At 71.6% G+C, this 56,828-nt stretch carries 53 protein-coding genes (2 of these 53 only partly in view); 25 read left to right on the top strand and 28 right to left on the bottom strand.

Features of this window, described 5'->3' with window-relative positions; all coding sequences use genetic code 11:
* From AB0M30_RS06995 to AB0M30_RS06985, 3 genes are all read right to left on the bottom strand, one after another.
* Positions 1-508, bottom strand: partial view of an ABC transporter substrate-binding protein gene (locus tag AB0M30_RS06995; protein ID WP_364580917.1) — the start only. It extends 815 nt beyond the left edge of the window; the window shows 508 of its 1,323 coding nt (coding positions 1-508); its start codon is at positions 506-508; its stop codon lies beyond the left edge, outside the window.
* Positions 509-752: 244 nt separating this feature from the next.
* Positions 753-1,277: a general stress protein gene (locus tag AB0M30_RS06990; protein ID WP_167455155.1), complete on the bottom strand. Its 525-nt coding sequence runs from the start codon at positions 1,275-1,277 to the stop codon at positions 753-755.
* A 113-nt stretch (positions 1,278-1,390) separates the two neighbouring features.
* Complete coding sequence (locus tag AB0M30_RS06985) at positions 1,391-2,587, bottom strand: acyl-CoA dehydrogenase family protein (RefSeq protein ID WP_364580916.1); 1,197 nt, start codon at positions 2,585-2,587, stop codon at positions 1,391-1,393.
* A gap of 141 nt (positions 2,588-2,728) precedes the next feature.
* Here AB0M30_RS06985 and AB0M30_RS06980 point away from each other — a divergent pair, with 141 nt between their 5' ends.
* Both AB0M30_RS06980 and AB0M30_RS06975 read left to right on the top strand, forming a co-directional pair.
* On the top strand, positions 2,729-3,145 hold the full coding sequence (locus tag AB0M30_RS06980; RefSeq protein ID WP_364580913.1) for a DUF4190 domain-containing protein: 417 nt from the start codon (positions 2,729-2,731) through the stop codon (positions 3,143-3,145).
* 40 nt (positions 3,146-3,185) lie between these two features.
* Positions 3,186-3,905 (top strand): DUF4190 domain-containing protein, encoded by a 720-nt coding sequence (locus tag AB0M30_RS06975; protein WP_364580911.1) that lies wholly within the window; start codon positions 3,186-3,188, stop codon positions 3,903-3,905.
* On the opposite strand, the gene AB0M30_RS06970 is transcribed toward AB0M30_RS06975, so the two are convergent.
* A complete protein-coding gene (locus tag AB0M30_RS06970; protein ID WP_364580908.1) occupies positions 3,902-4,780 on the bottom strand; it encodes an SPFH domain-containing protein in 879 nt (292 codons plus the stop codon). The two genes, AB0M30_RS06975 and AB0M30_RS06970, sit on opposite strands and share 4 nt — an antisense overlap.
* Before the next feature lie 93 nt (positions 4,781-4,873).
* Between AB0M30_RS06970 and AB0M30_RS06965 the strand changes: the two genes are divergently transcribed.
* Genes AB0M30_RS06965 through AB0M30_RS06950 form a run of 4 tightly spaced genes read left to right on the top strand, consistent with a single transcriptional unit; the run spans position 4,874 to position 8,722 of the window.
* Positions 4,874-5,785, top strand: a complete 912-nt coding sequence (locus tag AB0M30_RS06965; RefSeq protein WP_364580905.1) for an aminoglycoside phosphotransferase family protein — start codon at positions 4,874-4,876, stop codon at positions 5,783-5,785.
* 10 nt (positions 5,786-5,795) lie between these two features.
* Positions 5,796-7,073, top strand: coding sequence for a CBS domain-containing protein (locus AB0M30_RS06960; protein ID WP_364580903.1), 1,278 nt, complete (start codon positions 5,796-5,798; stop codon positions 7,071-7,073).
* Positions 7,066-7,566, top strand: coding sequence for a DUF1003 domain-containing protein (locus AB0M30_RS06955; RefSeq protein WP_360173076.1), 501 nt, complete (start codon positions 7,066-7,068; stop codon positions 7,564-7,566). Before AB0M30_RS06960 ends, AB0M30_RS06955 begins: the two co-directional genes overlap by 8 nt.
* Positions 7,567-7,576: 10 nt before the next feature.
* Positions 7,577-8,722, top strand: a complete 1,146-nt coding sequence (locus AB0M30_RS06950) for an Mrp/NBP35 family ATP-binding protein (RefSeq protein ID WP_364580900.1) — start codon at positions 7,577-7,579, stop codon at positions 8,720-8,722.
* A 7-nt stretch (positions 8,723-8,729) separates the two neighbouring features.
* Here AB0M30_RS06950 and AB0M30_RS06945 read toward each other — a convergent pair whose 3' ends face one another.
* From AB0M30_RS06945 to sigE, 5 genes are all read right to left on the bottom strand, one after another.
* Entirely contained in the window at positions 8,730-9,791 is a 1,062-nt protein-coding gene (locus tag AB0M30_RS06945; RefSeq protein WP_364580898.1) for a hypothetical protein, read from the bottom strand.
* A 251-nt stretch (positions 9,792-10,042) separates the two neighbouring features.
* Positions 10,043-10,465, bottom strand: a complete 423-nt coding sequence (gene tatB / locus AB0M30_RS06940) for a Sec-independent protein translocase protein TatB (protein ID WP_285988441.1) — start codon at positions 10,463-10,465, stop codon at positions 10,043-10,045.
* 77 nt (positions 10,466-10,542) lie between these two features.
* The gene (locus AB0M30_RS06935) at positions 10,543-12,120 is read right to left on the bottom strand and encodes a trypsin-like peptidase domain-containing protein (protein ID WP_364580895.1); all 1,578 of its coding nucleotides are present in this window, start codon (positions 12,118-12,120) and stop codon (positions 10,543-10,545) included.
* Between the two features lie 761 nt (positions 12,121-12,881).
* Entirely contained in the window at positions 12,882-13,535 is a 654-nt protein-coding gene (locus AB0M30_RS06930) for a zf-HC2 domain-containing protein (RefSeq protein WP_364580893.1), read from the bottom strand.
* A complete protein-coding gene (sigE, locus tag AB0M30_RS06925) occupies positions 13,532-14,143 on the bottom strand; it encodes an RNA polymerase sigma factor SigE (RefSeq protein WP_364581246.1) in 612 nt (203 codons plus the stop codon). The genes AB0M30_RS06930 and sigE overlap by 4 nt, the downstream gene beginning before the upstream one ends.
* A gap of 190 nt (positions 14,144-14,333) precedes the next feature.
* On the opposite strand from sigE, the gene AB0M30_RS06920 reads away from it, so the two are divergent.
* Positions 14,334-14,978: an O-methyltransferase gene (locus AB0M30_RS06920; protein WP_103341441.1), complete on the top strand. Its 645-nt coding sequence runs from the start codon at positions 14,334-14,336 to the stop codon at positions 14,976-14,978.
* Between the two features lie 303 nt (positions 14,979-15,281).
* Here the strand turns inward: AB0M30_RS06920 and AB0M30_RS06915 are convergent, their stop codons facing one another.
* Positions 15,282-16,469: an MFS transporter gene (locus AB0M30_RS06915; protein WP_364580890.1), complete on the bottom strand. Its 1,188-nt coding sequence runs from the start codon at positions 16,467-16,469 to the stop codon at positions 15,282-15,284.
* A gap of 62 nt (positions 16,470-16,531) precedes the next feature.
* On the opposite strand from AB0M30_RS06915, the gene AB0M30_RS06910 reads away from it, so the two are divergent.
* A complete protein-coding gene (locus AB0M30_RS06910; protein ID WP_364580887.1) occupies positions 16,532-17,497 on the top strand; it encodes a LysR family transcriptional regulator in 966 nt (321 codons plus the stop codon).
* Here AB0M30_RS06910 and AB0M30_RS06905 read toward each other — a convergent pair.
* A complete protein-coding gene (locus AB0M30_RS06905; RefSeq protein WP_364580886.1) occupies positions 17,422-18,873 on the bottom strand; it encodes a M17 family metallopeptidase in 1,452 nt (483 codons plus the stop codon). The genes AB0M30_RS06910 and AB0M30_RS06905 overlap by 76 nt on opposite strands.
* Before the next feature lie 90 nt (positions 18,874-18,963).
* Positions 18,964-19,131, bottom strand: a complete 168-nt coding sequence (locus AB0M30_RS06900) for a DUF3117 domain-containing protein (RefSeq protein WP_013222969.1) — start codon at positions 19,129-19,131, stop codon at positions 18,964-18,966.
* A gap of 199 nt (positions 19,132-19,330) precedes the next feature.
* Between AB0M30_RS06900 and AB0M30_RS06895 the strand changes: the two genes are divergently transcribed.
* Entirely contained in the window at positions 19,331-20,125 is a 795-nt protein-coding gene (locus AB0M30_RS06895) for an enoyl-CoA hydratase-related protein (RefSeq protein ID WP_364580884.1), read from the top strand.
* A 40-nt stretch (positions 20,126-20,165) separates the two neighbouring features.
* On the opposite strand, the gene AB0M30_RS06890 is transcribed toward AB0M30_RS06895, so the two are convergent.
* Genes AB0M30_RS06890 through AB0M30_RS06870 form a run of 5 tightly spaced genes read right to left on the bottom strand, consistent with a single transcriptional unit; the run spans position 20,166 to position 22,479 of the window.
* Positions 20,166-20,729 carry a DNA-3-methyladenine glycosylase I gene (locus AB0M30_RS06890; protein ID WP_364580882.1) on the bottom strand — a complete coding sequence of 188 codons (564 nt, stop codon included), beginning with the start codon at positions 20,727-20,729 and terminating at the stop codon, positions 20,166-20,168.
* Positions 20,722-21,180 (bottom strand): SRPBCC family protein, encoded by a 459-nt coding sequence (locus AB0M30_RS06885; protein ID WP_360173045.1) that lies wholly within the window; start codon positions 21,178-21,180, stop codon positions 20,722-20,724. Before AB0M30_RS06885 ends, AB0M30_RS06890 begins: the two co-directional genes overlap by 8 nt.
* Positions 21,177-21,500: a DivIVA domain-containing protein gene (locus AB0M30_RS06880; RefSeq protein ID WP_103341436.1), complete on the bottom strand. Its 324-nt coding sequence runs from the start codon at positions 21,498-21,500 to the stop codon at positions 21,177-21,179. The genes AB0M30_RS06885 and AB0M30_RS06880 overlap by 4 nt, the downstream gene beginning before the upstream one ends.
* Complete coding sequence (locus AB0M30_RS06875; protein WP_364580879.1) at positions 21,497-22,165, bottom strand: permease prefix domain 1-containing protein; 669 nt, start codon at positions 22,163-22,165, stop codon at positions 21,497-21,499. Before AB0M30_RS06875 ends, AB0M30_RS06880 begins: the two co-directional genes overlap by 4 nt.
* Complete coding sequence (locus tag AB0M30_RS06870; RefSeq protein WP_103341434.1) at positions 22,162-22,479, bottom strand: helix-turn-helix transcriptional regulator; 318 nt, start codon at positions 22,477-22,479, stop codon at positions 22,162-22,164. The genes AB0M30_RS06875 and AB0M30_RS06870 overlap by 4 nt, the downstream gene beginning before the upstream one ends.
* Positions 22,480-22,539: 60 nt before the next feature.
* Between AB0M30_RS06870 and AB0M30_RS06865 the strand changes: the two genes are divergently transcribed.
* The 6 genes from AB0M30_RS06865 to cydC are packed head-to-tail and all read left to right on the top strand — an operon-like array spanning position 22,540 to position 28,251.
* Positions 22,540-23,700 carry a cytochrome ubiquinol oxidase subunit I gene (locus AB0M30_RS06865; RefSeq protein WP_364580875.1) on the top strand — a complete coding sequence of 387 codons (1,161 nt, stop codon included), beginning with the start codon at positions 22,540-22,542 and terminating at the stop codon, positions 23,698-23,700.
* A 3-nt stretch (positions 23,701-23,703) separates the two neighbouring features.
* Positions 23,704-24,690, top strand: a complete 987-nt coding sequence (locus AB0M30_RS06860) for a cytochrome d ubiquinol oxidase subunit II (RefSeq protein WP_364580872.1) — start codon at positions 23,704-23,706, stop codon at positions 24,688-24,690.
* Positions 24,691-24,699: 9 nt separating this feature from the next.
* Positions 24,700-26,256, top strand: a complete 1,557-nt coding sequence (gene cydD, locus AB0M30_RS06855) for a thiol reductant ABC exporter subunit CydD (protein ID WP_364580870.1) — start codon at positions 24,700-24,702, stop codon at positions 26,254-26,256.
* Positions 26,253-26,459: a hypothetical protein gene (locus AB0M30_RS06850; RefSeq protein ID WP_364580867.1), complete on the top strand. Its 207-nt coding sequence runs from the start codon at positions 26,253-26,255 to the stop codon at positions 26,457-26,459. Before cydD ends, AB0M30_RS06850 begins: the two co-directional genes overlap by 4 nt.
* Positions 26,456-26,662: a hypothetical protein gene (locus tag AB0M30_RS06845; RefSeq protein WP_364580864.1), complete on the top strand. Its 207-nt coding sequence runs from the start codon at positions 26,456-26,458 to the stop codon at positions 26,660-26,662. The genes AB0M30_RS06850 and AB0M30_RS06845 overlap by 4 nt, the downstream gene beginning before the upstream one ends.
* On the top strand, positions 26,659-28,251 hold the full coding sequence (cydC, locus tag AB0M30_RS06840) for a thiol reductant ABC exporter subunit CydC (protein WP_364580861.1): 1,593 nt from the start codon (positions 26,659-26,661) through the stop codon (positions 28,249-28,251). Before AB0M30_RS06845 ends, cydC begins: the two co-directional genes overlap by 4 nt.
* Here cydC and AB0M30_RS06835 read toward each other — a convergent pair.
* Positions 28,187-29,089, bottom strand: coding sequence for a glucosyl-3-phosphoglycerate synthase (locus AB0M30_RS06835; protein WP_364580858.1), 903 nt, complete (start codon positions 29,087-29,089; stop codon positions 28,187-28,189). The two genes, cydC and AB0M30_RS06835, sit on opposite strands and share 65 nt — an antisense overlap.
* A 51-nt stretch (positions 29,090-29,140) precedes the next feature.
* Between AB0M30_RS06835 and AB0M30_RS06830 the strand changes: the two genes are divergently transcribed.
* The gene (locus AB0M30_RS06830; protein WP_364580855.1) at positions 29,141-29,815 is read left to right on the top strand and encodes a lysophospholipid acyltransferase family protein; all 675 of its coding nucleotides are present in this window, start codon (positions 29,141-29,143) and stop codon (positions 29,813-29,815) included.
* A 3-nt stretch (positions 29,816-29,818) separates the two neighbouring features.
* Here the strand turns inward: AB0M30_RS06830 and AB0M30_RS06825 are convergent, their stop codons facing one another.
* The 7 genes from AB0M30_RS06825 to AB0M30_RS06795 all read right to left on the bottom strand — a co-directional run bounded on the left by AB0M30_RS06825 (position 29,819) and on the right by AB0M30_RS06795 (position 40,151).
* On the bottom strand, positions 29,819-30,682 hold the full coding sequence (locus tag AB0M30_RS06825) for a class I SAM-dependent methyltransferase (protein ID WP_364580853.1): 864 nt from the start codon (positions 30,680-30,682) through the stop codon (positions 29,819-29,821).
* A 410-nt stretch (positions 30,683-31,092) separates the two neighbouring features.
* On the bottom strand, positions 31,093-33,036 hold the full coding sequence (locus AB0M30_RS06820) for a hypothetical protein (RefSeq protein ID WP_364580851.1): 1,944 nt from the start codon (positions 33,034-33,036) through the stop codon (positions 31,093-31,095).
* Between the two features lie 64 nt (positions 33,037-33,100).
* Positions 33,101-34,012, bottom strand: a complete 912-nt coding sequence (locus tag AB0M30_RS06815; RefSeq protein WP_364580848.1) for a glycosyltransferase family 2 protein — start codon at positions 34,010-34,012, stop codon at positions 33,101-33,103.
* Positions 33,997-35,634, bottom strand: a complete 1,638-nt coding sequence (locus AB0M30_RS06810; RefSeq protein ID WP_364580845.1) for a glycosyltransferase family 4 protein — start codon at positions 35,632-35,634, stop codon at positions 33,997-33,999. Before AB0M30_RS06810 ends, AB0M30_RS06815 begins: the two co-directional genes overlap by 16 nt.
* A 569-nt stretch (positions 35,635-36,203) precedes the next feature.
* Positions 36,204-36,788, bottom strand: coding sequence for a TIGR00730 family Rossman fold protein (locus AB0M30_RS06805; RefSeq protein WP_364580842.1), 585 nt, complete (start codon positions 36,786-36,788; stop codon positions 36,204-36,206).
* The gene (locus AB0M30_RS06800) at positions 36,788-37,573 is read right to left on the bottom strand and encodes a TIGR00730 family Rossman fold protein (protein ID WP_103341422.1); all 786 of its coding nucleotides are present in this window, start codon (positions 37,571-37,573) and stop codon (positions 36,788-36,790) included. The genes AB0M30_RS06805 and AB0M30_RS06800 overlap by 1 nt, the downstream gene beginning before the upstream one ends.
* Before the next feature lie 604 nt (positions 37,574-38,177).
* A complete protein-coding gene (locus tag AB0M30_RS06795) occupies positions 38,178-40,151 on the bottom strand; it encodes an arabinofuranosyltransferase (protein WP_364580840.1) in 1,974 nt (657 codons plus the stop codon).
* Positions 40,152-40,337: 186 nt separating this feature from the next.
* On the opposite strand from AB0M30_RS06795, the gene AB0M30_RS06790 reads away from it, so the two are divergent.
* The 6 genes from AB0M30_RS06790 (at position 40,338) to AB0M30_RS06765 (ending at position 50,848) form a co-directional block, all read left to right on the top strand.
* Positions 40,338-41,642, top strand: a complete 1,305-nt coding sequence (locus AB0M30_RS06790) for a helix-turn-helix domain-containing protein (protein WP_364581243.1) — start codon at positions 40,338-40,340, stop codon at positions 41,640-41,642.
* A gap of 393 nt (positions 41,643-42,035) precedes the next feature.
* A complete protein-coding gene (locus AB0M30_RS06785; protein ID WP_364580837.1) occupies positions 42,036-44,057 on the top strand; it encodes a M4 family metallopeptidase in 2,022 nt (673 codons plus the stop codon).
* A 72-nt stretch (positions 44,058-44,129) separates the two neighbouring features.
* Positions 44,130-45,395 carry a helix-turn-helix transcriptional regulator gene (locus tag AB0M30_RS06780; RefSeq protein ID WP_364580835.1) on the top strand — a complete coding sequence of 422 codons (1,266 nt, stop codon included), beginning with the start codon at positions 44,130-44,132 and terminating at the stop codon, positions 45,393-45,395.
* A gap of 307 nt (positions 45,396-45,702) precedes the next feature.
* Positions 45,703-47,967: a M4 family metallopeptidase gene (locus tag AB0M30_RS06775; RefSeq protein ID WP_364580832.1), complete on the top strand. Its 2,265-nt coding sequence runs from the start codon at positions 45,703-45,705 to the stop codon at positions 47,965-47,967.
* A gap of 85 nt (positions 47,968-48,052) precedes the next feature.
* A complete protein-coding gene (locus AB0M30_RS06770; RefSeq protein ID WP_364580829.1) occupies positions 48,053-49,657 on the top strand; it encodes a M28 family peptidase in 1,605 nt (534 codons plus the stop codon).
* 138 nt (positions 49,658-49,795) lie between these two features.
* On the top strand, positions 49,796-50,848 hold the full coding sequence (locus tag AB0M30_RS06765; protein WP_364580826.1) for a chitinase: 1,053 nt from the start codon (positions 49,796-49,798) through the stop codon (positions 50,846-50,848).
* Here AB0M30_RS06765 and AB0M30_RS06760 read toward each other — a convergent pair.
* Both AB0M30_RS06760 and dapE read right to left on the bottom strand, forming a co-directional pair.
* Entirely contained in the window at positions 50,845-51,657 is an 813-nt protein-coding gene (locus tag AB0M30_RS06760; protein ID WP_364580823.1) for a DUF3152 domain-containing protein, read from the bottom strand. The genes AB0M30_RS06765 and AB0M30_RS06760 overlap by 4 nt on opposite strands.
* 184 nt (positions 51,658-51,841) lie before the next feature.
* Positions 51,842-52,912 carry a succinyl-diaminopimelate desuccinylase gene (dapE, locus tag AB0M30_RS06755; protein WP_364580820.1) on the bottom strand — a complete coding sequence of 357 codons (1,071 nt, stop codon included), beginning with the start codon at positions 52,910-52,912 and terminating at the stop codon, positions 51,842-51,844.
* 44 nt (positions 52,913-52,956) lie between these two features.
* On the opposite strand from dapE, the gene AB0M30_RS06750 reads away from it, so the two are divergent.
* From AB0M30_RS06750 to AB0M30_RS06740, 3 genes are read left to right on the top strand one after another with little or no spacing between them, the layout of a single operon-like run.
* A complete protein-coding gene (locus AB0M30_RS06750) occupies positions 52,957-53,367 on the top strand; it encodes a hypothetical protein (protein ID WP_364581240.1) in 411 nt (136 codons plus the stop codon).
* A gap of 28 nt (positions 53,368-53,395) precedes the next feature.
* On the top strand, positions 53,396-54,379 hold the full coding sequence (gene dapD, locus AB0M30_RS06745; protein WP_364580818.1) for a 2,3,4,5-tetrahydropyridine-2,6-dicarboxylate N-succinyltransferase: 984 nt from the start codon (positions 53,396-53,398) through the stop codon (positions 54,377-54,379).
* A 27-nt stretch (positions 54,380-54,406) separates the two neighbouring features.
* Positions 54,407-55,345: a CHAD domain-containing protein gene (locus tag AB0M30_RS06740; protein ID WP_364580815.1), complete on the top strand. Its 939-nt coding sequence runs from the start codon at positions 54,407-54,409 to the stop codon at positions 55,343-55,345.
* Between the two features lie 85 nt (positions 55,346-55,430).
* On the opposite strand, the gene AB0M30_RS06735 is transcribed toward AB0M30_RS06740, so the two are convergent.
* Positions 55,431-56,828, bottom strand: the 3' portion of a protein-coding gene (locus tag AB0M30_RS06735; RefSeq protein WP_364580813.1) for an FAD-dependent monooxygenase. The gene runs 9 nt beyond the window's last position; only the last 1,398 of its 1,407 coding nucleotides appear in the window; the start codon falls outside the window, past its right edge; it ends in the stop codon at positions 55,431-55,433.

Below are 56,828 nucleotides of genomic sequence, written 5' to 3'. Positions count from 1 at the left end.
AGGTCGCCGGCGGTTTCGGCGTCACCCGGTCGTCGTACCAGAGCAGCTGCACGTTGGTGTTCTTCGTGGCCGCGTACAGCTTCCCGTTGTGGGTCGCGGTGTCGAGCGGCCCGGGCAGCACGCCTTGGGACGCCTCCGCCTTGTTCGCGCCGGTCCATTCCTCGGCCCAGCCGGCTTCGGCGAACTCCGAGACCCACGTGACGTCGAGCCCCAGGATGTCCATGGCGGTGTCGCCCGCGGCCAGCCGGCGCGCCATCTGCAGCCGCTGGTCGTCCGACCCGCGCTGCAGCTTGTTGTAGATGATTTCGTACTTGCCGGCCGCCTTCACGTTGCAGGCGTCGACGACTTTCTGGAAGTTGTCCTCGGGCGACATGTAGATGTTGATCTTCAGCCCGGAACTCGTCCCGCACCCGGCCAGCATGCCGGTCACCAATGCCCCTGCCCCCAGCAGGACGGCGGTGCGGCCGGGCGAACGTCCTCGTTTGCCCGCGCCGATCCTCTTCCCCATAAGGCCTCCTCACCCGCGTGCACGCCGGTTACCGCGGCACCCGGTGGGCACCGCGACGCGATGAGGCGAAACCGCGCCAGCACCCCGACGTGCTAGTGCTCGGGCCGCCGCGCTGGTGGGGCGAGGCCGCCCGACTGGTGTCGGCCAACTTATGCCGGGCGATCACACCCCGCAAGCAGTATCGGTAACGATTCAGCCCACCGCGCGTCGAATCGTGATTTTTCCCTGGTAGAGGTGGGGTTTTTCAAGGGTTCGCCGACGGCGGCTTCAGCGCCAGCTTGGCCAGCAGTTCCCGGCCCTGTTCGGCCGAGCGCGGCTGGCACAGGACGTCGTAGCGGCCGGCGACGAGCTGGCTCGCCGAGGAGAAGTCCCGGCGGCCCCGCGACATGCTGTACCCGATCGCGGCGAACATCAGCCCGGACAGCACGCCGAGCACCAGCCCGGTGAGCACCTGCAGCGCGAACCCCTGGTTGACGAACAACCCGAGCAGCAGCCCCGCGAACAGGCCGAACCAGGCCCCGGACACCGCGCCGGTGCCGAGCACGCGGCCCCAGCTGAGCTTGCCGATCACGCGCTCGACGAGCATCAGGTCGACCCCGACGATCGTGACGTCGCCGACGGCGAACTCGCTGTCCGCGAGGAAATCGACCGCCTTCTGCGCCTCGCCGTAGGTCGCGTACGACCCGATCGGCCAGCCTGTCGGCGGGGTTGGCAGCCGCGGGAGGCCACCGGGCGCCCGCCCCCCGCCAAAGGGACTACTCACCATCATCACCTGCGCACTCGTGGGTCCGGGCGTCCATCTTGTCAAGAACACCCGGACCGTGCGAGCCGCTTACCCCGAAAGGCCGGGCGGTCGTTTGTCGACAGAGCGACAAACGTCGCTCAAGACCGCGATTTGTACTCCCGCAGCAGCCCCCGGCTGATGATGGTCTTCTGGATCTCGCTGGTGCCTTCGCCGATCAGCAGGAACGGCGCCTCGCGCATCAGCCGCTCGATCTCGTACTCCTTCGAGTACCCGTAACCGCCGTGGATGCGGAACGAGTCCTGCGTGACCTCCGCGCAGTACTCCGACGCGATCAGCTTCGCCATCCCGGCCTCGACGTCGTTGCGCGCGCCGGAGTCCTTGAGCCGGGCCGCGTTCACCATCATCAGGTGCGCCGCCTCGACCTTGGTCGCCATTTCGGCCAGCTTGAACGCGACGGCCTGGTGCTCGGCGATCGCCTTGCCGAACGTCTTGCGCTGCTGGGCGTACTCCACCGCGAGCTCGAACGCCCGGATCGCGATGCCGCAGGCGCGCGCCGCGACGTTGACGCGGCCGACCTCGACACCGTCCATCATGTACGCGAAGCCCTTGCCCGGCGCCTCGCCGAGCACCATGTCCGCGCCGATCTTGTAGCCGTCGAAGACCGCTTCGGTCGTGTCGACGCCCTTGTAGCCCATCTTGTCGATCTTGCCGGGGATGGTGAGCCCGGGCGCCACCTCGCCGAAGCCCTCCGGCTTCTCGACCAGGAACGTCGTCAGGTTCTGGTGGGGCTTCTCCGCGCCCTCGTCGGTCTTGACCAGCAGCGCGATCAGGTTGGACGAGCCGCCGTTGGTCAGCCACATCTTCGAGCCGTCGATGACGTAGCCGTCATCGGTCTTCTTGGCCTTGGTCTTGATCGCGGCGACGTCCGAGCCGAGGTCGGGCTCCGACATCGAGAACGAGCCGCGGACCTCGCCGATGGCCATCCGCGGCAGGAAGTGCTGCTTCTGCGCCTCGGTGCCGTGGCGGGAGATCATGTGCGCCACGATGAAGTGGGTGTTGATCACGCCGGACACGCTCATCCAGCCCCGCGCGATCTCCTCGACGACCAGCGCGTAGGTCAGCAGCGACTCGCCGAGCCCGCCGTACTCCTCCGGGATGGTGATCCCGAACAGGCCCATCTCCTTCATGCCCGCGACGATGTCGGCGGGGTAGGTGTCGGCGTGCTCGAGCTCCTGCGCGTGCGGGATGACCTCCTTGTCCACGAACTGGCGGACGGTCGCGAGGATCTCCGACTGCACGTCGGTCAGGCCGGCGGTCTGGGCGAGACGGGCCATCACGGCTCCCTTTCCGGAGTAGGACGCCGCTCCCGGCGCTGGGTTACCGGTGAGTATGACCCGAAAGCCGTCACCCTGCTATGAGGGCGCTCACGCTCAGCGGGTCCGGCCCCGTAAAGTGCGGCGGGGAGGGGAGAGATCATGAGTTACCCGCAGGACCCGAACAACCCGTATGGCCGGCAGCCGCCGCCTTCGGGCGGCTACCAGCAGCCCGCTTACGGCCAGCAGTACCCGGGCGAGCAGTACCCGGGCGGCGGCTACCCGCAGTACCCGGGCTACCCCGGTTACGCCGGGATGCAGGGCCCGCCGCGGGAAGGCTCGGGCCTCGCGGTCGGCGCGCTGGTCTGCTCGATCCTCGGCATCTTCCTGTGCGTGCTCGTGACCATCGCGGGCATCATCATGGGGCACATCGCCTACGGCAAGGCCAAACGCGGCGAGGCCGAGGGGCAGGGCGTCGCGATGGCGGCGATCGTCGTCGGGTACGTCGGGATCGCCCTCGGCATCGGCCTCACCATCCTGTTCATCTCGATCGCCGCCGCCAACGGCGCCTTCCACTGAGCGCCGAGCCGGTGCCCGGCCCGCACCGAGGGGACCCGTCATGACCGACCCGTCCGGGGACAAGGACCGCCCGGCCGCCGACCCGACCGTGGCGTACGACCCGCCGGCGGCGGATCCGGCGCCGTACGAGCCGGAGAGCTACGACCCGCCTTCGTCGGACGCCACCATCGCCGCGGCGGCACCGGACACCGCGGACACGACGGCCGCCGGGACTTCCACCACCGAAGCCCCGGGCGCGACCGTCGCTTCCGAGCAACAGCCGCCCGGAACGCATGAAACCCCCGCCGCCGCGGACGCGACCGTCGCCGCCGAGCAACCCGGTCAGCTGCCGCCCGGCGCGTACGAAACCCCGGCCGCTTACATCCCCGGCACGCCGTTCGCCGCACCGGGCGAGCCGCAGCCGGTGTACCAGCCCGCGTTCCAGCAGCAGCCCTACCAGCAGCCCTACCCGCCGGGCTACGGGCGTCCGTACGCCCCGCCCGCGCCGTTCGGGCAGCCGTACCCGGGGCAGCCGCACGCGCAGGACAACGCGCTCGCGATCGGCGCACTCGTGTGCTCGATCCTCGGCTTCTGCTCCGGCATCACCGCGCTCGCCGGGCTCGTCATGGGCCACATCGCGCTGAGCAAGACCAACCGCGGCGAAGCGGGCGGCCGCGGGCTGGCCACGGCCGCCGTGATCGTCGGCTACGTCGTGATCGCGCTCTGGGTCGGCTTCTTCACCACCCTGATCATCCTCGGCGCGAACGGCGACCTGAGCTAGTCCGCCGACGGCAGCACCGCGTCGCCGGGGCTGCGCGGCGACGGCGTCGCGTGGCCGTTCACCTCCGGCTTCGCCTCGGCCGCTTCCGGCTCGGCCGCGGGTTTCGGAGCCGGGGCAGCCGGCTTCGGCGTCTGCGCGTCGAGGAACCGCAGCAGCTCCACCGGGAACGGCAGCACCAGCGTCGAGTTCTTCTCCGAAGACACCTGAACCACCGTCTCGAGCAGCCGCAGCTGCAGCGCCGCCGGCGTGTCGGCCATCTGCGCGGCCGCCTGCGAGAGCTTGTACGACGCCTGCAGCTCACCGTCGGCGGAGATGACGCGCGCGCGCCGTTCCCGCTCCGCCTCGGCCTGCCGCGACATCGACCGCTTCATCGCCTCCGGCAGCGCGACGTCCTTGATCTCGACGCGGTCGATGTGGATGCCCCAGTCCAGCGCCGGGCTGTCGATCATCAGCTCCAGGCCTTCGTTGAGGCGCTCGCGGTTGGACAGCAGGTCGTCGAGCTCGCTCTTGCCGATGATCGAGCGCAGCGACGTCTGCGCGACCTGGCCCACCGCTGACCGGTAGTCCTGCACGTTGACCGCCGCGACGACCGGGTCGATGACCTTGAAGTAGACGACGGCGTCGACGCGGACCGTGACGTTGTCGCGCGTGATGCCGTCCTGGGCGGGGATCGGCATGGTCACGATCTGCATGTTGACCTTCTGGAGCCGGTCCGCGAAGGGCACCAGCACCTTGAGGCCGGGTTCCGCGACCCGCGACCGCACCCGGCCGAACCGGTAGACCAGACCGCGTTCGTACTGCTTCACGACGCGCACGCTCGACGCGAGCCAGGCCCCGCCCGCGATGACGACGGCGCTGAGAATCTCCACCACCATGGCTGCTCCCGGGGTTTGCGTTTCCCCTTGAAAGCCCAGCGTACGCCCGCCGGCGAGCCGACGAAACGCACTGGACGCGGCGGCCAGACTGGGGTGGTGATCGAGCTCCGCATCCCGCCGCTGTTCGCCGCCCGCGCGCCCCGGGTGCTCGGCGACGAGGCCGTCCCGTGGCTGGCCGCCCTGCCGTCGCTCGCCGCGGAGTACGCCCGGAAGTGGGGCTTGACGTTCGAGGGCGAGGCGATGCACGGCTACGTCGGCGTGGTGCAGCCCGCGCGGCGGCCCGACGGCACGCCGGTGGTGCTGAAACTGGGCTGGCGGGACGCCGAATCCGCCGACGAGCCGCTCGCACTGTCCACATGGGCCGGTCGAGGTGCGGTGCTGCTGCTGGATTCCGCGCCGGACGACGGCGTCCTGCTGCTCGAACGGCTCGACGCCGGGCGCACCCTCGACGACCTCCCGCTGCGTACGGCGATCCCGCTCATCGGCGGCCTGGCGCAGCGCTTGGCCGTCCCCGCCCCGGCGTCGATGAGGCGGCGGCTGCGTGCCGAGGCGGCGCGGTTGACCGAAGAACTCCCCCGCCGCTGGGCCGGACTCGGCGAACCGTTCGACAAGCGGCTGGTCACCGACGCCGTCGCGATCTGCCGCGAGCTCGGGCCGCCGGCCGGTGAACTGCTGGTGAACGAGGACCTGCACTTCCAGAACGTCCTGGCCGGTACGCGGGAGCCGTGGCTGGTGATCGACCCGAAGCCACTGGCCGGAGATCTCGAGTGGGGCGTCATCCCGCTGTTCTGGAACCGCTTCGCGGAGTCCACACTGGACGATCGGTTCGCGCTGATCGTCGCTTCGCACGAGCTGGACGCCGCGAAGGCCCGGGCCTGGACACTCGTGCGGGCCGTGCAGAACTGGATCTGGATGCTCGAGGAGTACCAGGAGACCGGCGAAGACAGCGACGACCCGGCGTTCATCACAGTGCCGGAAATCGCTACCTGGGCAGCCAGCCGATAGTGTCACCGGCATGGCCGGGGTCAACAGGGTTTTCGCAGCTCAGCTGTCCGGGTTGCCGGTATTCGGCCCGGACGGCGAGTCGATCGGCCGCGTCCGCGACCTGGTCGCCGGGCTGCGCCTCGACGCGCAGCCGCCGCGGATCCTCGGCCTGGTCGTCGAGCTGACCACCCGGCGGCGGGTCTTCGTCCCGATGCTGCGCGTCACCTCCATCGAGCCGTCCGCCGTCACGCTGGCGACCGGCTCGGTCAACATGCGCCAGTTCAACCAGCGGCCCAACGAGGTCCTGGTGCTCGGCCAGCTCCTCGACGCACACGCCACGCTGGCCGGGTCGGACACCCGGATCACCGTCGTCGACGCCGGGATGGAACCGACCCGCACCCGCGACTGGGTGCTGGCCAAGGTCGCCATCCGCGAGCGGCGGGTCGGGCTGGGCCGCCGCCGGGCGGCGATGCAGGTGCTGCCGTGGTCGGAGGTGGCCGGGCTCGGCCTGAGCGACCTCGCCGTCCAGCCCCAGGGCGCCGGCCAGCTGCTCATGCTCTTCGACACGATGCGGCCGGCCGACATCGCCGCGACCGTGCGCGACCTGCCGCTCAAGCGGCGGCACGAGGTCGCCGACGCGATGGACGACGAGCGCCTCGCCGACGTCATCGAGGAACTGCCGGACGACGACCAGAAGGAACTGCTGGCCTACCTCGCCGAGGAGCGCGCGGCCGACGTCCTGGAGGCGATGAACCCCGACGACGCGGCCGACCTGCTGGCCGAGCTCGCGCCGGCCGACCAGAGCCGGCTGCTGGAGCTGATGGAGCCGGAGGAGTCCGCGCCGGTCCGGCGGCTGCTGGAGTACTCGTCGGACACCGCGGGCGGCCTGATGACCCCGGAGCCGGTGGTGCTGACCCCGGACACGACGATCGCCGAGGCCCTCGCGCACATCCGCAACGCCGAGCTGCCGCCGGCGCTGGCCAGCATGGTGTTCGTCTGCCGCCCGCCCACCGCGACGCCGACCGGGCGATACGTCGGCGTCGTCCACTTCCAGCGGCTGCTGCGGGAGCCGCCGGCGGAGCTGGTCGCCAGCGCCGTGGACACCGGGCTGCCACCGCTGGAACCGGGCGCGTCGCTGGCCGCGGTCACCCGGTACTTCGCGGCCTACAACCTGACCTGCGGGCCGGTCATCGACGCCGAGGACCACCTGATCGGCGCGGTGACCGTCGACGACATCCTCGACCACCTGCTGCCCGAAGACTGGCGCGAGACCGGACTGCACGACACCTTGGAGGACGACCGTGCCTGAGCTGACTTCGGGACGGCGGCTCGACCAGCCCCGCGGCCAGAACCGGTTCAGGCTGAACATCGACCCGGACACCTTCGGCCGGCTGTCCGAACGGCTGGCGCGGTTCCTCGGGACCGGGAAGTACCTGTTCTGGCAGACGCTGCTCGTCGTCGTCTGGGTCGTGCTGAACATCACGGCGGTGTCGCTGCAGTGGGACCCGTACCCGTTCATCCTGCTCAACCTGGCCTTTTCGACGCAGGCGGCGTACGCGGCGCCGCTGATCCTGCTGGCGCAGAACCGGCAGGACGACCGCGACCGCGTCTCTCTGGAGGAGGACCGGAACCGGGCTCTGCAGACGAAGGCCGACACGGAGTACCTGGCCAGGGAGCTGGCGGCACTGCGGCTGGCGATCGGCGAGGTGGCGACGCGGGACTACCTGCGCAGCGAGCTCGACCGGCTCCGCGAGGACCTGTCCATCCAGCCCAGGAAGTCCCGCAGCTCTACTGGCTCGTAACATGGACGGGGTGACCAGCACCCAGCAGCTCCCCAGCGTCGACGACGTCCGCAGCGCGCTGAAGAGCGTGCAAGACCCCGAGATCCGGAAACCCATCACGGACCTGGGGATGGTCAAGGACGTGGCCGTCGGTGACGACGGCGTCGTCACCGTCGGGATCTACCTGACGGTGGCGGGCTGTCCGCTGAAGGCGACGCTGACGAACGACACGAAAGCGGCCGTCTCCAAGCTCCCGGGCGTGTCCGACGTCCGCGTCGAGCTGGACGTGATGAGCGACGAGCAGCGCACGGAGCTGCGCAAGTCCCTGCGCGGCGACGCGGCGGAGCCGGTGATCCCGTTCGCCCAGCCGGGCTCGATGACCCGGGTGTACTGCGTGGCGTCGGGCAAGGGCGGCGTGGGCAAGTCGTCGGTGACGGTGAACCTGGCGGCGGCGATGGCCGCGCGCGGGCTGTCGGTGGGTGTCGTGGACGCGGACATCTACGGCCACTCGATCCCCCGCATGCTGGGCGCGCGCGAGAAGCCGACGAAGGTCGACACGATGATCATGCCGCCGCAGTCCCACGGCGTGAAGGTGATCTCGATCGGCATGTTCACCCCGGGCAACACCCCGGTGATCTGGCGCGGCCCGATGCTGCACCGGGCGCTGCAGCAGTTCCTGGCGGACGTGTTCTGGGGCGACCTGGACATCCTGCTGCTGGACCTCCCCCCGGGCACGGGCGACATCGCGATTTCGGTGGCCCAGCTGATCCCGAACGCGGAGATCCTGGTGGTGACCACCCCCCAGCAGGCGGCGGCCGAGGTGGCCGAGCGAGCGGGCGCGATCGCGCTGCAGACGCGCCAGCGCGTGGCGGGCGTCATCGAGAACATGTCGTGGCTGGAGACGCCGTCGGGCGAACGCATGGAGCTCTTCGGGTCCGGCGGCGGCAAGACGGTGGCCGAGTCGCTGTCGAAGTCGATCGGGTCGGAGGTGCCGCTGCTGGGCCAGGTCCCGATGGACCCCCGGGTGGTCACCCAGGGCGACGCGGGCACGCCGATCGTGCTGTCCGAGCCGGAGGCACCGGCCTCGGTGGTGCTGAGCGACGTGGCGAAGAAGCTGTCGGTCCGGGCGCGCGGGCTGGCCGGGATGATGCTGAACGTGACCCCGGCCGGCCGCTAGAGCGTTCCTAGGAGCAGCGCCAGACGTAGGCGGTCGAGTGCCGCGTGGCGGCGTCGTAGCGGTAGCCGCCCACGGTGCCGTTGTCGCCGGCGACGACCGGCAGGTCGGCCTTGAGGTCGCCGAACTTCGCGACGAAGGTGCCCCGGTCCCAGAGGCCGTAGCCGGTGCCCGCCAGGTCGTTGCCGCCGTTCGCCTCGTCGAGCCGGCCGGTGATCAGGCCGCCGGCGCTGACCGAGAACCCCGGATGGGTGTTGGACAGGTTGTAGCTGGACTTCGGCAGGATGTGGGCCGCGTGCTGCTGGTCCCAGTAGACGCCGACGTTCTTGCCGTTGTAGACGCCGTAGCCGGCGACGTGGCCGTTCCTGATGGCGTCGGGCCAGGCGTACTCGAGGCCGGGCAGGGTGCCGAGCCGGGTCAGCGTGCCGTCGCGCCAGATTTCGGAGCTGTCCAGCAGGATCGAGCCGTCGGTGTCGACGGCGACCGGGCCGATGCCGGACGAGGGGGCGCCGGCCAGCAGGGTCACGGTGGCCGGCCGGTCGGCGGGCCAGCGGACGGCGGTCAGGCCGGACCCGTCCTGCTTGCGCACGACGCCGATGACGTCACCGGCGTCGGTGATGCCGACGGCGGCGGAGCGCGTGTAGCCGGCGGGCAGCTGGCTCGACGTCGGGAAGGGCAGCGGCACCAGTGTCCCGCCGGAGCTCTTGAAGGCCTTTTCGATGACGATCCCGGTCCCGAAGATCGTGCGGAGTGCGGTCCCGGCGACGGCGCCCGAACGGTTCTCCGCGGTGACAGCGGCCCCGTTGGTCCCGGCTGTCCCGAGGTCGGTGTAGGTCCCGTTCGTCCAGGCCGCGGCCCGGGCGGTGTCGCCGGACTGGCCGGTCGGCAGGGCCCAGCCGGCGAAGCTGCCCCGGCCATCGGTGGCGGTCACCCCGGCGCTGACGGCGGTACCGGCACCGAGAGCGGTGGCGGACCAGGTGCAGGCGGCGGTTTTCGTGGCGGCTCCGGCGACTTGGCTTGCTCCCAGCAAGCCCAGTGCGAGCAGGGCGCAGCCCAGCGATCCGCGTTTCATGGTTCTCCCCTTCGCCGGCGGACGGCGGACGGCCGCCCCCGCCCGACCGTAGGGAGAAAGCGCTCAGCCGGGCGGGGTTCGTGCTCGGGACTAGGGAAACGCCCGGAAACGGACATCCGTGCGGCCGCGGACAGCGACACGCCCCGCCTTCGTCCGGCAAATCGGCGGCCTCCGGCAAAAGCCCGGAATCGCCTTTTGCCGCGCCTGCCTGTCAACGGGCGGGGTCGGATCCGGTCAGGAACCGATGCCGGTCAGGTCGCGTCCGGGTCGATCGGCGGGCGCTCGCCGGGCTTGAGCGGCTCCGGCGCGGACTGGGTCTGACCGGCGAGGTAGCCGTTCGAACCGTTGGTCCCGTTGGCCGGCGTGCTGCTGCCGTTGGTGATGCCCTTCAGGCCGAGCGGGTCGGCGTCGCCGTCGAAGAGGTGCTGCGTCACGACCCGCTTCGGGTCGAAGTTGCGCAGCCCGCGCAGGTCTTCGAGCGGTTTGCGGAGCTGGTCGAACTCCGGGCCCATCTCCTCGCGGAGCTGCTCCTTCGCGCCGGTCGCGAAGTCGCGGACCTTCTTCACGCTCTTCGCGAGCCAGGACGCCGCTTCGGGAAGCCGTTCCGGGCCGAGGATGAACAGACCGGCGATGATGAGGACGAGGATTTCCCCCCATCCGACACTGTCGAACACCCGTCTACCTCCACTCGGAACCTACCCGCCCAGGGTACCCGCCACCCGCCGTGCTCCGGCAGGCCGAACGCGGGAACTCAGTCGGAAGCCAGGGTTACGTCCACGACGAAGCTGGCGCCGTCGCGCGCCAGCGACACCGGGACCACTTCGCCGACGTCGTGCGCGCGGACCGCGACCGTCAGTTCCGCGGAGTCGCGGACGAGCCGGTTGCCGATCTTCGTGATCACGTCGCCCTCCTTGATGCCGGCGTTCGCGGCCGGCCCGCCGGGCGCGACGTTCTTCACCTGCGCACCCATGGTGGACGAGCCGGCGACCGTCGAGGAGGCGTTGATGCCGATGTCGGCGTGCTGGACCTTGCCGTCCTTGATCAGCGCCTTCGCGATCTTGATCGCGTAGTCGCTCGGGATGGCGAAGCCGATGCCGATGCTGCCGCCGTCCGCGCCCGCCGAGCGGATCGACGAGTTGATGCCGACCAGCGCGCCGGTGGAGTCGACGAGCGCGCCGCCCGAGTTGCCGTGGTTGATCGCGGCGTCGGTCTGGATGGCCTCGTAGGTGACCGGCGGGGCGCCGTTGTCGCCGCCCGCGGTGATCGGCCGGTTCAGCGCGCTGACGATGCCGGCAGTCACCGAGTTCTGGAGCGCCAGCGGCGAGCCGATCGCCATCACGGTGTCGCCGACCTGCAGGTCCGCCGACTTGCCGACCTGCAGCACGGTCGGGTTGGTGACGTTGACCTTCACGACGGCGAGGTCGGTCTTCTGGTCGCCCCCGACGAGCTTGGCTTCGGTGCGGGTGCCGTCGATGAAGACGGCCGTGACCTTGACGCCCGGGTCCGCGGCGGCGGAGGCGATGACGTGTTCGTTGGTGAGGATGTAGCCCTGCGGGTCGATCATGACGCCGGAGCCCTGCTCGCCGGACTCGGCGCCGGGCTTGAACACCTCGAGCGAGACGACGGCGGGCGCGACGCGCTTGGCGATTTCGGCGACGGACCCGGCGGGGCGCTCCTTGCCGGCCTCGGCTTCGGCGATGGTGGCGGAGCCGGTGAGCTCGGTCCCGGTGTCGGCGACCCACCAGCCGACCAGGCCGCCGACGGCGCCGACGAGCAGCGCGACGACGCCTAGCAGGACGAGCGCCTTCGGCTGCACCCGCCGTCCGAAGAGCACCTCGGGCAGGCTGAGCAGCGCACCGGGCGGCCGCTTGGCGGGCTTCGCCTCGTCCTCGGCGGCCACGGCGGGCCCGGCGAGCACCGCGGCGGCCCCGGGATCACGCCAGGGATCGCGAGTGCCGGTCCACAGGGGCGGCTCGGCGTCCGGCACCTCACCGGCGGCTTCCCGCGGCCGTTCGAGCAGCACCCCTTCGGCCCCGGGCGGCCGCCGGAAGGCCTCGGCGAGCGACTCGGGGGCGGGCGGGGCGAGGTTGACGCCGTTGGTCTTCTGCGGGGAGTAGAGCTGGTCGAACGCACCATCGACACCCTGCGGCCTGCCGAACACGGCGGCCTGCGCCGGATCGACGGCCGGCCGCGCGAGCGGCCGCGGGCCAAGCCGATCGGCCTCGGCCCGGTCCGCGGCTCCGGCCTGGGATCCGGCCTGGCTTTCGGTCCGGGCTTCGGCTTCGCGTGCGCCGGGCTGCTCGGGATTCACGTTCGGCTCGGTCATCATTCCCCGGTGCAGAAGATCAGGTGGCTGGGCGTGACGATACCCAAGCCCAGTGCTCCGAGTCTGCCGGTCCAGGGGTGAAATGGCTGTTTCTTGAGCCACTTGTCCAGAGGGGTGAGGTGATGTGGACAAAACGGCCGGGAGGGGCCTTGAACGGGGCTTTTCGTCCGGGGGTGGCGATAGGCTGGACAAGGGCACGCCCCCCAGGGAGGGCGGGGCTGCGTGAGGGCGGGGCTGCGCGAGGGCGGGGCTGCGCGAGGGCGGGGCTGCGCGAGGGCGGGGCTGCGCGAGGGCGGGGCTGCGCGAGGGCGGGGCTGCGCGAGGGCGGGACTGCGCGAGGGCGGGACTGCGGGGCTCGCTTCCCGCCGCAAGGTAAATCGGGCATCCACCCGGGCGAGCCGAAACTCGAGCGCTGAAGCATGCCCACGCGGCTTCCCGCGACCACGAGCCTCCGGCCGAGCAAGTCGGAACACGGCCGCCGAAGCCGCACCTGCCGGTGGCCGAGCGCCACCTCCGACCGAGCCGGAGCTCGGGCGCTGGAGCATGACCAGGCCCGGCCCGTCGCGCACTCCCTCCGACCGAGCCGGAACTCAGGCCCTGGAGCGCGCCACCCGGCTCCAGACCACTCCCCAGCCGAACCTGTTCACCAGACTGCGCAGGCCGCCGCCAAAGCCAAAGCCAATCCCAAGGCCGCTCCCGCAGCGAGGCCGGACACACCGAAGGCCGCCGCGAACAAAACATTCGCAGCGGCCTTCAAAGTCCTCTCAGCGGATGCCCGCCGGCACCGCCACGGGTGTCTTGCTCGCCGGGGTCGAAACCGGCGCGGGTTGCTGGGGTACCGCCATCTGGGCCGGCAGGAGGTTCGCCGGCTGCGGCGCTCCGCCGCCCGTCTCCGGGGAGCCGTCGCCGCCGTCCGCCGAGGTGCCCACCAGGGCCAGCGCGCTCAGGACCAGGCCCGAGACCACCACGCCCGCCCCCTGGGCCGCGCGGCGCTTGAAGCGGCCGCCGCCGAGGACGTTCGGGCTCTGGCCCAGCGGGGCCGATGAGCCCAGCGGCGCCACGCCACCCAACACGCCCGAATCGCGCAGGCCCGCGACCCGGTCGGGGCGCTGGACCGCGACCAGCTGGCCGTCCGCCGTGATCGCCAGGTTGTCCGGGGTGCTCGGCAGCTCCGTGTGCTGCGGGATGGACTGGAGGCTCGCCAGGAAGCCCGCCGACATCGACGGCGCCCCCGCGTGGCGGATCGCCTCCATCGTCTGCCGCTGGGCGCGCACCTCGGCCGCGCACGCCGCGCAGCGGGTGATGTGCGACGCCGCTCGGTCGCGGGCGCCGTGGGACAGCTCGCCGTCGACGAACGCCACCACGACGTCCGGCAGCAGGTGCGACTCGGGAAGTGCCCAGCCTCGCGGTGCGGTCATACCGTCACCTTCGCAGACTGCGGTGCGTGAGTGCGACGGCGCTCGAGCGACGCGCGCAGCGCCTGACGCCCGCGGTGGATGCGGCTGCGGACCGTGCCCAGCTTGACGTTCAGGGTCGCGCCGATCTCCTCGTACGACAGCCCTTCGACGTCACACAGCACCACGGCGGCGCGGAACTCCGGGGGCAGCTCGTCGAGCGCCGCCTGCAGGTCCGGGTCCAGGTGCGTCTCCGAGTAGACCTGCTCGGGGCTCGGGTCGTCGCCCACGATGCGGTCGGTGTCCTCCGGCAGGCCTTCCATCCGCACGCGCGAGCGGCGGCGGGCCATGTCCAGGAACAGGTTGGTGGTGATCCGGTGCAGCCAGCCCTCGAACGTGCCGGGCTTGTAGGACGCCAGCGAGCGGAAGACCCGGATGAAGGTCTCCTGCGTGAGGTCCTCGGCGTCGTGGGTGTTGCCGGTCAGGCGGTAGGCGAGCCGGTAGACTCGGTCGCCGTGTTCGCGCACGACCTCGTCCCAGGACGGCGGCGTCCAAGCCGCCTCGTCCAAGGTCACGGGCTTGGCCCCGGTGTCGGCAACGGCGTTCTGCATCGCGGGAGCAGGCACCTCCATCAGCGTTTCTCCTGTCTGCTCCACCCAACGCGGGTCCTCGGCACGGTGTTCCCGTGTATCCGGATTTCAGTCTCTCCGGGTTCCTTATGGTTCTAGTGAGACTGGACTGAGAGCAGGCTGAGAACTTCTTCACGGGTGCTTACCAGGGAGCCTGCGCGGATTTATCGACAACCAACGCTAACCTCCGTGCGTGAACACGCCCACCCCTGCGGCCGCACCGGCCGATTCCGGGTTCGTCGACGGGTACCTGCCCGACGACGAGGTGCTGTCTTCGGCGCGGGCACGGGCCGAAGACCTGGGCTGCACCCCGCTCAGCGCGGGTGCGGGAGCGACGCTGCGGTTCCTGGCCGCGACGCTGTGCGCGAAGGCCGTCGTCGAGGTCGGCACGGGCGCGGGGGTGAGCGGGCTCAGCCTGCTGCGCGGGATGGCCCCCGACGGCGTGCTGACGTCGATCGACGTGGAGCCGGAGTACCAGCGGGCGGCGCGCGCGACGTTCCGCGAAGCCGGCTTCGCGCCGGGCCGCACCCGCCTGATCATCGGGCGCGCGCTGGACGTGCTGCAGCGGCTCACGCCGGGCGGCTACGACCTGGTGTTCGTCGATTCCGCGCACATCGAGTACCCCGGCTGCTACGAGCTGGGCGTCTCGCTGCTGCGGCGCGGCGGGATCATCGCGTTCCACAACGTGCTCGCCGGCGGCCGGGTGATCGACCCGGCCCACCGGGATCCCGAGACGTTGGCCCTGCGCGAGGTGGCCCGGGCGTTCCGGGAGGACGAACGCCTGGTCCCGGCCCTGCTGCCGGTGGGCGGCGGCCTGCTGGTCGCCGCCGCCACCTGATTCAGCGGCCCGCGCTCACCAGCGCGCCCCTGGGTCCCGCCTCCAGCCAGCGGACGGTGGCCCACCGATTGCCGCGGCCACGTGATCACCAACCGGCACTCACCAGCTCGAGCCCCGGCTCCCACCCCGCCTGCCGGTGGGCGGCGGCCTGTTGGTCGGCGCCGCTACCCGAGCGTTGTCCACAGGTTCGTCAGCCTGTGGACAACCCGGCTGTTGCGGGCGGTTCCGTCGGTGGGTGCCGATAGACTGGACTTGGGGACGCCCCCGGAGAGGGTGGGGGCTGGCTGGTAGCCGCGAAGGCCCTCAGCCCACCTCCACCAGCTCGAGCCCCCCGGTGCGGACCCGCGTCCCGGCCCCCACCGCCGCCACCGCGAGCAGCAGCCACGCCGCCACCACCGCGATCAGCCACGACCACCCGGCGTGCCCGTACACCCACGCCCCGGCCGCTCCGCCCACGCTGCTGCCCAGGTAGTACGTCGCCGTGTACGTGCCGCCCACCTGGCCGCGGGCGCCCTCCGGGGCGTCCGCCGCCGCCCAGCCGTTCGCGACCGCGTGCGCGGCGAAGAACGCGCAGGTCAGCACCAGGAACCCGGCGATGACCAGCGGCAGCGAGTCCGGCAGCGTCAGCGCCGCGCCGGCCGCCGTCAGCAGCAGCGCGCCGACCAGGGCGCGGCGGCGGCCCACCCGCGCGACCAGCCGCCCGGCCGCCGCCGAGGACACCGAGCCGCTCGCGTACGCGAGGAAGACCAGCGAAGCGATCGCCGGCGACAGGTGCAGCGGCTCCCCGGTCAGCCGGAAGCCGGCGGCGTTGTAGAGGGCGACGAACGAGCCCATTGCCAGCAGCGCGACGGCGTACTGGGCGAGCAGCACCGGCTTGCTCAGCGCCGTGACCAGCCCCCGGGTGACGTCGCGGACCCGGACTGACCCGGCCGCACGAGCGCCCGGCGGCAGCGTCACGACGGTGACGGCCGAACACACTGCCCCGATTCCCGCGACGACGAACAGCGCGCCGCGCCAGCCGAGTGGGCCGGCGGTGAACCCGCTGGCCAGCCTGCCGAGCATGCCGCCGACCGTGTTGCCGGCGATCATCGCGCCGACCGCCGCCGCGACGCCCGCGCGGCCGAGGCGCTCGGCCAGGTACGCGGCCGCCACCCCGGGGAACCCGGCGATCGCGATGCCCTGCAGCGCGCGCACGACCAGCAGCGCCGGGTACGTCGGCATCAGCGGGAGCAGCAGCCCGAACACGACCGAAGCGACGACCGACGTCAGGATCACCGGACGGCGGCCGACCACCTCGGACAGCGCCGCGATCGGCAGGACCGCGATGGCCAGCGCCCCGGTCGCGACGCTGACCGCGAGCGCCGCGCCGCCGGGGTCGAGGTGGTACTGCGCCGCCAGCTGCGGCAGCACCGGCTGTGGTGCGTAGAGCAGGGCGAACGAGGAGATCCCGGCCGCGGCGACGGCGGTCTTGACTCGGCGGGTGGAAGTCACGTCCTGAAAGTAAGCACCGCTAACCAATACGTCCAATGCACTGAGCTGGCAGAATCGATGCGGTGACGTATGACTCGCTGTCCGCGCAGGTCGCGCCCCACCTGCCGTTGCTCGCCGCTCTCTGGGAGACGAGGAACGTCACACGCGCCGCCGAGCTGCTGGGCGTGCCGCAGCCGACGGTGAGCCGGCGGCTCGCGGCGCTGGCGGACGCGCTGGGCGCCCCGCTGACGGTCCCGGACGGCCGCGGCATCCGGCTCACGCGCGCGGCGGAACTCCTGGCCGAGGCGGCCGAGCGCGGGCTGGCGGCGCTCGACACCGGCGTCCGGCTGGCGCGCGAGGAGGTCTCGCCGGAGTCGGGGCACGTGGTGCTGGGCTTCCTGCACCTGCTCGGGCGGTCGCTGGTGCCTTCGCTGCTGCGCGGCCACCGGGCGCGGTACCCGGGGGTGCGGTTCACGCTGGTGCAGGGTTCGCGGCAGGACATGGTCGATCGGCTGGTGGGCGGCGAGCTGGACCTGGCGCTGCTGGCGCCGCTGCCCGACGTGCCGGCCTTGGCCTGCGCCGGCCTGGTGGACGAGGAGATCCTGCTGTCGGTCCCGGCCGGGCACCGGCTGGCCGGGAGGGCGTCGGTGCGGGTGGCCGAGCTGGCGGACGAAGAGTTCGTGCTGCTCGAGCCGGGGTACGGGGTCCGGACGCTGACGGACGAGCTCTGCGCGGCGGCGGGCTTCGCGCCGCGGATCGCGTTCGAGGGCCAGGAGTCGGACACCGTCCGCGGCCTGGTGGCGGCGGGGCTGGGGGTGGCGTTGCTGCCGCGGTTCGGGCCGGGCACGCCGGCGGGGGTGGCCGAAGTGCCGTTGTCGCCGCCGCCGTTCCGGACGATCGGGCTGGCGTGGCGGGCGGACGAGCCGATGACCCCGGCGGTCACCGGCTTCCGCGAGCACGTCCTCGCGAGCCGTCAGCCCAGCGAAGCCGCCAGCTCCACCAGCGTCCGCGCCGCGAACCCGGTCGCCCCCGGGACCACTTCGTCGTAGTTCTTCTCCGACCGGGCCGGTCCGGCGATGTCCAGGTGCGCCCACGGCAGGCCCGACGTGAACTCCCGCAGGAACAGCGCCGCCGTGATGCCACCCGGGCCGCCCGGGGTCTGGCGGACGTCGCCGAACTCGCCGCGGACGTTCTCCGCGTAGTCCTCCACCAGCGGCATCCGCCACCACGCCTCGCCGACCCGTGAGCCGGCCGAGACGACCGCGGCCGCCAGCGCGTCGTCCGAGGCGAACAAGCCGCCCGTGCGCAAGCCCAGCGAAACCTTCATCGCGCCCGTCAGCGTCGCCGCGTCGACCACGTAGTCCGGCGCGAACCGGCGGATCCCGTAGGTCAGCGCGTCCGCGAGGACCATCCGGCCCTCCGCGTCGGTGTTGCCGACCTCGGTGGTCTTGCCGCCGTAGTGCCGGACGATGTCGCCCGGGCGGTACGACGAGCCCGACACGTGGTTTTCCGCGCACGGGACCAGCGCGGTCACGCGGACCGGCAGGCCCAGTGCCGCGACGGCGCGGATGGCCGCGATCACCGCCGCGCCGCCCGCCATGTCCGTGCGCATCAGGTGCATCCCGTCGGCCGGCTTGATCGACAGGCCGCCGGTGTCGAACGTGATGCCCTTGCCGACCAGGAGCAGGTGCGGCGCGGCCCCCGACGGCTTGTACGCCATCTCGATGAGCCGCGGCGGCCGCGCGGAACCGCCGCCGACCGCCAGGACGCCGCCGAAGCCTTCCGCCGCGAGCCACTTCTCGTCCCGCACCGTCACTTCGACGCGCGGGCCGGCCACTCGCGCGGCCGTGTCCGCCAGCCACGCGGGCGTCTTCACGTTGGACGGCGTGTTCGCGAGGTCGCGGGTCAGCGCCGTCGCCGCGGCCAGCACCGAGGCGCGCGCGACCAGCTCGGGCAGCGCGGGGTCCTCCCCCACGAGCCGGACCGTCCGCACCGACGGCTTCGGGTCGTCGCCGGACACCCTGTAGCGGTAGCCGCCCAGCAGGAGGCCCAGCGCGAGCTCGGTGACGTGCTCGCCGGCGGCCTCTTCGGGCAGCTGCAGCTGCACCGCGCGGAACGCCTTGCCGCCGTGTTCGACGTCCTCGGCCAGCGCCGCGTTCACCGCGCGGGCCAGGGCCGCGCCGGTCTTGCGGTACTCCTTCGGCTCGCCGCCGCCGAGCCCCGCGATCCAGCGGGGCCCGTCGCCGGGCACCGTCTGCACGTCGCCCGCCTTGCCGGTGATCCGGACGCCTTCGATCTCCAACGGCTCGACGTCATCGTTGTCGGGCGCGGCCACCAGCCGGGCCGTCGGGACGCCGCGGCGGAGCTCCGCCGCGACTTCGATGTCGAGCAGAGTAGCCGGAACGGGCGGTAGCGGATTACGCACAGTGAGCAACCTTCGGACGCAGAGGAACCGCGACCCCGGCCTCCGAAGGGAGACCGGGGTGCGACGGAAGGACGGATCGAGGGAGTCGGCTCAGCCGGTGACCTCCGCCAAAGCGGCGCCGAGGTCCTTCGCTTCTTCCGCGGAAAGTTCGACGACGAGTCGCCCACCACCCTCGAGCGGTACGCGCATCACGAGGCCCCGCCCCTCCTTAGTCACTTCGAGGGGACCATCTCCGGTCCGGGGCTTCATGGCCGCCATAGCGTGCTCCCTCCGTCTCAACCGGCGCGCCCGGGTCGCGCTCGCGTGAAAGCCAGCCGGGTCTGCTGTCCATTGTCCCTCATCAGCGGCCGGGCGCATCAGCGGAGGGGATCTTTTGCCGCCGTATCGGTGCTGGTATGCGGCCCGCGCGAGGTGAAAGACTCTCGGCCGACCGAAGTTTTCCGCGCAAGGAGAAGACGTGACCACATCCGACGTCCTGTTGACCGCCGACGCCGACGGGGTGCGCACCCTGACCCTCAACCGGCCGCAGGCGTACAACTCGCTGACCGTCGAGCTGAAGGAAGCACTGCTCGCGGCGCTGCGCGAGGCGGCGGACGACAACGCGGTCCGCGCGGTCGTGCTGACCGGGTCGGGCAAGGCGTTCTGCGCCGGGCAGGATTTGAAAGAACACGTGGGGCTGCTGCAAGCGGGTGACCCCGCCCCGCTACACACCGTGAAGGAGCATTACAACCCGATCGTCAAGACGATCGTGGCGATGCCGAAGCCGGTGATCGCGGCGGTCAACGGCACCGCCGCCGGCGCCGGGGCCGCCTTCGCCTACGCCAGTGACCTGCGGATCGCCGCCGAATCGTCGTCGTTCCTGATGGCCTTCGCCAACGTCGGGCTGGGCCCGGACTCGGGTGCGTCGTGGACGCTGCAGCGGCTGGTCGGCTACGGCCGCGCCGCCGAGCTGATGCTGCTGGCCCGGACCGTCGACGCGGCCGAGGCGCTGCGGCTTGGCCTGGTCGGCGAGGTCGTGCCGGACGAAGAACTCGCCGCTCGCGCCCAGAAGATCGCGGCCAAGCTGGCGAACGGGCCGACGGTGGCCTACGCGAAGATCAAGGGCGTGCTCAACCTGGCCGCCCAGTCGACGTTCGAAGAGGCGCTCGACGCCGAGGACGCCGCCCAGACCGCGCTCGGCGCGACCGCCGACCACGCCGAGGCCGTCGAGGCCTTCGTCGGCAAGCGCAAGCCGGCCTTCCAGGGCAAGTGACGTCGTGAGTGTTTAGGCGGGTTAGAACCCGCCTAAACACTCACGAGGCCCGGAAGCAGCCCTGGACGTGGTCGTCAACCATGCCGGTGGCCTGCATCAGCGCGTAGCAGGTCGTCGGGCCGAGGAAGACGAAGCCGCGCTTCTTCAGCTCCTTCGCCATCGCCTTGGACTCGTCGGTGATGGCCGGGACGTCGGCCATCGTCTTCGGCCGGACGTGATCGGCGGGCGCGAACGACCACAGCAGGTCGTCCAGCGGGCTATCGAGCGAAGCGATGGCCTGCGCGTTCTTGATCGCGGCCAGGATCTTCGCCCGGTTCCGCACGATCGACGCGTCCTGCATCAGCCGCTCGACGTCGGCGTCGCCGAACTTCGCCACCTTCGCCGGCTTGAACTGCTTGAACGCCTTCCGGAAGCCTTCGCGCTTGCGCAGGATCGTGATCCACGACAGGCCCGACTGGAACGACTCGAGGCACAGCCGCTCGTACAGCTCGTCCTGGCCGTGGAGCGGGACGCCCCACTCCTTGTCGTGGTACTCGGCGTAGTCCGGGGCCGAATTGCCCCAGCCGCACCGCGAGACGCCGTCGGCGCCGATCAGCTCACTCATCCCCGCCCACCGAATAGTTTTCCGCGAACCGCGCGAACCGCCGCAGCGACTGGCGCACCCCCAGCGCGAACGCCGGCCGCACGACCGGCCAGCCGAGCCGGCCCAGCGGCCCGAACGGCAGCCGCAGGTGCTCGGCCCAGACGAACGTCGAGCGCGTCGCGCCCTTCGGCACCACCTGGAACACGCCGGTGCCGGCCACGAAGCTGCCGAGGTGCCGGACCCCGCACCGGACCGGCGGCTCCCAGCTGGTGATCTCCATGGTGTCGGTGAAGCCGAGGCCGGCCACCCCGGTGAACGCCGACAACCGCGACCCGACGCTGCGGCCGTTGCCCTCGATCACCTCGACCTCGGTGCCGAGCATCCACTCGCCCTGGCGCGCCCAGTCCGTCAGCGCGAGCCAGGTCGTCCCCGCGGGGGCGCGGACGTCGACCGAGAGGATCAGGTCCGTCACGGAGCGGCCTCGGGCGAACTCTCCGGCTCGCGTTCGCGCTGCTCCAGCTCGGCGACCCGGGCGCGCAGCTCGTCGAGCTCGACGCCGAGGCGCCGCATCACCCAGTCCACTTCGGACATCTTGTACCCGCGCAGCACCAGCTGGAAGCGGACTTCGGCCAGGTCCTCGCCGGTGATGTCCTCGGCGGGCAGCCGCGTGGGCGAGCTGCCCGGCGGCAGCGGGGCGAGCTCCTCACCCCGGCCGAACACCACCGCGGCGAGCAGGAACACCACGGCCGCCACCAGCAGCATGACTACGAGGTAGATCAGCGCGGTCGTCACGCGACGATCGTGGCATACCCACCCCAGGAACGTCTCGCGAGCACGACGAGCCGGATGGAAAGCGCCACCCAGGCGAACATCAGCAGCGCGCACGGGACGCTCAGGAACAGGCGCGAAACGTCGACGACACCGGTCGCGGCGATGAGCAGGCCGAGGGAGCCGAGATTGATGCCGACCGCGAGCGCGATGAGGCTCCCGCAGAACCGGGCGAGCCCGGTGCCGTCGAGGCGGCGGCTCAACCAGCGGATACCGAGCAGCGCGAGCAGGCCGATCACCGGCACGAGGAACACCGCGCCGTGGGAGACGCGCGTGATCACCATGTACCACTCGGGGGACGGCGTCGACAGCTTCGTCCACTTGCCGAAGGTGAGGATCCGCGCGTAGTCCCAGGCGAACTGCATCGCCGGGACGCCGATGACGAGCTTCCACAGCGTCCGGACGCCGCTGAGCATGCCCAGTTCGGCCTGGTAGTCGCGGGCGACGACGGCCGCCGGGCCGAAGTCGGCGACCGCCCGGCGCTGCGCGTCCTCGTCGCTCCAGCCGCCCGCGCGGTAGGCGTCGGCGGCGTCGTGCAGCCCGTCGCGGGCCTCCTCGAGCAGGTCGGCCTTGAACCGGCCGCAGCCGTGCAGCCTGCGGTCCAGCTCCCCCAGGTACTCGTCGATCATGCTTCCAGCACTCCCCCGATGACCGCGGTGAACTCCCGCCACTCCACGCGTTCGGCCTGCAGGGCCTGCTCGCCGGAGCGGGTGAGCCGGTAGGTCCGCCGCTTGCGGCCGGACACGACGTCCCATTCGCTGGCCAGCCAGCCGGCCCGCTCCAGCCGGCGCAGGGCCGGGTACACGGTGCCGGTCGGCAGGTCGAGCGCGCCGTCGCTGCGCAGCTGGAGCGCCTCGATGATCGCGTAGCCGTGCAGTTTCCGGCCGTCGAGCACGGCCAGCAGCAACGCGTCGAGGTGGCCGCGCAGGGTGTCCGCCTTCATGGGTAAGCAGTCTACACGTCGACTGGCTACATGTAGGCAGGCTATGTGTAGCCTGTCTACATGAACGCACTCCCGGTCGCGAGACTCCAGTTCGCGACGACGACCTCGTTCCACTTCCTGTTCGTGCTGCTCACGCTGGGGCTGGTCACGCTGGTGGCCGTGATGCAGACGCGCTGGACGCTCGGCGGCAAGCCCGAGCTCCTGCGGATGACGCGGTTCTGGGGCCGCCTGTACGTGATCAACTACGCCCTCGGGATCGTCACCGGGATCGTGATGGAGTTCCAGTTCGGGCTGACCTGGACCGGGCTCTCCACCCTCGCCGGCGACGTCTTCGGCGCACCGCTGGCCATCGAGGCCCTGGTCGCGTTCTTCCTCGAGTCGACCTTCCTCGGCCTGTGGATCTTCGGCTTCGGCAGGCTGCCGCGATGGCTGCACCTGACGCTGATCTGGCTGGTCACGCTGACCGCGTACGCGTCGGCGCTGTTCATCATGCTGGCCAACTCGTTCCTGCAGAACCCGGTCGGTAGCCACGTCGAGCACGGCACCCTGCGCCTCGACGACTTCGGCGCGCTGTTCGCCAACCCGGCACTGGCCGCGTCCCTGCCGCACGTGCTCGGCGCCGCGCTGGTGACCGGCGGGTTCTTCGTCGTCGGCGTCAGCGCGTGGCACTTCCTCAAGCGCACCACCGAGGTCGAGTTCTTCCGCCGCTCGATGCGCGTCGGCGTGGTGGCGGCGCTCGCCGGGTCGGTCTTCGTGGTCAACCAGGGCTTCGCGCAGTTCGGCGAGCTGAAGACGTACCAGCCGGACAAGCTCGGCATGGGTGCCGTCGGCGCGCCGCTGGGCGCCATGATCGGGCTCGGGTTCCTGATGTTCCTCTGCGCGATCATCGGCACGGTCCTGCTGATCCGGAACTGGGTGACGCGGGCCCGGTTCCTGCACTACCTGATGGTCGCGGCGATCCCGTTGCCGTTCATCGCCGCGATCCTGGGCTGGCTGGTGCGCGAACTCGGCCGCCAGCCGTGGCTGGTCTGGGGGAAGCTGCGCACCGCCGACGCGATCGCGGACGTCCCCGCCGGCCAGATCCTGTTCTCCTTCATCGCTTTCTCACTGCTGTTCGCCGCGCTCGCGGTGGCCGACTGGGTGCTCATGGCGCGGGTCGCCAAGCGCGGCCCGGAGCCGGCCGAAGCGCCCGCCGAACTGCCCGTCCTGAGCGGAGTCTGACCGATGGCGACCTTCTGGTGGTGTGTGCTGGGCCTGCTGACCTGCGGGTACTTCGCGCTCGCGGGGTACGACTACGGCGTCGGCATGCTGCTGCCCGGGTTCGAGGCCGGCGAGCGGCGACGGCGGCAGACCCTCGGGGCGCTCGGACCGTTCTTCCTGGCCAACGAGGTGTGGCTGGTGGCGGCCGTCGGCCTGCTGTTCGGTGCGTTCCCGCACCTGGAGGGCAAGGTGTTCGCCGGGGCGTACGTCCTGGTGGTGACCCTGCTGCTCGGCCTGACGACGTTCACGGCGTCGATGCAGCTGCGCAGCCGCCGCCCGGACGCGCGCCGCGGCGCCTGGACGGCGGGCATCGTCGGCGGCGCGCTGGTGACCGCGCTGTCGTGGGGCCTGTTCCTCGGCAACCTGGTGCTCGGGCTGCCGCTGTCGCCCGACGGCTCGCCGTCGGGCGACGTGCTCGCGTTGTTCTCGCCCTACGCGGTGCTGTGGGGACTCGGGTTCGTCGCGCTGTTCTGCTGGCAGGGCGCGGCTTTCCTGGCGGTGCGGGGACCGGCCGAGCTGACCGGCCGCGCGGTGCGGCTGGCCCGCGCGTTCTCGGCACCGGTGTTCGCGTTCCTGGTGATCGCCTCGGCGTGGGGCGTCTTCGCGCTGGACGGCGTTCCCGCGTTCGGCGCGGCGGTGGCCGGGCTGGCCTTCGCGGCCTTCGCCGTCGCCCGGCTCGGGCTGGCGGCGCGGCGGTACCGGGTCGCGCTCGTCGGGTCGATGGTGCTTTCGGCCTGTCCGGCGCTGCTCGCCGGGACGCTGCGGTTCCCGGCGGTGCTGACCGCTCCGGGTTATGCGCTGACGGTCGGCCAGGCGGCGACGGCGCCGGAGACGTTCGCGGTGCTGGCCTGGTTCGCGCCACCCGCGGTGCTGGTGCTGCTGGTGGTGCAGTGGCTGACCTGGCGCGCACACCGCCGTCCCGTCGACCAGCGCTCGCTGCTGCACTTCTAGGGGGACGTCGTGCCTGCACTACCCGGACTCCGGCGATACCTCGGCGCGCTGAGCCTGCTCGGCGTGCTCACCGCGTTTTCCGTGCTCCTCCAAGCCGAAGGGCTGGCCACGCTGCTCACCGGCGGCGGGGTTTCCCTGGTCCTGATCGTCGCCATCGCGGCCCGAGCCGGGCTCACCTGGGGTCACGGTGTCCTCAGTGGACGGTTCGCGGCGTCGGTCCGCGCTGCGCTGCGGCGGCGGTTGCTCAGGTCCGCTTCGGACCGTGCGGGCGTCGTCGCGACCCAGGTCACGCGCGGTGTCGACGCCACGGACAGCTACCTGACCGGGTACCTGCCGTCGCTGGTCGTGTCGGTGGTGGTGCCGGCCGCGGTGATCGTGCGGCTGGTCACCGCGGACCTGGTCTCCGCGCTCGTCGTGGTCGTCACCTTGCCGCTGATCCCGGTGTTCGGCGTCCTGATCGGGAAGCAGGCGAAGGCGGCCGTCCAGTGGGAGCTGCTGACGAAGCTGGGCGGGCACTTCCTGGACGTCGTCCGCGGGCTCGGGACGTTGAAGGTGTTCGGCCGGGCGGCCGCGCAGGCTTCGACGGTCCGTTCCATGGCGGCCGCCCACGCGGACGCGACCATGAAGACGCTGCGGGTGGCGTTCCTTTCGGCGCTGGTGCTGGAGCTGGTGGCGACGCTGTCGGTCGCGCTGGTCGCGGTGCCGATCGGGTTCCGGCTGCTCGCGGGCGGGCTGGACGCGCGGACCGCGTTGCTGATCCTGCTGCTGACGCCGGAGGCGTACCTGCCGCTGCGGGCGGCGGGCGCGAAGTTCCACGCGGCGGCGGAGGGGCTGACGGCCTTGCGGGAGGCGTTGTCCGGGCCGGTGGTTTCGCCGCGTTCCGCGGTTTCCACGCGGCGGCGGGGTGCGCCTTCCCTGGTCTTGGAGCGGGTCTCGGTTTCCTACGGCGGTGTTCCCGCGTTGTCCGAAGTGGACTTGACGCTGCCCGCCGGAGCGCGGCTCGCGGTGGTGGGGCCGAGCGGGTCGGGCAAGAGCACGCTGCTGGCGGTGCTGCTGGGCTTCGTGCCGCCGGCTTCGGGCCGGGTGCTGGTGGACGGGGTGGACCTGCGGTCGCTGGCACCGGCATCGTGGCTGGCCGACGTCGCCTGGGTCCCGCAGCGGCCGACGTTGTTCCGGGGCCCGCTGGCTTCGAACATCGCCCTGGGCCTGCCGTCGGCGGACGTCCCGTCCGCGGCCCGCGCGGCGGCGCTGGACGCCGTGGCGGCCGGGTTGCCGCAAGGGTTCGAGACGCCGGTGGGCGAACTGGGCGAAGTGCTGTCGGCGGGACAGCGGCAGCGGGTCGGCTTGGCCCGCGCGCTGGCGCGAACCTCGGCGGGGCTGGTCCTGCTGGACGAGCCGACCGCCCGGCTGGATTCCCGGACCGAGGACGCCGTCCTGTCGGCCACCCGCCGGTTGCTGCCGGGCCGGACGGCGGTGCTGGTGGCCCACCGCCCGGCGATGGTCTCGCTGGCGGACCGGGTGATCGAACTCCGCGACGGCCGGGTCCGCTCGGAGGTGGCCGCGTGAACCTCTGGGCCCTCTCCACCAAAGACCTCACCCGCCTCCTCCGCGCCGCCCTCCTCGGCGCCACCACCGAACTCGCCGCCCTCGCACTCATGGCCACCGCCGCCTGGCTGCTACTCCGCGCCGCCGAACAACCCCCACTCGCCGCCCTCTGCACCCTCGCCCTCCCCCGCGACGGCCGGGTCCGCTCGGAGGTGGCCGCGTGAACACCTGGGCCCTCTCCACCAAAGACCTGACCCGCCTCCTCCGCGCGGCCCTCCTCGGCGCCACCACCGAACTCGCCGCCCTCGCACTCATGGCCACCGCCGCCTGGCTGCTGCTCCGCGCCGCCGAACGACCACCGCTCGCCGCCCTCTGCGCCCTCGCCCTCCCCCGCGACGGCCGGGTCCGCTCGGAGGTGCCCGCGTGAACACCTGGGCCCTCTCCACCAAAGACCTGAACCGCCTCCTCCGCGCGGCTCTCCTCGGCGCCACCACCGAACTCGCCACCCTCGCACTCATGGCCACCGCCGCCTGGCTACTGCTCCGCGCCGCCGAACGACCACCGCTCGCCGCGCTCACCGTCGCCATCGTCGCCGTCCGTGCCCTTGCCCTCCTGCGGGGTGGTCTGCGGTACGCCGAACGGCTCGCCGGGCACGATGTCGTCCTCCGGTGGCTCGGCTCGCTGCGGACCCGGGTCTACCAGGCCCTCGTGCCCGGCACCCGGTACTCCGGCGGCGACCTCGTCACCCGGCTCGTGTCCGATGTGGACGCTCTGCAGGACGCCGTCCTGCGGTGGTTCCTGCCCGCCGGGGTTGCCGCGATCGTGGGCGCCGCCGCGGTCGCCGTCACCGCCGGCGCGTCGATGCCGGCCGCCGGAACGCTCGCCGGCGGGCTGCTCGCCGCCGGGGTCCTCCTCCCGTGGCTGGTCATCCGCCGCACCGCCGATGCCGCCCGGGAAAGCGCCCCGGACCGGGCCGAACTCGCCGAACGGGCCGTCGAGCTCGTCACCGGGCACCGGGAACTCCTCGCCGCCGGGGCGTTCGAAGCACACCAGCGGAGCGCCGCGGACGTCGTCCACCGGATCACCGCCGGTGAGCGGGCGGCCTCCGGCAGGACCGCCCTGCTCACCGGCGCCGGGGTGCTCGTCCAGCTGGTCACCGCCGTCGGCGTCGCGGTGCTCTGCCGGGCCTCCGTGCCCTGGACCGCCGCGCTCACCCTCGCCGCCGTGACGGCTTTCGAGGTCGTACTCCCGCTGATCGGGGCCGCCCGGCGGGTTCCGGAGATCCGCGCCGCCGCCTCCCGGGTGCGCGCCGTCCTGGACGAACCCGCCGTCCCGGAAGGGACCCGCATCGCCCGGGACGGCCACTTCCGGCTGGAGAAAGCCGGCGTGCGCCACCCCGGGCGGGCCCCCGCCCTCCAGGACGTCGACCTCGACCTGCCGCCCGGCAAGCGCGTCGGGATCCTCGGCCCCAGCGGTGCCGGGAAGACGACCCTGCTGCGCCTCCTGCTCGGCAGCCAGGCCCCCACCGAAGGCCGGGTGACCCTCGACGGCTTCCCGCTCGGCGAGTACGCCGCCCTGCCGAAGATCATCTCCGGCGCCGAGGCCGACGCCCACGTCTTCCACACGACCGTCCGCGAGAACCTCCTGCTCGCCGACCCGGACGCGACCGACGAGGAACTGGCGGCCGCCTGCGAAACCGCCGGGTTCGACCTGGCCCTCGACCGCGAAACCGGCCCGGACGGCGCCGCGCTGTCCGGCGGTCAACGCCAGCGGCTGGTCCTCGCCCGAGCCGTCCTGGCCGCGCCGGCGGTGCTCGTGCTCGACGAGCCCGTCGAAGGCCTCGATCCCGCCCACGGAGACGCCGTTCTGAAGCGCGTCCTCGCGAAGGCGACCGGCAGCGTGGTCCTCGCCACCCACCGGCCCGAGCACCTGGACGGCTTCGACGAGGTCATCACCCTCGAGGACGGGCGAGCACTTCCCGCATCGGCGGCCGGTCGGCGACGCGGACGTCCGTGACGTCCGGCAGCCACTCCCCGTCCACCGGCACGAACTGCGTGAAGGGCGCGTCCGCGGCCGGGACGCCGCAGCGGTCCAGGGCCGTGCCGAGGATCTGGCGGGACATCACCCCGAGCTGGCGCAGCGAGCGGTTCCGGTGCTTGCGGACGCCCAGGTTGACCTGCGCGAGCCCGTCGAGGCCGTACCGCGCCTCGGCGTCGAGCAGCAGCCCGATTTCGACGCCGTAGCCGGCGGCGAACGGCACCGACTCGAGGAACTCGCGCGTGCCCGCGTACTCGCCGCCGAGCGGCTGGATCAGCCCGCCGAGCGCGGGCCGCAACGCCGAGAGCACCGGCCGCGCCAGGAGCTCGGTGACGCGCCCGCCACCGGTGCTCTCCAGCCGCAGCGGACGGCGGTAGAAGCCCTTGACCAGGTGGACACCGCGTTCGGCGACCAGCGGCCCGAGCAGCGACGGCACGAACGCCGGGTCCGGGTCGACCAGGTCGGAGTCGAGGAAGACGACGAGGTCGCCGCTGGTCGCGGCCAGCGAACGCCACAGCACCTCGCCCTTGCCCGGCACCGGCGGCAGGTCCGGCAGGACGTCCTCGCGGCGGACCACCCGCGCCCCGGCGGCCTCGGCGGTTTCGGCGGTCGCGTCCGTGGAACCCGAGTCCATGACGATCAGCTCGTCGACGACCGAGCCGACGAGCGGGCGGACCGACGCGACGACGTCACCCACGGTCCGCTCTTCGTCCAGTGCCGGTAGCACCACCGACACCGTCCGGTCACCCTTCGCGGCCACGATGTCCGCGGGCGTCCACCCGGGCTCCTGCCACGTACGCCGCTCGAACCAACTCACGAGTAACGATCGTGCCATGCTGGGGGCACCGCCACCGAAGAGGAGGACCACTTGATCGCGCTGCTTGTCCGGTTCGTGCTGGGACCGCTCGTCAGGGCGGTGTACCGGCCCGAGGTCCACGGCGTGGAGAACGTGCCGCTCAGCGGCCCGGTGCTCCTGGCGGCCAACCACCGCGCCGCCCTCGACACCGGCGTGATCACCTTCGCGACCCCGCGGCAGGTCAAGTTCCTCGGCAAGGCGGAGTACTTCGTCGGCAAGGGCCTCAAGGGCAAGGCGCTGGCCGGGTTCCTCGGCGGCCTCGGCTACGTCCCGGTCGAGCGCGGCAACGCCCAAGCCGGGCTCGCGGCCCTGGAGGCCGCCCGCAAGGTGCTCGACGCGGGCGGCGTCTTCGCGATCTACCCCGAGGGCACCCGGTCACTGGACGGCCGGCTGCACCGCGGCCACACCGGCGTCGGGGCGCTGGCCCTGGCGACCGGCGCGAAGGTGGTGCCGGTCGCGCTGACCGGCACCGAGCAGCTCCAGCCGAAGGGTGCCCGCATCCCGCGCCGGGCGAAGATCGGCATCACCTTCGGCAAACCCCTGGACTTCTCGCGCTACGAAGGCCAGGACTACGCGCCGGCGATCCGCCGGTCGGTCACCGACGAGGTCATGTACGCGATCCTGGAGCTCTCCGGCCAGGAATACGTCGACACCTACCACAAGCGCCCGAGCGAAGGCGTGGCCTGAGCCTCAGCCGACGATCTGCACGACGACCTGCTCGTGGTCGACCGTGTACGCCAGGTACTCGAACTTCAGCCCGGTCGCCTCGACGTGCTCCAGCCACGCCCGGTGCTCGTGCTCCTGCCAGCCGGTGTAGTTGAAGTACTCGTCGAACACCACGATCGACCCCGGCCGCAGGCGCGGGCCGACCAGTTCGAGGACGGTCTTCGTCGAGGAGTACAGGTCGCAGTCCACGTGCAGCAGGTCGACCGGACCGGGGTGCGCCTCGAGGAAGCCGGGGAGCACGTCGTCGAACCAGCCGACGACCAGCTCCGCACCCGGCACGTCGGGCAGGCTGTCCATGTCGAACGTCCCCGCCGGGTAGCCCGAGCGCCAGGTTTCCGGCAGGCCCTCGAACGAATCGAAGCCGTACACCGACTCGCCGCCACGGGCGTTCGCGATGATCTTCAGCGTGGTGCCCGAGTACACGCCGAACTCGAGCGCCAAGCCGCCTTCGGGGGCGAGCGACAGGCCGTGTTCCAGCGTGCTGTGCGGCGACGGGAACGGCCGGGCGGCGCGCATGTGGTCCCGGACGAACGCGGCACTGCGCTGCGCGGCCTCGGCTTCCCCCGCGAACTCCAGGTCACGGCGGACGCGGTGCTCGACGTGACCGATCTGCTCGAGCAGCCGCTCGATCACCCGCCCGGCCTGGCCGGCGGTCTCGGCCGGCACCTGCCGCCGCAGCTCGGCGACCTCGCGGCTCAGGTCGTCCAGCTTGGCGGACTGCTCCGCGAAGTGCCGCCCGACCGCTTCTTCGACCGCCCGCGCGACCTTGTCACGCAGAGAACGGCGAAGCCGGTCGGCCCGCAGGCTCCGGCGGATGAGGTCGCGCATGGCAATGTCCTTCCGATCCGCGTCCAGGGCTCGGCCCGCGACGCTCAGACCTTCATCGAGGAGGGCAGCAGGGTCCGCATGATCCGGCGACAGGGCTCTTCGGCGAACCGGTGGACCAGGTGGGGACTCGGCACCGCCGGCCCGATCGCCACGAGCACGGTAAGCCGCGACCGCCGGCTCTGCCACCCGGACGGGTCATCGGGGATGACGTTCTTCGTGGGAATCACCTTGTGTGCCAAATCGAGGGACAGCCAGTGAACCACAGAGGCCGTGCCGCCCCGCACCGGACTCCGGCCACCGGTGGCGCCCCCGCCGGGAGCGCCGTCAGTATGCGGCCGTTGTCCGGATCCACCGCCGGGGTTCCTCCGCGTCCGGGGGGTGTGCTCTCTCGAGCCGCGACCCGGCTCGGGTCACTTCTTGCTGACGACGGAGAACACCACACGTCCCGGTGCGTTCATCGTCAGTGTCTTCGCGTCCAGCGGCCGCCCGGTCAGCGCGAGGGACGGATCCTGCGGCGCGGAGACCATCAGCGGCGCGTCACCGTGCGTCCAGGGCAGTCTGAACGACTCGCCGTCGAGGCCGACCATCAGGTCGCGCGGCTTGAAGAGGAACCCCCACACGCGCCCGGGCAGCGACTGCTCCGGGTACACCCGGGCGACGACCACGCCGTCGGCGGCCGCCGGCACCGGAATCGACTGCCCGGCGGCCACCTGCGTGCTGGACAGCTCCCGCTCGGCGCCGCACCGGTTCGGGCCGCGCTCGAGCAGCTGCCACTTGTCCGTGGAGTCCACCAGGGTGTACCGGCAGGCCTCGGCGAGCTCGGTCCGCGGCGGGTCCCAGAGCGAGAACCGGCTGTCGAGGGTGATCCTGGTTTGCTCCCGGACGATGAACCGGGGCCCGTTGACGTCGTCGGCGATCCAGGACTCGTTCATCTTGTCGAGCAGCTCGGTGTACGCGCCGTAGTTCAGCAGCGTCGGCAGGATCGCCGGGGTCAGCCCGTAGGTCCAGGCGATGGCCTGGTCGAACGGCTCGGTCCGGACCGAGCCCTTCCCGATCCGGGTCAGGAACCGCTGCGGGATGTCGGTCCGCTTCCGCAGCCCGGCCCGCGCCTCCTCCTGGACGTCGTTCCGGTGGGTCCCGGACGCGACGATCGTGGCACCGTCGGCGAACGTCCGCAGCGACTTGCCGGGATCGACGACCCACAGCCCGCCACCGAAGGCGGCCGCCTGGGCCAGCAGCGCGACCGCCGCGACCGCGGCCAGCACCGCGCTGCGCCGCAGCACGGCGACCAGCACCCCGATGGCGAACACGAAGGCCAGGTACTGCGCGGAGTGCGAGTCGTGCCGCACGAAGCCCTGCTTGAACATCAGCCACGTGCCGAGGAGCAAGCCCAGCCACAGCGGCCAGCGCAGGCCGTCCATCTTGATCCTGGCCACGGCGACGGCGAGCACGATCGTCACGGCGATGACGACCACGTACTCCCACGCGGTGCTGGTGAGCTCCAGGCCCATCGACTGCGCGTGCCCGCTGCCGACCGAGAGCGCGCGGACGACGTACTGCACCACCTGGGTGGGCGGCTGACCGGCGGCGATCCACAGCAGGACCAGGCCGGCCACGCCCGACACGGCGTACTCGAGGAACTCCCGCAGCCGCCGCCCCGGCCGGACGAGCACCGCGCCCAGCGCGATTGGGCCGCACATCAGCCCGACCGAGAACTTGGTCAGCAGCATGGCCGCGACCACCAGGCCCGCCACGATCGGGAAGGCCCGTTCCGCCCACTTCGGCAGCAGGCCGAGGACGTGGCAGATCGCCAGCACCGCGAAGAAGCCGGGGGTGGCGGTGATGACGCTGGTCAGCGGCACGATGCTGAAGCTCAGCGCGATCGCGGCGCACGCCACCCACGCCCACCGGGTGCCGATCCGGCCCTGGAAGGCCTGGAAGCACGCGGCGAGGCAGCCGGTGACGAACACGAACCAGAAGAGGAACCCGACGAGCACCTCGGCCCGGACGGTGGTCGACGGGATCGCCAGGAAGTACAGCGGCCCGTAGGTCGTCGCGATCCGGTCGCCGAAGCTCAGGCCGAGGGTCCGCGCCATCGCGATGGCGAGCCCGTAGTCGTAGTCGCCCTTGGGCTCGATGGGCGAGAACGCCGGCATCTCCCAGGTGACGATCGTGAGCAGCCCGCTGATCAGGAGCGTCGCCCGGGACGGGGCCTCGACCAGGAGACGCCAGGCGCGGAACCGGTCACGGAGCTTCCGCGGCCCGGTTGTCCCGGTGCTCTCGGCGGCTTCCCCGGCGGCCGGTCCGGTTTCCCGGTCGGCCACCAGCTCGGGGTCCTTGACCACGTCTTTCATCGCACTTCTCCTGACGGCGGCACACCCCGCGACAGGAGTCGCGGTCGCGGATCCAAGCTGGTTTTCAGAGCACCGAGCGCGGGAACTTCGGCTTCGGGTCGAACTTCACACCGCGCACCAGGGCCTTCACGATCCGCAGCCGCAGCGAGCGGGAAACGTGCCCCTCCGCCATGCCACGGAGCACGCGGAGGGCGAACCCGACGGCGGCGAACGGGCTTTCGTGGTGCAGCCGGAAGGAGAGCTCGTTGCGGGCGCCGTACTCGTACTTCCACACGTTCTGGTGGTTGATCTGCCCGAAGTTCACCCCCCGGTTCTCCGGGAGGTCGTGCACGACGACGCTGGTCAGCACCTGGACGCCGGGCGCGGCCTTGGCGACGCGCAGGGTGTACTCCATGTCGTCGAACCAGATGAAGTAGTCGGTCAGCGGCAGCCCGAAGCGGGTCAGGGTCCAGCGCGGGATCAGCACGGACACGAACGAGCAGTGGTTGACGAGCACCGCCTGCTGCCCGAGCGAGAGCAGCCGCCCCCAGTCCCAGGTCGTGCCGGGGTTGTTCATCTCGCAGATGCCGCCGTCGGTCCACTTCACCACCGAGCAGGCGAAGGGCATCTGGTGGCCGAGGGTCTGCTCGGCCTTGTCGAGCCCGTTGACCATCTCTTCGAGCGCGTCCGGCTGCGGATAGCAGTCGTCGTCCATGATCCAGAGAAAGTCGGCGCCCAGCTCGTACCCCTTGGCCATGCCCGCCGAGAAGCCGCCGGCGCCGCCGGTGTTCTCGGTCAGGCTCAGCACGGTGACCCGCGGGTCGGTCGCGTACGACGCCAGCAGCGCGTCGGTGCCGTCGTTCGACGCGTTGTCGACGACCACGACCCATTCGGGAGCCTGGCTCTGGGCCAGGATGTGGTCGAGCACCTTGCGGAGCTTGTCCTTGCGGTTGTAGGTGACGACGACCGCGGCGACCTTGTTCACTGCTTCTTCCACCCTTGGTACAGCTCCGTGGCCCAGGCGCTCGCCTTGGGCAGTTTGGCGAAGGCTTCGTTCTTGGCGGCCTGTTCTTCGAACCAGCGCTTGCGCTGCTCCGGCGACGTCATCATGGTGCGGACCTTCTCGGCCGCCTGCCGCACGAAAGCGTACGGGTGCCGCGGGCACAGCAGTCCGTCGGGGACCACCGAGGCCTGCGAACCCACGTCGGCCGAAAGCACCGGGACGCCGGCGGCCGTGGCTTCGAAAGTCGTCAGGGTCAGGCCCTCGTTCTCCGAGGTGACGACCAGGACGTCGGACTCCGCCAGCGTGTCCTTGACCGGGTGGTCCGCCGCGCGGACCTCGAGCACGTCGGTCAGGCCCAGCCGGCCGCGCAGGGTGTGCACCTCGTCCGCGAGCTCACCGTCGCCCTGGACGATGAACCGCACCGGGACCGGCGAGGACTTCTTGAGCTCGGCGGCGAGCTTCAGGAAGACCTGCGGCCGCTTCTGCTGGTGGAAGCGCCCGATGTAGGTCACCGTGAACGGCGTGGACTTCGCCTCGGCTTCGGGGGCGTCCGGGGTGATCCCGGCGGTGGTCGCGTTCGCGAGCGTGGCCAGGACCACCTTGTCCGCCGCGATGCCCTGCCGGTGGACCAGGTAGTCCCGCAGCTGCGGGGAGATCACGTGGTGCTGGTCGATCATCGCCGACACCTGGACGGCGTGGTCGACGAAACCGCCGGTCCGCCACTCCAGGACGTGCTGCGAGTCGACGACCGGGACGTCCGGCCAAACCGACTTCACCCACGACAGCCGGTCGTAGAGCCAGGTGTTGTGGTGCACGTGGATGCCGCGGATGTCGAAGGCCGTGAACAGCCCGCTGAACAACGCGGCATCGTTGCCGAGCCGGATCGGGTGGGTGACCGGGATGAACACCACGTCGTCGAACTCGGGCCGGGTGATCCACGGGTGGGCCGACTCCCGGTCGGTGGTCACGATCGGGACGAATCCGGCTTCCTTGGCGATCTCGATGCAGTCCAGCGCCCAGCGCTCCGCGCCGCCCAGCTCGAGCCAGTGCAGGCCGAAGATGATGGCCGGCCGGGCAGTGGTGGCCGCACGGTGGTAGTTCGCGTTGCCGGCGACCGGCCGCCGCTGCGGCAGCTGCACGGAGCGCATGCGCCGGTCGATGACGTCGGTCCGCAGCTGACGCAGGTGGTCGTACTGGAACGGGACCCGCGACCGGAGCAGCTTCTTCGCCCGGCCGACCGGGCCGCTGAGCTGCTGGTAGCTGTTCTGCACGACGGGCTTGCCGCCGACGTCGACGACGAGGTCCAGGAACCCGCCCGGAGCCTGCGTGCCGGGTTCGGGCGCGACCAGGCTGCGCACCACCACGGAACCGACCGACTCGCGGTCCTGGGTCCAGCCGATGTGCAGGCAGCGTTCGTCGGTCAGCGACGGGTAGCCCTGGTGCAGTGCCCGGACGACGGTCAGGCGCAGGGTCGCGCCGCGTCGCACCAAGGCGTGGTAGTTGGCGGCGCCGATGACCAGGCGGCGCTCGCGCTCGTCGAGGGCGCCGTCCCCGACGAGACCCACCCCACGGTCTTCGACAACTTCGAAGGTCTCAGCCAGCAAATCGGTAGTCACGCCCGCCCCATCAGTCTGTTTCCCTTTCGGAAAGCTCTGACCAACCACGAAAACATTGCTGCTCCACGAAGCTGGTCGAAATCGGTTCTCCGGCTTCGGGCAAGCGCCGAACTGACCCCCGACGACGCTACGCAGAACCACACTATAGGGGTCAAAAGTCACCCATCCGCACGCGGGTTCCCGTTGCACAGGGTGACAGGAGTTTCAGCTCATCAAACCAGGGAGATGCTACCGGAATCGACCGGCGTCTCGTTTCCGACTGGCGAACCAGGGGCCTGAGCACGCCCACCCGGCGCCGTCACCCCCGGCATCCGCAGGTCGAGGGCGGGTTGCTCGCCTTGGCCCGAGGGCGCCGGGACCCGGCGCGCCGCCGGCCGGCGGGCCGCGACCCCGGGGCCGGGCACTTTGTTGCCGCAGGACAACTTACGCAGATTTAAAGCGCACGAATTGCACAACACCGTTGCCGAAACACGACGGCAACCTCGGCGAATCACCGCCGCCGACGTCGCCCGCCGCGACCGGCCGGGAACCCCCGGTTCCGGCGCGGCCGGTGACGCCGGCCGCGTCCGTCAGATCCCCGGCGCTTCCTTCGCCCACTTCGGCGGCGCGGGCGGCTCGTACGTCTCGAACCGGTCGAGCAAGGCGGCCGGGTCGGCGTCGGCGAGCAGGAGCTGCCGGTAGCCGTCCTTGAGGAAGCCCTCGGTGACCATGTGGTCGGCGAACGTCATCAGGGGCGCGTAGTACCCGTCGACGTCGACCAGGCCGATCGGCTTGCCGTGCAGGCCGAGCTGGGCCCACGTCCAGACCTCGAACAGCTCCTCCAAGGTGCCCGCACCGCCCGGCAAGGCGACGAACCCGTCGGATAGGGCCGCCATCTTGGCCTTGCGCTCGTGCATGTCCGCGACGACGTGCAGCTCGGTCAGCCCGGCGTGGGCGATCTCGACGCTGGAAAGCGCCTCCGGGATGACGCCGATCACCTCGCCGCCCGCGGCCAGCGCGGCGTCGGCGACCACGCCCATCGTGCCGACGCTCGCCCCGCCGTAGACCAGGCCGATGCCGCGCTGGGCCAGCAGCTTCCCGAGCGCGGCCGCCTGCTCGGCGTACCGCGGCGAGAAGCCCATCGACGACCCGCAGAAGACACAGATCCGCCGCATCAGTGCGTGTCCTCCCACGCCTGGTAGGACTCCTGCACCACGCGGACGGCGTCGTCGATGTCGTCGGTGACGTGCAGCAGGTCCAGGTCGTGCGGGCTGATCTTGCCCTCGGCCTGCACGGTCTTGGCGATCCAGTCGTAGAGGCCGCCCCAGTAGTCGCTGCCGAACAGCACCACCGGGAACTTCGTGACCTTCTTCGTCTGCACCAGGGTCAGCGCCTCGAACAGCTCGTCGAGCGTGCCGAAGCCGCCGGGCAGGCAGATGAAGGCCTGCGAATACTTGATGAACATCGTCTTGCGGGCGAAGAAGTAGCGGAAGTTGACACCGAGGTCGACCCACGGGTTCAGGCCCTGCTCGAACGGCAGCTCGATGCCGAGCCCGACGGAGAAGCCGCCGGCCTCGGCCGCGCCGCGGTTGACCGCCTCCATCGCGCCCGGGCCGCCGCCGGTCATCACCGCGAAGCCGGCGTTGGCCAGCGCCCCGCCGATCTTGCGGCCCAGCTCGTACTCCGGGTCGTCGCGCTTGGTGCGGGCCGAGCCGAACACCGTGACCGCGCGCGGAACCTCGGCGAGCGCGCCGAAGCCCTCGACGAACTCGGCCTGGATCCGCAGCACGCGCCACGGGTCGGTGTGCACCCAGTCGCTGGGGCCGCGCGAGTCCAGGAGCCGCTGGTCGGTGGTGCTGCCCTGGTCACGGCGGTCGCGGCGCAGCACGACCGGGCCCTTGTGCCGCTCCACCGGGCGTTCGGGGTACTGGCCGTCCGGCCATTCAGACTGTTCACTCACTACGCCATGCTACGGCCTGCCCGCCAGCGAGAATGCGAGAAGCGCGGTGGAGGTGAAGTGGATGACCGGCTCGTTGCCGGGCCATGAACTCAAGTCGCCGGCGTAGCGACTTCCCTGCCCGTCGAAGGATTCATACGGACGGGTGCACTGCGTGGCGCCCGCCGGGAACGTCGTGCCGGCCCCGACCACGAGCGAGACGCCCCAGGCGTTGGCCCCGAGGGTGCAGTTCCGTTGCCGCCACCCTCGCCCGCGAACTTCGGTTCCGCGTGGACGGCCGCCGTCCGGTCGGCCAGGTGCGATGGCTTGCGGTCGAGGCGGCCGCGGCCTTGACCCGGCAGGTACCTGATCTCTCCAAAGTGGACGGATCGAGGTCGAACACCGCCGGGTAGCGCGTTCCAGGCGCCGAGGCTCGCGCCGGTGCGGCCGCGTTCGTCGACGACGGTGAACGTGCCTTGCGCGCCGCCGACTTGGTCGACCCGCACCTCCGCCGGAGTGGTCGACGCCGTGGGCGGCGAGGTTGCCCAGTCCGTCGGTCGTGCCCGGAGTTACTGGTGTGCGGCGGTGAGCAGGGCGGCGTAAAAACAGCGGTCCCTACCGCGATCATTCATCGGACGGCCACGACTGTGAAGGGGCCGGCTTGTTCCGACACGAATGCGGGCGAGGCGAACAAGCGAGCGGGGAATACCACATCGTAGGGGACGTTGTCGGCCGCCTGGGGAAAGACGTTTTCGAGGAGGCTCAGGTGAAGTCCGTCGGCCGCGGTTCGCAGGACGAACACATCGGGGTGCCCGAAACGGGACGACCTCATTCGGTCGAGCAACGCTTCCGGCGAGGGCGCGGCAGCCCAGGTTTCGATGACCGATCGCCGCGCGTCATAGTGGCCGAGGGGGTTGGCGTACTGCACCTTGCTGGCCTCGAAAATCCAATACGGGTAGAAGGCCGTGAATTCGTGGTACGTGGACAACACGGTCAGCCGGTTTTCGGCTCGCCCGGTGAGTCGGGCGACCGTGTCGTGCAGGTTTTGGTTCCATGCGCCGTCTTGGGCTGGATCGTGACGTCCCAGTGCCGTGACGCCGGACGGGTAGTAGCTGTTGTACGGGTCGGCGGTGAGGTCGGGAAGCGAACTCGGAGCCTGCTGCATCGCCCCCACGAAACCGAGCATGGAGATCACGATCACCACGAGCACGGTGCCGGTTCTCCACCGTGAGGCCAGGCGCCCGCATGCCCAGCGCACGAAGTCCAAGGTTCCGAGCACGCCGGCGCACAGCAGTGTCGCCTCCAGCACGAGGCCGACCTTGAACGGCAGCAGTGTCAAGTCGAACACGGTGAGCAGGAAAGAAAGGCCGTACCACGCATAGCAGCAGGCGATGACCAGAACCAGGCTTCGCGCGACCACGCTGTCCCGGAGCCGGAACAAGCCCCAGATCAAGCCGACCAAGGACAGTATCCCGGAGAAGCTGGTCGGGTAGTAAAGAACCGGGAAGACCGCGCCGGTCTGCGGCAGGAAGTGGAGGGCACCACGTCCTTCGGTCGGGTCTTTGAGGGATACCGCCAGATAAGGTATCCACTGCAACGCCAGCCATGGCAACGACACCACGGCGATCATCGCCAACCGCGCGATCGGCCGGCGAAGAGTCCGCCAAGAACCCTCGCGGCGCCGTATCGTCATGATCATGTCGACACCGGCGGTAGCGACGAGTACCAGCACGAAGAAGACCATCAGGAGCGTATAGAACAGGCCGAGCAGCCCGACTGTGGTCCCCAGCAGAATCGCTCCTGCTGTTCCACTGCGCGACCGATCGGTGAGGTAACGCCAAGCCACGATCGCCAGTGGCGTGATCATGGAGCCGAAGACCCACGCGTACGGCTCGTTGGCCGCCCAGCTGGCGACCGCGACCATGGCCATGGTCAGGCCGATCAACAAGGCCGCGGCCGGCCGGACCACGAGACACCAGGCGACGTAGGCGAGAACGGTGCCCACCGCCATCGTGGCGATGGCATAGGGCTTGTAGAACTCCCATGCCGGTACGTGCAGCAGCGCGGCGATGCGGCCGCCGATCCAGAACCAGCCACGCGGGTAGTAGGCGGGCAGGTCCGGGTAGGCGAAATCGTTGAAACCGGCGGTATCGGTGAGGCGGGTCAAGTACTGGATGCGGAACAGTTGATCGCCGTTGATCCCGGCCAGGTAGTACTTGGTGCCCAGCAGCATCAGGGACTGCACCACTGTGCACAGGGCCGCCAGGCCGGACCACGCCAGCAGCCGCCCCCCGACGGCGAACCGCGAAAAGACGGCCAGCGCCAGCCCGGCCAGCGACAGCACTGCCACCGCGAAGCTGATCACCGCCTGTGGCGCGAAAGACGGCATCGGCACGTGCAGCCGGGATACCAGCCATTGCACGGCAACGCTGACGACACCGGCCACCACCGCGGCTGCGATCATCTCGCCGACGACGCGGCCGGGCCGCCTCGGCCCCGGCCCGGTGGACTCGTCGGTTTCCGAACTGGCCAGAAGGTCGAATCCGACGGCGGCGCGTTCGACGATGGGCGCTCGCGTTGAAGCTTCTTTGGTCGCAGTCATAACCCGTCACTAGGTCGGCCGACTAAGGGTCGAATAGCTAACCAGGCCAGCATGCGGAGCACCGGAAGACGCCGCATCGTCGAGGACCCAAGCCCCCCAGCCCTCCGGCCATCCTACTGCAGCGGAGAACGTTGTCCCGGGCCGCCCGGAGGCGGCAATATGTCCGTCTCCCCGGCCACCGCGCCGATGACCTACCGTGGGGAGGTGACCAGTGCCCCCGCCGAACCGCTCGGAGCGCGGATCCGGCGGCTGCGCACCGGCCGCGGCTGGACCCAGCGCGAGCTGGCCGAGCCGGGCTACGACCGCGGCTTCCTGGCGAAGGTCGAAACCGGCAGCCGCCCGCCGTCGGAGGAGATGCTGGGCTACCTGGCGCAGCGGCTCGGGCTGACCGTCGACGAGCTGCGGTTCGGCCGCCCGCCCGGCGTCGCCGCCGAGCTGCGCGCCGCACTGGACGAGGGATATCGCGACCTGGAGCAGGGCCGGATCGCCGACGCGGAAGAGCGGTTCGCCGCCGTGGGCAAGCAGGCGGCGGGCTACCACCTGGACGACGTCGAGTGCTACGCGCGGTTCTGCCAGGCCGAGGTGCGGTGGCAGCTCTTCGACGTCGCGGGGGCGCAGCGGGAACTGGAGCACGCGGAGGAACTGGCCGGCGCGGCCCCGCCGTGGCTGCGGGCGATGATCGTGCACCGGTGGTCGGGCTGCCGGTTCCAGAGCGGCGACGCCGGACCGGCGATCGCCCGGGTCGAGGCCGAACTGGCGACCCGGCCGCCGGACCCGGACGCCGAGCTGTGCCTGCTCACCGCGTTGATCCACCCGCTGATGGAAATGGGCGGCCTGCACCGGGCCCGCCGCGCGGCCGAGGACGGCCGGCGGCTGGCGCGGGCGGCGACCCGGCCGGACTTCGTCGCGCGGTTCCACCGGCAGGCGTCGCAGGTGTGGCACGCGACCGGCCGCGCGGACCGGGCGGACGAGGACCTGACCGAGGCGTGCCGGCTGTTCGCGTCGGTCGGGTTCGACCGCGACGCGGCCCGCTGCCGCTGGGCGCGCGGCTACCTCCTGCGCCACCTGGGCCGCCTCGACGAAGCCCGCGCGGAACTGACGGCGGCCCGCGGCCAGCTGGCGGCGATCGGCGCGGACGAAGGCTTCGCCGGGGCGACGCTCGAGCTGGCCGAGGTCCGGCTCCGGCAGGGCGCGCCGGAGGAGGCCGCGACGCTGGTTTCCGAGGTCCGCGAGCTGCTGACCCGGGACGTCGAGTCGCTGGGCGAGGCGACGAGCCTGCTGGGCCAGATCGCCGCGGTCCAGGGCGACCCGGAAACGGCGACCCGGCTGCTGCGCCAGGCCTTCGAGATCCAGACCGGCGCGGCCCTCCACGGCGCGGCGGTTTCGACGGCCCTGCGGCTCGGCGACACGCTCCGACAACGTGGTCATCTCGACGAAGCCGTCGAGGCCTACCGCCGCGGCCTGGACTCCGCCGCCGGCACCGACACCTGACCGGACGGTCGGCCCACGTACCCGAAGGGTCGGCTCGCGTACCTGGAGGGTCGGCTCGCGTACCCGGAGGGTCGGCTGGCCAACCGACCGCCTGGGTACGCGAACCGACTGTCCGGGTACGCCGACCGACCCTCCGGGCACGGCGGACCAGCGGGCTCGGTGGTCCGGACCAAAGGCACTTTCCTACGAAAGTCTGTGAATTGGTTCAGACCAGTCCGCAAGGTGGCCGCGACCTGAGGTTTTACACGTGATCCCGTGATCGGGACTTGACCGCGCTGCTCCGTTCGGCCCATTGACCCGTCCGCGGACGGAACCTTTACTCGGACGCGTCCGGCGCAATAACACCAGTTATTGCGCGGGGCACATTCCTCACGGTCCCCGGAAAGGTTCCCCATGAGATCCCCACGTGGGCTGGCGGCGATCGCCGGCCTGGCCTTGACGTTCGCGGTGCCGGCGATCCCGGCCGCCGCCGCTCCCGCACCTCCCGCCGCCACCCCGCCCGAGGCGCTCGCCGCCCGCGCCGCCGACCAGGCCGCCCTCAACGGCGCCGACCGGCTCGCGAAGGGCGCCGAGGAGGCCTTCGTCCGCACCGGGGTCACCCCGGGTGGCGGCGGGCTCTACTTCGCCTCCTACCAGCGCACTTACCACGGCCTGCCGGTCATCGGCGGCGACGCGGTGGTCGTCGCCGACGGCGCCGGGCGCGTGCGCGGCACCGAAGCCGCGCACACCGCCCCGATCACCGTCGGCACGCGGGCCGCCCTGAAGGCCGAGCAAGCGACGAAGGTCGCCGCCGGGAAGGTGTCCACCGTGGACAGGGTGGACACCCCGAAGCTGGTCGTGCTGGCCGGGGACGCGCCGACGCTCGCCTACGAGGTCGTCGTCAGCGGCCGCGACCACGGCAAGCCCACCCACCTGCACGTCTTTGTCGACAGCACCACGGGAAAGATCCTCGACACCCGCGACGACGTCCGCGAAGCCGGTACCGGCAACTCCTACTACGCCGGCACCGTCTCGATCGACACCTCCGGCTCCGGCAGCTCGTACTCGATGACCGATCCCGGCCGCCGCGGCATCGCCTGCGGCCGCGAGGGCGGCTCGATCTTCACGAAGAGCAGCAACACGTGGGGCAACGGCTCCGGCACGGACCTCGAGACCGGCTGCGTCGACGTGCTCTACAGCGTCCAGACGGAATGGAAGATGCTCGGCGACTGGCTCGGCCGCAACGGCATCGACGGGGCCGGCGGCGGGTTCCGCGCGAGCGTCGGCCTCAACGACGTCAACGCGTACTGGGACGGCTCCTCGACGCACTTCGGGCACTCGCAGGACAACCGCCGCCAGGCGACGCCGATGGACGTCGTCGGCCACGAATTCGGCCACGCGATCTTCCAGACCACCCCCGGCGGCGCCGGCTCGGGCAACGAGAACGGCGGGCTCAACGAGTCCACCGGCGACATCTTCGGCGCGCTGACCGAGTACTACGCCGACAACCCGGTGGACCGGCCGGACTTCTCCGTCGGCGAGGGCGTCAACCTCGTCGGCCAGGGCCCGATCCGCTACATGGACAACCCGTCGAAGGTCGGCGACCCGAACTGCTACTCGTCGTCGATCCCGAGCACCGAGGTGCACGCCGCCGCCGGCCCGCAGAACCACTGGTTCTACCTCCTTTCCCAGGGCAGCGGCGCCAGCCCGACGTGCAACAGCTCGACGGTGACCGGCATCGGCATCCAGAAGGCCGGCAAGATCTTCTACAACGGCCTGCTGAAGAAGACCTCGTCGTGGAACCACAAGGCCGCCCGCAAGGCCACCCTGGAAGCCGCCGTCGCGCTGTTCCCGGGCAGCTGCACCGAGTTCGCCGCCACCAAGGCCGCCTGGGACGCGGTGAGCGTCCCGGCCGTCAGCGGTGAGCCGACCTGCAGCGGCCAGCCGCCCGCGGGCAACGACTACTCGCTGACGCTGTCGCCGACGTCGGCGTCCGTCCAACCCGGACAGACGGCGACCACCACGGTGACCACCCGGGTCACCTCGGGCTCCGCGCAGGCCGTGCAGCTGCTGGCCACCGGCCTTCCCGAGGGCGCGAAGGCGACCTTCAGCCCGGCGAGCGTGCAGTCCGGCGGCACGTCGACGCTGACCATCACCACCTCGGCGACCACGCCGCAGGGCACCAGCCAGGTGACGGTCACCGGCGACGGCACCGACGCCGACCACACCGCGCAGTTCTCGCTCACCGTCGGCACCGGCACCCCGCCGCCGACGGGCTGCGACGGCCTCGCCGAGTGGGACTCCGCCAAGGCGTACGTGCCGAACGACGTCGTGGGCCACAACGGTCACAAGTGGACGTCGCTGTGGTACTCGACCGGGGCCGAACCCGGCGCACCCGGCTCCTGGGCCGTCTGGAGCGACGCCGGCGCCTGCTGATCGCGGCCGCGCGGTGGTGGACGCCACCACCGCGCGGCTTACCCTGGACCTCCACGGCGGAAAGGCACCTGTGTGAGCGAGAGCGTCGGCGAACGCCTGCGTGAGCTGCGCACCGAACGCGGGCTCACGCAGCGCGAACTCGCCGGGCCGCAATACTCCGCGGCGTACGTGTCGTCGGTCGAGACCGGCGCGCGGACGCCGTCGGGAGACGCGCTGCGGTTCTTCGCCCAGCAACTCGGCATCGACCCCGACGAACTGCTCGGCGGCCGGTCGCCGCGGGAGCTGATCGAGCTCGACCTCGAGCTGATCGAGACGGCGGACCGGTTCCTGGCCGGCGACGCCCGCCGCGCGACCCCGCGGATGCAGCGGATCCGGCGCCGCGCCGAGCGCCTCGACCGGCCGCGGCAGGTGGGGATCGCGCTGCTGTGGCTGGCCGGGTACTCGACCGGCGACGTCCGCACCAAGTACGTCGCGGACGCCGAGACGGCCCTGTCGGGCGAGCCGCCGCCGGTGCGGGCGATGGTCGTGCCGCTGCGCGCGGCGGTGCTCACCGGGTGGGGTGAGGTGCAGTATTCGGTGCACCTGCTGGAAACCTGCCACGCCGAGCTGCTGCGCGACGGCTACCCGCAGCCGTCGATGCTGCTGACGCTGCGGGCCTGCCTGGCCGAGCGGCACCTGCGCCAGGGCGACCTGGAGCGGGCGGCCGAGTACGCCGATTCCGCGCTGCGGCTCACCCGGGGCGGCCCGGCGCTGCTCGCGGAGCTGACCCGCAGTCACGTCGAGGTGTGCCGCAGCCACCTGGCGGCGGACCGGTTCGCCGACGCCGCCGCGTCGGTCGCCGCGGCCTACGACCTGATGCAGGAACGGGCGCTGCACCCGGCGATGGCGTACTGCCTGCTGGCCAGGGCCCGGGTCCGCGGCCGGTCGGGTGACGTCGAGGGCGCGCTGGCCGACCTCGGGGCGGCGCGGGAGACGGCGTGGCCGGGCGACGTCCCGGCGATCACCGTCGAGCTCGCCGCGGAGTACCTCGCGGCGGGCCGGGTGGAGACGGCGGCGGCGCTGCTCGACCAGGTCCGCCCGGCGGTCGTGGCGGGCACGGCGCTGGCCGCGGAGCTGCGGCTGCAGCTGGGCTCGCTGGCCAGGGCCCGCGGCGACGCGCGCCGCGCGGCCGAGGACCTGCGGGCCGCCGTCGAGCTGGCCACCGGCCTGGGCGCGCGCGGGGTGCTGGTCCGCGCGCTGCGGCCGTTGAGCGAACTGCTCGGCGAGACCGGGAAGCAGGCGGAGGCGGCGGACGTGCTGCGGAACGGGCTCATCGCGCTGGGCGCGGAAGACGGCTGAAGCGATTCTGAGCGGTACTAACGAATCCCGTTGATCGAGATCATCCGGCGTTCGGATGGTGTCGCCGACAATCCCTACGAAAGTCGTTCCGGCGTGGAACGCGGCGCGAATCCCCTGCTGCGGCGGGGTTTGTACGAATTGATTCGATAATCCGGAACGTGCCGTTGGTCCGTTCGGCGCATTGACGCCCCGATCCGCTGATCCTTTACTCGGATGCGTCCGGACGCATACCTGCTGTTAGCCCGCCGGACACCTCTCCCTTTCCCTTACCGGACCTCGATTCTGCCTTCATGGAAGGAAGACCTCGATGACCCATCGTGGGTTCAGCACGGGCTTGGCGGCTGCCGCCGGGCTCGCCATGACGCTCGCGTTACCGGTGACCCCGGCGAGCGCAGCTTCCCCAGCCCAGCCCGCCGCTCCCGAAGCGGCCGCCGCCCGCGCCGCCGACCAGGCGGCCGCCAGCGGTCTCGACGCCCTGCGCCGCGGCCCGGCCGAATCGTTCCAGCGCATCGGCCTCACCGCCGGTGGCGGTGGCCTCTTCTACGGCGCCTACCAGCGCACCTACCAGGGCCTCCGGGTCGTGGGCGGGGACGCGGTGGTCGTCGCGGACGGCGCCGGGCGCGTCCGCGGCACCAGTGCGGCCGAGACCGCGGCCATCACGGTCGGGACCCAAGCCCTGGTCGACGCGGCGAAAGCCGCCGCCACCGCCCGCGCTCAACTGCCCACTGTGGACAGTGTGAGCACGCCGGAGAAGGTGGTGCTGGCCGGGACGAGCCCGAAGCTGGCCTACGAAGTCGTCGTCGCCGGGCGCACCGCCACGGCACCGAGCAACCTGCACGTGTTCGTCGACGCGGCGACCGGTGCGGTGCTCGACAAGCGGGACGACGTGAAGACGTTCGCCTCCGGGGCGAAGGGCCAGGCGCAGCCCGCCACGGTGAACGTCGCCGGCACGGGCAACAGCTACTACGTCGGGAACGTCGCCATCGACACGACGCAGTCCGGCAGCACGTACACGATGCGTGACCCGGGCCGCACCGGCATCAGCTGCGGCCGCGAGGGCGGTTCCGTCTACAGTGGACCGGACAACAACTGGGGCAACGGCTCCGGCACGGATCTCGAGACCGGCTGCGTCGACGTCCTCTACAGCGTCCAGACCGAGTGGAAGATGCTCGCCGACTGGCTCGGCCGCAATGGCATCAACGGCAGCGGCACCGGCTACCCCGCCAGCGTCGGCCTGGCCGACGTCAACGCCTACTGGAACGGCTCGTCGACGCACTTCGGGCACTCGCAGGACAACCAGCGCCAGGCCACCTCGATGGACGTCGTCGGCCACGAGTTCGGCCACGGCGTCTTCCAGTTCACCCCGGGCGGTGCCGGTTCCGGCAACGAGAACGGCGGCATGAACGAGTCGACCGGTGACATCTTCGGCGCGCTGACCGAGGCGTACGCGAACAACGCCAAGGACACCCCGGACTACGAGGTCGGCGAGGGCGTCAACCTGGTCGGCCAGGGCCCGATCCGCTACATGTACCAGCCGTCCAAGGTCGGGGACTCGAACTGCTACTCGTCGTCGATCCCGAGCACCGAGGTGCACGCGGCCGCGGGCCCGCAGAACCACTGGTTCTACCTGCTGGCCGAGGGCTCGAACCCGGGTGGCGGCAAGCCCGCCAGCCCGACCTGCAACAGCTCGTCGGTCACCGGCATCGGCATCCAGAAGGCCGGCAAGATCTTCTACAACGGCCTGCTGAAGAAGACCTCGTCGTGGAACCACAAGGCCGCCCGCAAGGCGACCCTCGAAGCCGCGATCGCGCTCTTCCCGGGCAGCTGCACCGAGTACAACGCCACCAAGGCCGCGTGGGACGCCGTCTCCGTCACCACCGCCAGCGGTGAACCGACGTCGTGCAGCGGCGGCGGGCCGGACTTCTCGGTCGCGCTGAACCCGGCTTCGGGTTCCGTGCAGCCGGGCGCCTCGGCGACCACCACGATCAGCACCGCGATCACCTCGGGCGCGGCCCAGTCGATCACGCTGTCCGCCTCGGGCCTGCCCGCCGGCGCGACCGCGACGTTCAGCCCGGCGACGATCTCCTCGGGCGGCAGCTCGACGCTGACCATCGCGACGACGTCGTCGACCCCGACCGGCAGCTTCCCGATCACCATCACCGCCGACGGGGCCAGCACCGACCACACCGCGACCTACGCCCTGACCGTCGGGACCACGTCCTCGTGCGCCCCGGTGACCAACTCGACCCGGCTCGACATCCCGGACTACCCGGGTGCCGCGGTCAGCAGCACCAGCACCGTGTCCGGCTGCGCGCGCAACGCGTCCGGCACGACCAAGGTCGAGGTGCACATCACCCACACCTACAGCGGTGACCTGGTCCTCGACCTGATCGCCCCGGACGGCACCAGCTACCGCATGAAGAACTCCAGCAGCAGCTCGACGCCGAACATCAACACCACCTACACCGTCAACGCTTCTTCGGAGGCCGCGAACGGCGCGTGGAAGCTGCAGATCAAGGACGTCGGCCCGGCCGACACCGGTTACCTGTCCTCCTGGACGTTGACCGTGTAGCACCCCCGACCCCGTGAAGGCCGCACCAGCCAGGTGCGGCCTTCACGGTCGTTGTCCCCAACCCCCACCGAAGGAATTCACCGCCATGAAGTGGAAGACACGACTCGGCGCCGGGGTCACCGCCCTCGCCGCCGTGCTGGGCGTCGTGAGCGCGCCGGCGGCCACCGCCGCGCCCGCCACCGCCCTCGCCGCACCGGACATCTCGCTGGCCAACATCAAGGGGCACCTCAACCAGCTGCAGACCATCGCCAACAACAACGGCGGCACCCGCTCGGCGCGCGGCGGCGGGTACGCGGCCTCGGTGTCCTATGTGGAAAACCTGCTCAAGAACGCCGGCTACACTACCACCCGCCAGACCTGCACCAGCTGCCTCGGGCAGTCGCAGAACCTCATCGCGGAGTGGCCGCAGGGCGACGCGAGCCAGGTCATCATGCTCGGCGCGCACCTCGACTCCGTCAGCGCCGGCCCCGGCATCAACGACAACGGCTCGGGCAGCGCGTCGATCCTCGAGGTCGCGCTGACGCTGGCCCGCACCAACCCGGCGATGGCCAAGCGCGTCCGGTTCGGCTGGTGGGCCGACGAAGAGTCCGGCCTGATCGGTTCGAAGTACTACGTCAACAACCTGCCGAGCAGCGAGCGCACGAAGATCAAGACCTACCTCAACTTCGACATGATCGGCTCGAAGAACTGGGGCTACTTCGTCTACGACGACGTCGCTTCGGTGAAGGCGATCTTCGACGAGTACTTCTCCTCCATCGGCATCCAGACCGAGGGCGACAGCGAAGGCGACGGCCGGTCCGACCACGCGTCCTTCAAGAGCGCGGGCATCCCGGTCGGCGGCCTGGCCACCGGCGCCGGCGACATCAAGAGCTCGGCGCAGGCGCAGAAGTGGGGCGGCACCGCCGGTTCGCCGTTCGACAACTGCTACCACCGTGCCTGCGACACGACCGCGAACATCCCGGACCCGCCGCTGGAGAAGAACAGCGACGCGATCGGGTACGCGCTGTGGAAGCTGGCCGTCGCCACCACCCAGGGCAACGACTTCTCCGTCTCGCTGAACCCGGCGTCCGGCACCGTCCAACCGGGACAGTCGCTGCAGGTCGCCGTCGGCACCGCGACGACGTCCGGCTCGGCGCAGTCGATTTCGCTGTCCGCCTCCGGCCTGCCCGCGGGCGCGACGGCGTCGTTCAGCCCGGCCACCATCTCCTCGGGCGGCAGTTCGACACTGACCATCACGACGTCCGCCTCGACGCCGACCGGCACCTTCCCGGTCACGGTCACCGCGGACGGCGCGAACGCCGACCACACGGCGACGTTCTCGCTCGGCGTCGGCAGCTCGTCCTGCGCGCCGGTGACCAACTCGACGCGGCTGGACATCCCGGACTACCCGGGTGCCGCGGTGACCAGCCCGGCGACCGTCGGCGGCTGCGCGCGCAACGCGTCGAACGCCACCAAGGTCGAGGTGCACATCACCCACACCTACCGCGGTGACCTGGTCCTCGACCTGGTCGCCCCGGACGGCACGGCGTACCGGCTGAAGAACTCCAGCAGCGACTCGACGCCGAACCTCGACACCACCTACACCGTCAACGCCTCCTCGGAGGCCGCGAACGGCGCGTGGAAGCTGCAGATCAAGGACGTCGGCCCGGCCGACACCGGTTACCTGTCCTCCTGGACGCTGACCGTCTGACCGTTGACTCGGGGGCGTCCCTCGCGGGGCGCCCCCGAGTTGTCTAGACCACCCGTTCGTAGGTAGTCAGCACTTTCCCCCGGTCCTTATCGTGGACGGACACGCCGCGTACGCCCCTCAACGACGATGGGAGCCGGTATGTCCGGTCGCAGAACCCGCTTGTTCGGAACCCTTCTGGCCGCGGTGCTGGCCGTCCCGCTGCTCGTGCCGGCCCCCGCGCAGGGGGCGGTGCAGGCCGACACGTGCGCGGTGAAATCCCGGCCCGCGGGCAAGGTCCTCCAGGGGTACTGGGAAAACTGGGACGGCGCCGCGAACGGCGTCCACCCCGGGCTGGGCTGGGTCCCGATCACCGACAGCCGGATGGCGCAGCACGGCTACAACGTCGTCAACGCCGCCTTCCCGGTGATCCGCTCCGACGGCACGGTGTTGTGGGAGAACGGGATGGACGCCGGCGTGAAGGTGTCGACGCCCGCCGAGATGTGCGCGGCGAAGGCCGCGGGCGCGACGATCCTGCTGTCCATCGGCGGCGCGGCCGCCGGGATCGACCTCTCGTCGTCGGCGGTGGCCGACCGGTTCGTCGCCACGGTCGTGCCGATCCTGAAGCAGTACAACTTCGACGGGATCGACATCGACATCGAGACCGGCCTGACGAACAGCGGGAACATCAAGACGCTCTCGGCGTCGCAGTCGAACCTGATCCGGATCATCGACGGCGTGCTCGCGCAGATGCCGTCGAACTTCGGGCTCACGATGGCGCCGGAGACCGCGTACGTGACCGGCGGCAGCGTCGCCTACGGCTCGATCTGGGGCGCGTACCTGCCGATCATCAAGAAGTACGCGGACAACGGCCGCCTGTGGTGGCTGAACATGCAGTACTACAACGGATCCATGTACGGCTGCTCCGGCGATTCTTACCAGGCCGGGACCGTGCAGGGCTTCACCGTGCAGACGCAGTGCCTGAACCAGGGCCTGGTCGTGCAGGGCACGACGATCCGCGTGCCCTACGACAAGCAGGTCCCCGGCCTGCCCGCCCAGCCGGGCGCGGGCGGCGGGTACCTGTCCCCGAGCCTGGTTTCCCAGGCGTGGCGGTCGGTTTCCGGCCTCAAGGGCCTGATGGACTGGTCGATCAACTGGGACGGCTCGAAGGGCTGGACGTTCGGCGACAACGTCAAGTCCCTGCAGGGCCGCTAGGAGTCGCCGGCCGGGATCGGGTCGTCGTACTCGCCCGCCGGGCCGGCGTATTCGCGGCCGCCACCGTCCGGGAACGGCCACGGGTTCGGGACGCAGCCGTGCAGCCCGAGCGTCTGCTGCTCCATCACCGGCGCCGGCCGGCCCGGGCCCGGGCACAGCTCGTGGCCCTGGCCGAGCCGGTGCCCGGTCTCGTGGGTGACCATGTACTGCCGGTAGGCCTCGAGCGGGGCGCCGTAGTTCGGGACGGCGTTGGCCCAGCGGGCGACGTTGAGCACGACGTTGCTGCCGTTGCGGCAGGAGGTGTAGCTGTCCGGCGTGCCGCCGCACAGCCTGTCGCGGCTGGCCGGGGTGGCGAGGTAGAGGGTGAAGTCGGCCATGTCGGCCGGCCCGACCTGCTGCAGCCGCCACTGGCCGCCGGCGGTCCAGCCGCGCGGGTCGCCGAGGATGGTGCGGATGTCCTTGGCGAACTCGGCGGGCCCGACGCCGTCGATGTCGGTCTCGATGGCGATCCGGTAGCGCATCAGCCGGCCGGACGTCCCGGCGACCTCGTCGTTGCCGGGGGTGAACATCCACTGCCCGGACCCGGTCCGCGGGAAGGTGATGGCGGCCTCGGCGGCGGGGGCGCTCTGCGTCACGGGCTCCCGCTCGGCCGGCGGCGGCGGGATCGAGGTGGCGTCCCCGATGGCGGTGCGGATCGGCCCGGCCGCCGGCGCGGCCACGGGCTGCCCTTCCCCGCAGGCGGCCACCCCCGCGCCCACCGCCAGGGCGAGCACGGCCACCGCCGCGGCTCGTCTCGCGGTTTTCGGCATGGGTCCTCCCGGGGTGCACGGCTTCAGAAGGACATACGGGCCGCGCGCGGGAAAAGTTGCGGTGACCTGCGGTGGCGGAGCGTCACCGCAGCTCAGGACCCACACGTGTGACGACCGCCACAGCGCCCCAAGGTGGCCTTCGGTGCGTTGAACGCAACCAAGGCCACATTGGGGCGCTTGGGACTCAGGCCAGGAACTTGCGGAGCACGTCCGTCACCTGGCGGATCTCCGCCGTCCGGACGTGCTCCTGCTTCGTGTGGGCCAACGTCGGGTTGCCCGGGCCGAAGTTCACCGCCGGCATGCCGCGCGCCGCGAAGCGCGCCACGTCGGTCCAGCCCAGCTTGGCCGCCGCGCGGCCGCCGGCCGCCGCCACCAGTTCCGCCGCCGCCGGAGCCGACAGGCCCGGCAGCGCGCCCGGGGACAAGTCCACAACGGACAGTTCGAAACCGTCGAAGACCTCGCGCAGGTGCCGCTCGGCCGCCGCCGGGTCGCGGTCCGGGGCGAAGCGGTGGTTCACCGTCAGCACCGCCGCGTCCGGGACCACGTTGCCCGCCACGCCGCCGCTGATCGCCGTCGCCTGGAGGCCTTCGCGGTAGGTCAGGCCGTCGATGTCGACGATCCGCGGGGTGTACTCCGCCAGCCGGCGCAGCGGCTCGGCGAGCGCGTGGATCGCGTTCTCCCCCATCCACGCCCGCGCGGTGTGCGCCCGCTTCCCCGCGAGCCGCAGCTCGACCCGCATGGTGCCCTGGCAGCCGGCCTCGATCACGCCGTTCGACGGCTCACCGACGATCGCCAGGTCGCCGGCCAGCCACTCCGGCAGCTCGCGCTCGATCCGGCCGAGGCCGTTCTTGACCGCTTCGACCTCTTCGTTGTCGTAGAACACGAAGGTGACGTCGTGCTTGGGCGAAGGCAGCGTGGCCGCCAGGTGCAGGAAGACCGCGTCGCCGCCCTTCATGTCGACCGTGCCGAGGCCGTGCAGGATCTCTTCGTCACCGGTGCCTTCGCGCCGCGAAGGCAGGTTGCCGTTTTCGGGCACGGTGTCCAGGTGCCCGGCCAGCACGACCCGCGACGCGCGGCCGAGGCTGGTCCGCGCGAGGACGGTGTCGCCGTTGCGGACGACTTCGAGGTGCGGGGCCTGCGCCCGCAACGCGTCCTGCACCGCGGTCGCGATCTCGGCCTCGGCGCCGGACACGCTGAAGATGTCCACCAGCGCTGCGGTCAGGTCCACCGGGTCGGCGTGCAGGTCGAGGCTCATGCCCCGCACGCTACCGTGGGGGTGTGCCCAAGTTCCCGGTCGCCGTGAGCGGCGCGTTGCTGGTCCTGGTCCTGTCGGGCTGCGGGAACGAGGCCGGCCCGGCGCCCCGGCCGCGGGCCGGGGAGCCCGGGCCGGACGCGCTCCCGACCAAGCTGGACGCGCTGACCGCGGACCAGTGCTACGCCAGCCCGCGCACGCAGCTGCCGAAGGGCTGCGAGAAGTACGTCACGGAGGTCGCCAACGTGCCGGGTGCGGCCCGCAAGCGCGCGGACGACCGCGACCCGCAGCTGGTCGCCGAGGCCGGCAAGCTGGAGCAGGCCGTCGGGTCGTTCCGGGGCGCGGGCTGCACCACCGTCCCGGCTCCGGGCGGTCCCTGCTCGCAGGCGCTCGTCGACATCGCCGGCGCCCTCGCGGGCCTGAAGAAGCAGGTAGACGCCCGGCCCACGAGTGGTTGATCCGCGTCACTCCACTACGGTGAGGGCCGTGAGCGAGCAGAGCCCGAACCCCGAAACGACCGGCGCCAGCGGCGTCGGGCTGGCCACCGTCACCACCGACGGGACGGTCCTCGACACCTGGTACCCGCACCCGAAGCTGACCGAAAGCGGCACCGCCGGCACCGAACGACTCGGCGCGGACGAGGCGAAGGAGCTGCTCGGCGAAGCCGCCGCGGCGCTGCTCGGCCCGGACACCGACCGCGGGGTCGAGGTCGTCGCCGTCCGCACCACGATCGGCAGGCTGGCCGACGCGCCCGCGGACACCCACGACATGTACCTGCGGCTGCACCTGCTCTCGCACCGGCTGGTCCGCCCGCACGGCCAGAACCTCGACGGCATGTTCGGCCTGCTGGCCAACGTCGTGTGGACCAACCACGGCCCGTGCCCGGTCGAAGGCTTCGAGACGACCCGGCTGCGGTTGCGGGCGCGCGGCCCGGTGACCGTCTACAGCGTCGACAAGTTCCCGCGGATGGTCGACTACGTCCTGCCGTCCGGCGTCCGGATCGGCGACGCCGACCGCGTCCGGCTCGGCGCGCACCTGGCCTCCGGCACGACCGTGATGCACGAGGGCTTCGTCAACTTCAACGCCGGCACGCTCGGCGCGTCGATGGTCGAGGGCCGGATTTCGGCCGGCGTGGTCGTCGGCGACGGCTCGGACGTCGGCGGCGGCGCGTCGATCATGGGCACGCTGTCCGGCGGCGGCAAGGAAACGATCTCCCTGGGCGAGCGCTGCCTGATCGGCGCGAACGGCGGCGTGGGCATCTCGCTCGGTGACGACTCGGTCGTCGAGGCGGGGCTGTACGTCACGGCGGGCACGAAGGTCGTCGTCGAGGGCAAGGTCGTCAAGGCCCGCGAGCTCAACGGCATTTCGGGCGCGGTCTTCCGGCGGAACTCGGGGACGGGCGCGGTCGAGGTCGTGCCGCGGACCGGCTCCGGCGTCGAGCTGAACGCGGCGCTGCACGCCAACGACTGAGGGCGATCGGTCACCTACCATCCAGGGGTGACCACCGAATCGTTCCGCCGGACGCCGGCCGAGCTGGGCTTGCCGGACGCGCCCGTCGAAGCGCGTCCGGCCGACCCGGCGGTCCACCACGTCCGCGCCAAGCTCGACCGGGAGATCCGCGCGCTGCTCGCGCACGAACCCGGCACGCGCTCCGGCGTGGACCCGGAAGACCTGCACCAGATGCGCGTCGCCCTGCGGCGGATGCGCAGCGTGCTGAAGCTGTCCGGCGAGCTGGTCGGCGACGGCGCCGAACCGGTGCGCGCGGAGCTGGGCTGGCTCGGCCAGTCCCTCGGCGAGGTGCGCGACTACGACGTGCTGATCGGGCACCTGCGCGAGGTCATCGCCGGCTTCGAGGTCCGCGACCAGGCGGCCGGCCGCCGCCTGGTGTCGAAGTTCGTCACCGAGCGCGCCTCGGCGAAGCGGCGCCTGACGCGGGCGCTGTCGAGTGCCCGGTATTCGACGTTGCTGCGCGAGGTGAGCCTGCTGACGCGGGACGGCGCGGCGGCCGCGGCGGCGACCGGGAAGCCGCACGACCTGATCGCCGGGCTGGCGAAGCCGCACCGCAAGCTCACCAAGGCCGTCCGCGCCCTGCCCGCCGACCCGCCGGACGACGACCTGCACGCGCTGCGCATCCACGGCAAGAAGCTGCGCTACGCGGCCGAGCTGGCCCAGACGTCGGCGAAGAAGAAGCAGACGGCGAAGATCAAGCAGCTGCTCAAGGCGACGAAGGACTTCCAGACGGTGCTCGGTGAGCACCAGGACGCGGTGATCGCGGCCGAGCGGATACGCACGGTCCTGGAGTCGGCGGACGGCCCGATGGGGTTCGTCGCCGGCCGGATCGCCGAGCGTGAGCTGAGCCGCCGCGCCGAGGTCCGCGCGGTCTGGCGGAAGTCGTGGAAAGCGGTGGACTCGGCCGCCAAGGCCCTCCACGCCTGAGCCCGCGCACCCCCGAAGGTCGCGAATGACTCATTCGGGACCTCGGAGGTCCCGAATGAGTCATTCGCGGCACCGGCCGGCCCGCTCAGGAGATCGACCAGACGTACCCGTCCGGCCGGATGAGCACCCGCCGGCCCTCCGAAGCCTCATAAGCCGCATACGCGTGGCCGCCTTCGTCGACCAGGTCCGTTCCCGTCGCCACGCTCCCCGCCGGCAGGATCCGGTACCCCGGCGTCTCGCCCGCCCCGAACAGCAGCTCCGTCGCGTGCGGGCCGCGGAACAGCTCGAACAGCCGCACCCGCTTGCCGTTCGCGTCGGCCAGCGGGGCGTCCGGCGCCCGGTCGCCCGGCCGCAGCCCGCCCGTCCCGGCCGGTGACAGCGGGCCGCCGCGGTAGGTGATGTTCAGCTGGTTCGTCTCCTCGCCGCGGTGGTGGGCGTCGTCGTCCCCGTCGACGTACTTCTGCAGGATCCCGGCCGTCACCCCGAGCACCCGGGCCGCGACCGTCCTCCGCTCGATTTCGTAGCTGTCCAGCAGCTCCGGTGCCCCGTCCGCGAGCTTCCAGCCCAGGTTGTAGCCGTCCTGGACGCCGGTGTTCAGCCCCTGCCCGCCCGTCGGCGGGTGGACGTGCGCCGCGTCGCCGGCCAGGAACACCCGGCCGTCGCGGAAGCGGGCCGCCAAGCGGACGTTCGGCCGCCACACCGTCGACCAGGCCAGGTCGGTCAGCTTGACCGTGCCGCCGCTCACCGCGTCGAGCCGGGCCTGGACCGCCGGCAACGCCGTCTCGACGTCGGTCTCGCCGTCGCCGAGCGCCGCGCCGAACTGGAAGTGCGGCGTGCCCGGCAGCGGGCTGAACGACATGCCGTTCATCGGCTCGTCCGGGGTCGCGAACCAGTGGCCGTAGTTCCGGTCGAGGCCGTCGGCCCGGACGTCGCCGAGCAGCATCCGGATCGACTCGTCGGTCGTGCCCTCGAACGCGATCCCCAGCGCCTTGCGCACGAAGCTCTTGCCGCCGTCCGCGCCGACCAGGTACTCCGCGCGGACGGTTTCGCCCGTGCTCAGCGTCGCCGTGACACCGTCGGCGTCCTGGTCGAAGCCGGTCAGCGCGGTCGCGAGCTCGACCCGCACGCCGAACTCGGCCAGCCGGTCGCGCAGGATCCCCTCGGTCTGCGACTGGCCCAGGAACCAGCCGGTCGCGTACGGCCGTGACGGCGTCGGCTCGACCGGGTCGAACATCATCCGCTCGCCCACCACCTCGCCGCCGAGGTGGATCTTCATCGGCACCGGGGCCATGCCCGCGGCCAGCACCGCGTCGAGCACGCCCAGGTCCTCGAACACCTCCAGCGTGCGCGGCTGCAACCCGTCGCCGCGCGAGCCCACGAAGCAGGTCTCGGCCTTGTCGATGATCCGCACGGCGACGTCCCGCCGCGCCAGCTCGATGGCCAGCGTCAGCCCGGTCGGTCCCGCTCCCGCGATCAGCACCCG

The organism is Amycolatopsis sp. NPDC051716 (assembly GCF_040681595.1).
GTDB lineage: Bacteria > Actinomycetota > Actinomycetes > Mycobacteriales > Pseudonocardiaceae > Amycolatopsis.
The sequence above is the reverse complement of the archived record's forward strand: the minus strand, read 5'-3'. Positions and strand labels throughout refer to the sequence as shown.

Bases quoted from the DNA above. Each gene is read 5' to 3' on its own strand.
- AB0M30_RS06990 (WP_167455155.1), bottom strand. From the start codon at position 1,277: ATGATGGTGAGTAGTCCCTTTGGCGGGGGGCGGGCGCCCGGTGGCCTC.
- AB0M30_RS06985 (WP_364580916.1), bottom strand. From the start codon at position 2,587: ATGGCCCGTCTCGCCCAGACCGCCGGCCTGACCGACGTGCAGTCGGAG.
- AB0M30_RS06980 (WP_364580913.1), top strand. From the start codon at position 2,729: ATGAGTTACCCGCAGGACCCGAACAACCCGTATGGCCGGCAGCCGCCG.
- AB0M30_RS06975 (WP_364580911.1), top strand. From the start codon at position 3,186: ATGACCGACCCGTCCGGGGACAAGGACCGCCCGGCCGCCGACCCGACC.
- AB0M30_RS06970 (WP_364580908.1), bottom strand. From the start codon at position 4,780: ATGGTGGTGGAGATTCTCAGCGCCGTCGTCATCGCGGGCGGGGCCTGG.
- AB0M30_RS06960 (WP_364580903.1), top strand. From the start codon at position 5,796: ATGGCCGGGGTCAACAGGGTTTTCGCAGCTCAGCTGTCCGGGTTGCCG.
- AB0M30_RS06945 (WP_364580898.1), bottom strand. From the start codon at position 9,791: ATGAAACGCGGATCGCTGGGCTGCGCCCTGCTCGCACTGGGCTTGCTG.
- AB0M30_RS06935 (WP_364580895.1), bottom strand. From the start codon at position 12,120: ATGATGACCGAGCCGAACGTGAATCCCGAGCAGCCCGGCGCACGCGAA.
- AB0M30_RS06930 (WP_364580893.1), bottom strand. From the start codon at position 13,535: ATGACCGCACCGCGAGGCTGGGCACTTCCCGAGTCGCACCTGCTGCCG.
- sigE (WP_364581246.1), bottom strand. From the start codon at position 14,143: ATGGAGGTGCCTGCTCCCGCGATGCAGAACGCCGTTGCCGACACCGGG.
- AB0M30_RS06900 (WP_013222969.1), bottom strand. From the start codon at position 19,131: ATGGCGGCCATGAAGCCCCGGACCGGAGATGGTCCCCTCGAAGTGACT.
- AB0M30_RS06890 (WP_364580882.1), bottom strand. From the start codon at position 20,729: ATGAGTGAGCTGATCGGCGCCGACGGCGTCTCGCGGTGCGGCTGGGGC.
- AB0M30_RS06875 (WP_364580879.1), bottom strand. From the start codon at position 22,165: ATGATCGACGAGTACCTGGGGGAGCTGGACCGCAGGCTGCACGGCTGC.
- AB0M30_RS06870 (WP_103341434.1), bottom strand. From the start codon at position 22,479: ATGAAGGCGGACACCCTGCGCGGCCACCTCGACGCGTTGCTGCTGGCC.
- AB0M30_RS06865 (WP_364580875.1), top strand. From the start codon at position 22,540: ATGAACGCACTCCCGGTCGCGAGACTCCAGTTCGCGACGACGACCTCG.
- AB0M30_RS06860 (WP_364580872.1), top strand. From the start codon at position 23,704: ATGGCGACCTTCTGGTGGTGTGTGCTGGGCCTGCTGACCTGCGGGTAC.
- AB0M30_RS06825 (WP_364580853.1), bottom strand. From the start codon at position 30,682: ATGCGCGACCTCATCCGCCGGAGCCTGCGGGCCGACCGGCTTCGCCGT.
- AB0M30_RS06820 (WP_364580851.1), bottom strand. From the start codon at position 33,036: ATGAAAGACGTGGTCAAGGACCCCGAGCTGGTGGCCGACCGGGAAACC.
- AB0M30_RS06805 (WP_364580842.1), bottom strand. From the start codon at position 36,788: ATGCGGCGGATCTGTGTCTTCTGCGGGTCGTCGATGGGCTTCTCGCCG.
- AB0M30_RS06795 (WP_364580840.1), bottom strand. From the start codon at position 40,151: ATGACTGCGACCAAAGAAGCTTCAACGCGAGCGCCCATCGTCGAACGC.
- AB0M30_RS06790 (WP_364581243.1), top strand. From the start codon at position 40,338: ATGACCTACCGTGGGGAGGTGACCAGTGCCCCCGCCGAACCGCTCGGA.
- AB0M30_RS06785 (WP_364580837.1), top strand. From the start codon at position 42,036: ATGAGATCCCCACGTGGGCTGGCGGCGATCGCCGGCCTGGCCTTGACG.
- AB0M30_RS06775 (WP_364580832.1), top strand. From the start codon at position 45,703: ATGACCCATCGTGGGTTCAGCACGGGCTTGGCGGCTGCCGCCGGGCTC.
- AB0M30_RS06770 (WP_364580829.1), top strand. From the start codon at position 48,053: ATGAAGTGGAAGACACGACTCGGCGCCGGGGTCACCGCCCTCGCCGCC.
- AB0M30_RS06765 (WP_364580826.1), top strand. From the start codon at position 49,796: ATGTCCGGTCGCAGAACCCGCTTGTTCGGAACCCTTCTGGCCGCGGTG.
- AB0M30_RS06760 (WP_364580823.1), bottom strand. From the start codon at position 51,657: ATGCCGAAAACCGCGAGACGAGCCGCGGCGGTGGCCGTGCTCGCCCTG.
- dapE (WP_364580820.1), bottom strand. From the start codon at position 52,912: ATGAGCCTCGACCTGCACGCCGACCCGGTGGACCTGACCGCAGCGCTG.